Source organism: Streptomyces lomondensis (assembly GCF_014651035.1).
Taxonomy (GTDB): domain Bacteria; phylum Actinomycetota; class Actinomycetes; order Streptomycetales; family Streptomycetaceae; genus Streptomyces; species Streptomyces lomondensis.
Window position 1 is genome coordinate 57,672 of record NZ_BMWC01000015.1, and the last position, 57,069, is coordinate 114,740.

Here is a 57,069-nt window from a genome sequence, read left to right on the forward strand (position 1 = left end):
ACGCCTTCGCCACCCGGCACGACATCGCCGGGCAGATCTCCGGCGCCCTGCTGCTGCGGGCCGGCGCATACGCCATCTCCGGCGACCTGCCGACCGCCGTCACCGAGATCGACGCCCTCCTCGACCGGCTGAACACGCACGGCCCCGCCTGGCACCTGCCCCGTACGCTCGGCCTGCGCGCCCGGCTCCAGCTCGGCCTCCGGGACGCGCAGGCCGCGCACGCGAACCTGACCGAGGCCCTGCGGCTGGCCGCCGACTGGCCGGCCGGCACGGTCGGCACCGCCCGCCTCCACGGCGAACTCGCCGAGGTCTGCATGCACCTGGGCCGCCCCGACGAGGCACTGCGGCACCTGACACGCTCGGCGGAGCTGGACCTTCGCCACGGCAGCCGCACGGACGCGTACTGCGCCTACAGCAACGCGGCCCAGCTCAGCCTCGACCTGGGCCGCGTCGAGGACAGCATCGCCCTGCTCGACTCCCTGCTGGCCGAACCGGACGTCACCGCCGGAGAGCTGGACGACCGGCTCGTCGCCCAGCTGCGCCTGACCCGCGCCCGGGCGCTGCACGCGGGGGAGGACCTCAAGGCCGCCACGGCCGAGTTCGTCGCCCTCGCGGCCGAGTCGGCCGGCTGGGACGACGACCCGGGCAGCCACGCCATGATCGCCGCCGAGACGGCCGTACTCCTCGGCGAGTCCGGCGAGTTCGGCCGCGCCCGCGAGGCCGCGGACCAGGCGCTCGCCGCCCACGCCCGGGAACCGCGCTACGAGCACCTGAGCAACTCCCTGCGGGAACTCGCCCGCCTCCAGGCGCAGCAGCAGGGGCCCGACGGACTGGCCGGCGCCCGCGCCTACCTCGCCGACGCGGCCCGGATCGCGGACGAGGCGCGCGCCGCCGGGTACGAGGCCCGCGGCCGCTCCCTCGACACAGCCCTGGCCTACGAGCACGGGCGGGTCAACGCTTACGCGGGCGCGTACGAGGACGCCCTGGCCGCCCTGGACCAGGCCCTCGCCCTGCTCGGCGAGCCGGGACCGGACCAGGACCATGCCGGGGAGTGGGCCGAGTGCGTCCGCCTCGCGGGTGCCGTGCAGGGCATCTACCTGGAGCGCCCCGACCCCGCCCTCACCCGCCTCGACGCGGCGGTCTCCCGCCTGACCGCCCTGGGCCACACCGAGGAGACCGAGCCGCTGGTCTCCCTGGCGGCCCGGCTGCGCGACGAGGAGTGACACGGCGACCGGCCCCGCGCCGCCGCCCGGAACTGCCGAACGGGGGACGGCGCCGGGGCCGTGTGGCGAGGACGAGGTCGCACGGGAAGGTTCACGGGGCAACCGGACAGGGAGCAGCCGTAACGACAAGGGAGCGTCCGCCATGGGAACCGCCGTCCACGTCCCGCAGACCCGGGACATGATCGGGGACGAGCTCTCCGGAGACGAGGCGTTCACCGCCCTGCGCCACTACGGGGGGCTGCGGCTGCTGGCCGACTCCTTCACCCGGTTCCGTTACGCGGACGGCTTCACCAACGCGCGGGCCCTCGCCTTCCAGGTGGTGGTCGGGCTGGTTCCGTGCACCGTGGCGCTGGTCGGGCTGGCCACGTCGGTGCACACGGAGGGCGTGGGCCGGGTCATCGAGCTGACGCTCGGCCGGATCGTGCCGGGGGCCAGCGCGGAGATCGTCGAGGACGCCTTCGAGGGGACGCGGCGCACCGCCCACGGCGACGTCTGGGGCACGCTCGCCCTGTGGCTGGGCCTGGGCTTCGCGCTGCTGAACCTCGCCTCGGCCATGGGCCAGATCGAGCGCGGCGCCAACCGTATCTACGGCATCGAGCGCGACCGTCCCTTCCCGCGCAAGTACACGCGGGCGATCGTCCTCGCGCTCGCCGCCGGTCTGCCCCTGGTGCTGGGCTTCGTCGTGCTCGTCGCCGGCGAGGCCGTGGGCGACGCGGTGGCGGACACCGCCGGCTGGCGGGGCGGCGCGCAGTGGTGGGGTGCGCTCGACATCCCCGTGGGGCTCGCACTGGCCTGGGTGGCCTCCGCCGTGATCTTCCGCTGGTCGCCCCGTCGCGTGCAGCCCGGCTACACCTGGCTGGCCTTCGGCTCGGCCGTGCACCTGCTGCTGTGGGTTGCGGCCACCTGGCTGCTCGCGCTGTACGTCGAGGAGAGCGGTGCCTTCGGCGCCGTGTACGGGCCGCTCACCGCCTTCATCGCCCTGCTGCTGTGGGCCAACCTCACCGCCGTCGCGCTCTTCCTCGGCATCGCGTTCGCCGCCCAGCTGGAGGCGGCCCGTGCCGGCATCGCATCAGCGGTCCAGCCGGACCCCGGCCCGGGTGCGTGAAAGCGTCCCCGCAGTGTCCCCGGGCCGACCCGGCACGCCGGTACACGGCCGGGCGGATCCGGCTCCGCGACGGGCGGCCCGGGCCCGCCGTCGTGAGTACGCGTACTCAGTCGGGCAGGTGCGCCTACCCATCCGGGCGGCGGGCCGTGATGAGAGGGTCTTCTCATGTCCACCTCAACGTCCGCCCGGCGTGCGCCTCTCGCCGCCGCGGCCCTGGTCCTCGTCGCGGGTCTCACCCTCACCGCCTGCGGTGAGCTGCGCGCCCGGGACGCGACGGCCGGAGCCGCTCCCAGCGCCTCCGGCGCGTCCTCGCCCAGTGCCGCGGGAGCCTCGCCGTACGTGGAGCCCGGGGCCGGAGACGGGGCCCCGCACTACAACGAGAACAACGCCCACCGGCGACCCGGCGAGATGTCCCCCGCCCATGCGGAGGACGCCGAGCGCGAGGCCGACCGCATCAGGCCGGTGCTCAAGCGGCTGTGGGAGCGCCACCAGTGGGACCCCGCGTCGGTGCGGACGGCCCTGCTCCGGCTCGGCTACGAGGAGGAGCGCGTCAGCAAGGACGGCAAGCGGCTCGGCGGGACGCTCACCGTCACGGCGATGGACTCGCGCTACCAGGACGGCGGTTACGTCACGCCGGAGGGGGCGATGGTCGGCTTGCGCGTCCATGACGACGCCTGTGTCATGGCGTTCGTGCAGAAGTCGAACTTCGAGGCGCGGGCCAACGGCCCGTACCTGGAGACCGGCTGCTTCCCACCGCCCTTCGCCCACTGAGCCCCGGGCCACCGGACCTCACCCGTCCGTACGTGCAGTGGACCGCCGCTCACGGCCGGGGGTCGGTGCGGTGCCGGCGCGGGCGGGCATCGGGGCCGCGGCGTCCGGCGACCGAGGCGCAGCGCGGGCACTGGCGGCGCACCCGGTGTCCGGCCCGACCCAGGCGTGCACCTCCCCGGAGGGCAGGCGGCGCCGGCCCTCCTCCTCGTCGGTCCACCGGCCGGACGCCGCGACGGCGTACTGCCTGACGCGTGCCATGCGCGTTCCGCCGCTCAGCCGGCCGCGTGGTCCACGCGCAGCCGCACCTGCTCCTCCAGGCGCCTCAGGCTGGTGTCCAGGGCGTCGCCGACGGCCTGCTCGCCGGGGTCGTGGCTGTCGTCGAAGAACGACAGGTGCACCGTCACCTCACTGGCTCCGCTGCCGACGCCGGCGACCTGGAGCCAGCCTGCGTAGCCGCCCTGGTCGCGGGTGCCCCATTCGAGCCGCATCTGCTCGCGCCGGGCACGCAGCAGAGCGGAGGTGTCCTCGTCGGTGCGGTCCTCGTGCACGGTGACGGCGGGCAGGTCCTCGGCCCGCACGTGCAGGGCGTCCGGCAGCCAGCTGTCCAGCCGGCCGACGTTCGCCGCCTCGTCGAAGACCTGCTCGGGCTGTGCGGGCATCGTCCGTGAACGTTCGTACTCGGTCATCGCGCCACCGGCCTCCCTCGGGGTCGGACAGCGCACCGCGTTCCCGGTCTGACTGACCCTAACCACGGACTTCCGGTCGCGGGGTCAGGCATCGGGAGCCGCGTGGACGCGCCGGCCCTCGACGAAGGTCTGCAGGACCCGGGTGTCGGCGATCTCCCCGGGCGGGCCCGCGAACGGGTCGCGGTCGAGCACGACGAGGTCGGCGGACCTGCCGGCGGTGATGCTGCCGGAGATGTCGTCGAGGTGGTTCACATAGGCGCTGCCCGCCGTGTACGCGGCGATGGCGGTGCCCAGGTCGAGACGCTGCCCGGGCAGGAACGCGGGGGTGCCCTCGGGCGCGCCGGGAGCGATCCGGTGCACGGCGACATGGATGGCCTGGAGCGGGTCGGGGCTGCTGACGGGCCAGTCGCTGCCCGCGGCGAGCGTCGCGCCGGCCCGCAGCAGATCGCCGAAGGGGTACTGCCACGCCCCGCGCTCCGCGCCCAGGAAGGGCAGGGTCAGCTCGTCCATCTGCGGCTCGTGCGCGGCCCACAGCATCTGGAGGTTGGCACTCGCCCCCAGCGCCCGGAAGCGCGGTATGTCGTCGGGGTGGACGACCTGGAGGTGCGCCAGGTGGTGCCGTGTGCCGCGGTGGCCGTTGGCTGCCCGGGCGGCCTCCACGGCGTCGAGCGCCTCACGCACCGCGCGGTCGCCGAGCGCGTGGAAGTGGACCTGGAATCCGCAGGCGTCGAGTTCGGTGACGTACTTCCGCAGCTCTCCCGGCTCGACGAAGCTGAGCCCGCTGTTGTCCGAGGCGCAGCCGCAGCCGGTGAGGTACGGGCCGAGCAGGGCGGCGGTGTGGTTCTCGGTGATGCCGTCCTGCATGATCTTCACCGTCCCGGCGCGGAACCGGTCCCGGCTCAACTCCTCGCCCCGAGCGAGGAGTTCGGGAATCTGCTCGGCGCCGCGCTCCCGGTCCCACCACAGCGCGCCGACCACCCGGGCGGTCAGCAGCCCCCGGTCGAGGGCGGCCTGGTAGGCGGGCGCCGGGTCGGTCATGTCGGCGTACGTCCCGACGATGGCGTCCTGCCAGGCGGTGACGCCGTGGGAGTGCAGCACGGCCTGGGCGCGCAGCAGGGCCGCGAGCTGCTCCTCCGGCGTGGGATCCGGCACCAGCCTGCCCACCAGGTGGACCGCGCCCTCCTGGAGCATCCCGGTCGGGTTGCCCTCGGTGTCCCGCTCGATGCGTCCGTCGGCGGGGTCGGGAGTACGGGCGTCGATGCCGGCGCGTTCCAGGGCCCGGCTGTTGACCCAGGCGCCGTGGTGGTCGCGGTTGGGCAGGAAGACCGGACGGTCCGGGACGATCGCGTCGAGGGCCGCGGCGGTGGGAGAGCCGCCGGGGAACGCCTCCAGGGACCAGCCGCCACCGGTGATCCACTCGACGTCCGGGTGCTCGTCCGCGTACGCCCTGATCCGGCGCAGGTACTCGTCCGGGTCGACCGTGTCACCGAGATGGCACCGGCCGAGCTCCAGGCCCGCGCCCAGCGGATGGACGTGGGCGTCCTGGAGTCCGGGCAGCAGCAGCTTCCCGGCGAGGTCGACGACCTCGGTGCGCGGCCCGATCAGCTCGTGCACCTCGTCGTGGCCGACGGCGGTGATCCGCCCGTCGCGGACGGCCACGGCGGTGGCGCGGCTGCGGGCGGGATCGACGGTGTGCACGGGGCCGCCGGTCAGGACGAGGTCCGCGGTGTGTGACATGGGGAGGGGCTCCAGGGAGGGTCAGACCGCCGTGCGGTCCATCGGCAGGGTCAGGGCTTCGGCGTCGGTGCCGTGCCCGGTCGTGAAGTACGGCGAGCGCCGGACGTACTTGGCGACGGCCGCCATGACGAGGCCGGAGAGCACGATCACGGCGGGCAGCGAGAACATGAACCAGCCGTTGTCCGGACTGAGTTCGAAGTGGTCGCTCATGGTCAGGTAGGAGTATCCGAGATAGCCGCCCAGGCCCAGCAGCACCAGCCCCGACACCGCGGGCACGCCCACGGCGAGCAGCGCCTCGCGCGGCCCCTCGTGACGCGCGGAGCGGAAACGCACGGCGCAGGCGAACGCGGTGAGGCCGTAATACAGGGCGACGATCAGGCCGATGGCGTTGACGGCGGCCAGCAGCATGTCGCTCAGCTTGGGGATCGCGAAGGCGAGCAGGGCGATCACGGCGGCGACGGACATCACGACGACGGTGCCGGCGGCCGGCGTGCCGTACCGGGGGTGGACCCGGGTCCACAGCGGCCCCATGGTGCGGTCGCGGCCCATGGCGAGCAGACCGCGCGCCGTGGGGATCAGGGTCGCCTGCACCGAGGCGACCGCGGAGAACATCAGCGCCACCAGGGGCAGGGTGGCCCAGGGCTCGGCGGCCAGTTTCGCCCCGAGGTACGGGAGGGCCTGGGGGCCGTTCTCGACGAGTTCGGCCAGGCTCATCTCCCGCTGGAAGGCGACCGAGGCGAAGAGGAACAGGCCGAGCATCGCGAAGAGGGCGATGAGACCGCCACGGGCCGCGTCGCCGGGGCTCTTCGTCTCCTCGGTGACGCTGAAGGCCGCGTCCCAGCCCCAGAAGAAGAACACCGCGAGGACCAGGCCCTGGGCGAAGGCCGTGCCGCTGGAGATCTCGAAGGGGTTGAACCAGGACAGCGAGAAGGCGTGGCCGCCGGTGACCAGGGCCCAGCCGCAGAAGCCCAGCAGCACCGCGTACTCGAAGACCAGCAGCGCGAACTGGAACCGGGTGGTGGCCCGCATCCCGGTGACGGCCAGGGCGGTGACGACGAGGAGGATCACCAGCCCGACCGCCGTGCAGACGCCGGTGGACGTCGGATCGAGGGCCACGCCGGCGAGGCTGTGCAGACCGGCCCGGTTGGCGAAGAGCAGGACCACCGAGCCCATGATCGCGCTGGTGTAGGCGCAGAAGACGATCGAGCCGACCAGGGTGACCCAGCCGGTCAGGAAGCCGGGCCAGGGGCCGAGGGACCTGCCGACCCACACATAGCCGTTGCCGCAGTTGGGTTCCGAGCGGTTCAGGCGGGCGTAGGCGGTGGCGATGCCGAGCACCGGCAGGAACGCCAGCAGCAGGAGCGCCGGTGCCTGGAGGCCCACCACGGAGGCGACCGTGCCCATGCCGATGGCGATGCTGGTGGTGGCCGCGGTGCTGGACGCGGCGATGGCGACGCCGTCCACCACGCCGAGGGAACGGCGCAGGGCGGGGCGTGACGGGGGTGGTGCGGACGACATGAAGGGCTCCTCGGGGGACCGGGGTGGGAAGAGCCGCGCGGGACTGTGATGGAACAGCCGGTGTCCACATTGGGTCAACCCTGTTGACGTAAGGCGGCGGGGGCCGTTCACTGCGGGGAGCGGCTCGTGCCCGGCGCGCGAGAAGACGCGCGAGAAGACGTGCGAGGAGAGGAGCCCCGGTCATGTCCACCCGTGTCCCGCAGGAGCGCCGGCGCCGCAGGCCCACTCGTTCGGGGATCCTGCTGTCCGAGGACCTGATCGTGGAGACCGCCCTCCGGCTGATCGGCGAGCACGGCCCCGAGGCGCTGAGCGTGCGCCGGCTCGGCGCGGCCCTCGGCTGCGATCCCACCGCGCTGTACCGCTACTTCCACGGCACCGACGACCTGGTGCTCGCGATCGCCGACCGGATCATCGGGGACGCGATGGCCGGATTCGTCCCCGGCGACGACTGGGTGGCCTCGCTGCGCGAGATGGCCCTCAGGGTCCGCGCGGGATACCTCGCCCACCCCCGGGCGGCCGCCCTGGCCGCGCACCGGGTGACCCGGCGCCGCAACGAGATCCGTGCCGTGGAGACGGGGATCGGCCTGCTGCTGACCGCGGGCTTCGAGCCGGCCGACGCCGCACGGCTCTACCTGGCCTTCATCGACACCGTCCTCAGCCACGCCGCCACGGAGGCGGCGTTCCACGCCCTCCCGCGGCAGCAGCGCGAGGCCGACCACCGCGCCTGGCGGGACGTCTACCAGGACCTGGATCCGGCGACGTACCCGGCCCTCACGGCGGTGCGCCCCGAGCTGGCCGGGATGGCGGACAGCTCCTTCCCGCAGGCGGTGGACCTCCTGCTGGAGGCCCTGGCGGCCCGGGCCCGCGCCCTCACCCGGCGGCCGACAGCGCCCTGATGCCCGCGTCGAAGCTGATCGGCGGCTCGAACCCCAGGTCGCGGCGGGCGGCTTCGACGCTGAACCAGTGCGGGTCCAGCAGCTCGGCGAGGAGGAAGCGGCTGAGGGCGTGGGTGCGGGCGAGGCCGGTCAGCCGCAGGGCGGATTCGCATGCGGTAGCGGCGGCCCGGACCAGGGGCCGCGGCACGGCGCACCAGGTGGCCCGGATCCCGGCCGCGCGCAGGAAGTGGGCGGTGATGTCGCGCAGGGGGCGGGGCTCGTCCTGGGTGATGAAGTAGGCCCGGCCCCCGATGGGCCGGCCTTCCCGGAGCCGGTCCAGGGCGAGCAGGTGGGCGTGGGCGGCGGTGTGCAGATGGGTCGTGTCGACGAGGTTCGTGCCGTCGCCGGGCATCAGCAGCCGGCCCGCGCGCACGGCCCGGGCCAGGGACGGGGCGAAGTGCGGGTCGCCGGGGCCCCAGATGATGTGCGGGCGCAGGGAGACGGTGGCCAGGCCGGGGGAGTCGGCGGCCAGGACGAGGGCTTCCGCGTGGGCCTTGGTCCGCGGATAGGCGGCCAGGTGCCGGTCGGGGTAGGGGCAGCGCTCGTCGGCGTTCTCCAGGCCGCCGGGCCGGAAGACGACGCTCGCGGTCGACGTGTGGACGAGCGTGCCGACCCCGTGGGCGCGGCACTGGTCGATAACGTTGCGGGTGCCGAGGACGTTGGTCCGCCAGTACGGCGCGAGCGGACCGCTGACCCCGGCGAGCGCGGCGTTGTGGAGGACGGCGTCGCAGCCCGCGACCGCCCGGGAGACGGCGGCCGGATCGGCCAGGTCTCCCTGGTGGTGCCGGACGCCGAGGCGCTCCAGGGCAGGGCTCGGGCGGCGGCCGAGGGAGGAGACGGCGGTGCCGCGGGCGACCAGCCGGCGGCAGATCTCCTGCCCCAGGAACCCGCTCCCGCCGGTGACCAGGACCCTCAACGCCGGCCTCCCGCCGCGTACGTGGCGAGCCGGGCACGGTCGATCTTGGAGTTGTGGCGGATGTCGGTCGGGAAGCGCGGGTGGAAGAGCACGGTGGCGATGCGGCGGGCGTCCGGATGGTCGCCGAGGACCGCGCGCAACGCCTCCACCACCGCGTCCCGCCGCGCGCCCGGCTCCGGCTCCACGCAGAGCACCGCCCGCTGCCGCCCGGCGGCTCCGACACCGACCAGGGCGGTGCGCCGGACTCCGGCGGCGGTGTCGGCGGCGGCCTCGATGTCCTCGGTGGTCAGGGCGAAGCCCTCGCCGATGACGAGATGGGCCGAGCGACCGAGGTACCAGAGGCGGCCTTCGCCGTCGAGGCGCCCCAGGTCGCCGGTGCGATGCCACAGGGCGCCGTCTGCGAGGGACTTCGCGGCGCGCGTGGCGTCGGGGCGGGCATGGTAGGCGGGACTGACCATGGGCCCGGCGACGGCGATCTCCCCGAGCCCGGTGCCGTCCGCGTCGAGAATGCGCGCCCTGACGCCGGGCAGGGGGCGGCCCAGACAGGTGCCGACGTGCCCCGCGGGCGGCCGCACGCGCAACTCCTGGGCGTCGATCGCGGCGACGGGCAGGCACTCGGTGGCGCCGTAGACGCTGAGGATCTCCGCCCCGGGCGGCAGGGCCTTCGCCAGCATCTCGGCGAGACGCGGGCGCAGGGGTGCGCCGAAGGAGAGCACACGGCGGACCGAGGGCAGCGTCAGGCCGTGGCGGACGCAGTGGCCGGCGATCAGGCCGAGGACCGCCGGTGAGCCGAGGACGTGGGTCGCCCGGTGGCGCCGGAGGGGCCCGACGAGGGACCCCGGGGGTGTGCGGGCCGGGGCCAGATGGTCGACCTGCGGGGCGACGGTCGTCAGCCCGAGCAGCGGGCCCAGCGCGGCGAACGGCAGGAAGCAGGACAGCAGCACGTCGCCGGGCTCGGCGCGCAGCACGGCGTCCAGGGCGGCGAGCTGTCCGGCCAGGGTGGCGCAGCGGTACTCCACGCCCTTGGGCTGCCCGGTGGATCCGGAGGTGAAGGCGATCATCGCCAGGTCGTCCGGCCGCGGTTCCGGCACCGGCGGCAGCGGGCCGCTGCCGTCCGGCACCGCCAAGGGCAGGCTCCGCCCCAGGAGCCGGCCCGGGAGGCCGCGGCCGGTGACCAGGGCCGTACGGACCTGGCCGCGGCCCCAGCCCAGGGCCCGCCGCGCCACATGGGCCAGGGGCTCCCCGATGAACACGCCGGGGGCGATCTCGTCCAGGCAGCGGCGCACCTCGGCGCGCGGCTCGATCAGCACGGGGACGGCGCCGAGCGAGATCAACGCGTAGACGCACGCCACGAGGTGATAGGCGTCCCGCGTCATCACCACGGCCTTGTCCCCGCGCCGTACCCCGGCCGCGCGGAGGGCGTCGGCGGTGCGGCGGCAGCCGTCCAGCAGCTGGGCCGCCGTCACGTCCTGCCCGGACAGGGCGCCGGCGCAGCGGACGAGGACGGTCGCCCGCGGGTGCTCGGTCAGCCGGGCCAGGCGGGTGAAGACGCTGTCGGGTGCGACGGTCATCGCTGTCCTCGCAGGAAGTCGCGGATGTGGACGCCGAGTTCGTCCCCGGCGTCGTCCATCACCAGGTGGCCGGCACGGGGGTAGCGGTGGACGAGGGCGTGCGGGTGCCGGCGGATCCACTCGGCGAGGACCGGCGGCGTGAAGACCGGATCGCGCATGCCCCAGCCGATGAGCATCGGCAGCCGTCCGAGGCCGTCGGCGCCGTCGGGCGGGGTGAGCAGCCGCCAGGCCGCGTCGGCCGGGCCCCGCGGGATCGCGCGGACGAACTCCGTGATCGCCCGGCGGTTGTCCCGGCGGGCGTGGGGCAGCAGGTAGGCGCGCCGCTCGGCGGGGCTGAGCCGCCGGGTGACGCCGAGCCGGACCGCGGCCCGGGCGAAGGCGTTGGTGGCGTGGACCGCGGCCGCCACCGGCCGATGGTCCCTGATCCAGCGCAGGTAGAACGGCAGCCGGTAGCCGTCGGGCCAGGGGAAGGCGATGGTGTTGAGGACCACCAGGCGCGAGACGACGCCCGGGTTGCGCAGCAGCCAGGCCACACCCAGCGGCCCGCCCCAGTCGTGCACGACGAACGTCCACCCCCGGGGCGGGACGCCCGCGTCGCGGACCAGATGGCCGTACAGGGCGTCCAGGTGGTCCAGTTGGTACCGGTAGGGGTCCGTCGAACCGTACGGCGGTGTCATGTGCTGGGACAGTCCGAGGCCGGGCAGGTCCGGGGCCAGGCACCGGGCGTGCGGGACCAGGGTGGGGAGCAGCTTGCGCCAGGCGTAGCTCCAGGTCGGGTTGCCGTGCAGGAACAGCAGGGGCTCGCCCGTGCCGACGTCGAGATAGTGCTGGCCGGTCGCCGGCACCAGCCGCCAGTGCTCGCGGGCGGGATAGCCGGGCAGCAGCTGCTGGAGGACGGAGGCGCGCGGACCGGCGGCCGGGCGGCGGCTCTCGGCGGTCACCAGCGCACCAGCGCCAGACCGAAGCTCATGCCGCTGGCCAGGCCGATCATCGCCACGGTGTCGCCCGGCTCGATGCGGTCGGTCTCACGCGCCTTGACCAGTTGCAGGGGTAGGGAGGCCGCGGCGCAGTTGCCGTGCTCGGCCACGGCGGGCATGCACCGGTCGGCGGGCAGCGAGAGCGCCTCGACCATCTCCTGGTACTGGGCCATGCCGATCTGGTGGAAGGCGATGAAGGCGCTGGAGCGGATCGCGTCCAACTCCCGCTCCGCCGACTGCCGGAGGAACGGCAGCCCCTCGACGGCGGTCGTGCGCAGCAGATCGCCGTTGAGCCGGATGGTCAGATGCTCGTCGTCGAAGGCCCGAGGATGCATGGTGCCGCCGCCGCTCACGGTGCAGGCGCTCCAGGCGGTGGACTCGGCGGCGAACCGCAGCATGAGCACCCCGGGGTCGTCGTCCCCGGCGGGCCCGGCGGTCAGCAGCAGGGCGGCGCCGGCGTCGGAGACGGTGTAGCCGGGCATGGCCCGCAACAGGGTTTCGTGGTCGGGGACGTGCCAGCGCGTGACCATGGAGCCCACCTCGCCGCAGGCGATGAGCACCGTGCGGTAGCGGCGCGTGGCGATGAACGCGGTCGCCACCTCCATGGCGTTGAGGACGCTGTTGCAGGCGTTCTTCACGTCGAACACCGGGCAGGTGGCGCCGAGTTTGGCGGCCACCAGATGTGAAGTCGACGGTTCCAGCAGGTCATGGCTGGTGGCGGCGAACAGCAGCAGGTCCACCTCGCCGATGGCCGTGCCGGCGTCCGCGAGGGCCTTGCGGGCGGCCGCGACCGCGAGGTCGGAGGCGCACTCGCCCTCCTCGCACGCATGGACGCCACGCACGCCGGTGATGTCCTCGAGCAGGCCGGGCGGCGGTACGTAGGGGCTTCCGGCGGCGGCGATCCCGGCCCGGATCTCCTCCATGGTCCGGTAGCGGGACGGCAGGTGGACGGCGGTTGCTGTCAAGCGGGCACGCGGGGCTTCGAGCACCGCGCCACCGTAACGGCCGGTCACGCACCGTGACGCCGAGTTCACTCGTGTGGTGGACCGCGACCACACCCACGGGTGAACCCCGCCTTGGGTGCCGCGCCACCCGGGCAGTTGTCCTTCCGCTCGTACGGCCAGGCAGAGCAACAGGGGGGCGGGGCATGGGCGTTGGACGGGACGACCGGTCGGTGGCGGTGGTGGGCATCGGCTGCCGGCTGCCGGGCGGCATCACCGGCCTGGACGGGCTGTGGGCAGCGCTGCGGGACGAGCGCGACCTCGTCGGGGAGATGCCGCCGGACCGGTTCCCCAAGGACCGGCTCGTCGATCCCGGCGCGGTGCGACCGGGCCGCAGCTACACCGCCGCCGGGGGCTTCCTCGACGACATCGCGTCCTTCGACGCCGCGTACTTCGGCATCTCGCCCAAGGAGGCGGCCCACGTCGATCCCCAGCAGCGGCTGCTGCTGGAGATGGCCGCCGAAGCCCTGGACGACGCCGCCCTGCCGGCCGAGGCGCTCGCCGGGTCCGACACCTGCGTGTACGTGGGCGTCTCCGACCCGGCCTACGGCACCGTCCTGTCGATGCTGGAGGACCACACCAGCCCGCACACCATGCCCGGCAGCACCCTCTCGATCACGGCGAACCGCCTGTCGTACACCTTCGACCTGCGCGGCCCCAGCATGGCCGTCGACACGGCCTGCTCCTCCTCCCTGGTGGCACTGGACCGCGCCTGCCGCACACTGCGCGAGGGCACCAGCCGCGTGGCCCTGGCCGGCGGCGTCAACGTGCTCCTGAACCCGTTCTCCTACGCCGGGTTCTCCTACGCCGGAATGCTGTCCCGGCGCGGCCGGTGCGCGGCCTTCTCCGCCGAGGCCGACGGGTTCGTACGGGCCGAGGGCGGCGCGGTGCTCGTGCTGAAGCGGCTGGCGGACGCGGTGGCCGACGGCGACCGCATCCACGCCGTCCTCGCCGGCACCGGCAGCAACTGCGACGGCCGTACCACCGGGATGACACTGCCCAGTTGGCAGAGCCAGGAGGCGCTGCTGCGCGCGGTCTGCGAGGAGGCCGGCATCGCACCGGACGACCTGGTCTACTTCGAGGCGCACGGCACCGGCACGCCGGTCGGCGACCCCGCCGAGGCCCGCGCTGTCGGACAGGCCCTCGGCACGCGGCGCGGCAACGGCCCGCTGCCCATCGGGTCGGTGAAGTCCAACCTGGGCCATCTGGAGCCCGCGGCCGGCATGGCCGGTCTGCTCAAGGCGATCCTGGTCCTCCGCCACCGCACCGCACCCGCCTCCCTGCACGCCCTGCCGCTCAACCCGCACATCGACTTCGACGCGCTCGGCCTGGCCCCCACCGTCACGCCCGTGGCACTGCCCCGCTCGGCACGGGCCGCGGTCGGGGTGAACTCCTTCGGCTTCGGCGGCGCCAACGCCCACGCCATCGTCGTACCACCCCCTCCCGTGCCGCCCGGGCCGAAGCGGGCGGACCGGCCGGTGCCGGTGGTGGTCTCCGCGCGGTCGCCCAAGGCGCTGCGTGAGCTGAGCGCGCGGATGGCCGAACGGCTGCGCGGAGCGGCACCGGAGGAGTACTACGACCTCGCCCGCACCAGCACGCTGCGGCGCAGCGCCCACCCGCACCGGGCCGCCGTGCTCGCCGCCGATCCGCGGCAGGCGGCCGGGGAACTGGAGAACCTGTTCACCGACGCGCCGGCCGGCGGGGCCGTCATCCGCAGGGCCGAGCGGGGCGCCGTGGCGTTCGTCTACTCCGGCAACGCCTCCCAGTGGCCCGGGATGGCCGCCGGCCTGATGGCGGGCGAGGCCGTCTTCCGCGCCGCCGTGGAGGAGGCCGACGCCGCGCTGGCCCCGCATCTGGGCTGGTCCGTGGCCAAGGAGCTGGAGCGCCCCACCGCGGCACGCTGGGCGCGCACCGAGATCGCCCAGCCGGTGCTGTTCGCCGTGCAGTGGGGCCTGACCGCGCTGCTGGCCTCCCGGGGCCTGCGCCCGGCCGCGGTCGCCGGGCACAGCGTCGGCGAGGTGGCCGCCGCCTGCGCGGCCGGGGCGCTGACCCTGGAGCAGGCGGCGCTCGTGCTCGCCCAGCGCAGCCGCACCCAGGCCACCACGGCGGGCCGGGGCCGCATGGCCGCCGTCGGGCTGGCCGAGGACGCGGCCCGTGCGGAACTGGCCCGCTTCGGCGGGGCGTTGGAGATCGCCGGGATCAACAGCGACCGCGACGTCACGGTGGCCGGCGACCCCGACGCGCTGGCCGCCCTCGGCGCCGGCCTGACCGCCCGGGACGTCTTCTTCCGCGAACTGGACCTGGACTACGCCTTCCACAGCCGCGCCATGGACCCCATCGAGGAACCGCTGCGCGCCGCCCTCGCCGGCCTGGCCCCCGGCGAGGCACGGGTGCCGTTCGTCTCCACCGTCACGGCCACCGCGCTGGCCGGCCCGGAGCTCGACGCGGCGTACTGGTGGCGCAACGTGCGCGAGCCCGTCCGCTTCGCCGAGGCCATGGGCCGGCTCGCGGACGAGGGCATCGGCATCGTCGTGGAGATCGGGCCGCACCCGGTCCTGCGCCCGTACCTGCGCCGTACGGGCCTGACGTACGTGCCGACGCTGCACCGGGACGGGGACGGGCCGCGCGAGGCCACCGCCGCCGTCGCCGCCCTGCTCGCGGCCGGCGCCGACGTGGACTGGCAGGCGCACTTCCCGCACCCCGGCCGGGTCGCCGACCTGCCCGCCTACCCCTGGCAGCGCGACCGGCACTGGCACGGCACCCCGCACGACCTGATCGTGCACACCAGCGGCACCGGAGCGCTGGACCACCCCCTGCTCGGCGAACGGCTGCCCGCCCCCCACCCCCTGTGGCACGGCGGCGTCGAACCCCAGCTCGTGCCCTGGCTGGGCGACCACCGGATCGGCGGCGGCGTGCTGATGCCCGCCGCCGCGTACGTGGAGATGGCGGTCACGGCCGGGCAGCGGGCGCTGGACCGCCCGGTGGAGGTGCGGCACCTGGAGATCTCCCGGCCGTTCGCGGTTCCGTGGCCGGACCCGGCGGGAGCCGCGCTCCAGACCGCCGTCACCCCCACCGACGGCACCCTGACCATCAGCACCCGGGACACCCGCGGCACCGAGGTCCAGCCGGTCGCCCGGGCCCAGGTCCGCACGCGACTCGGCACCGCCCCCGCCCCGCTGGACATCGCCGCGGTCAAGGCGCGCTGCTCCCGCGCCCTCGCCGGCCCGGACCACTACGAGCACTGCCACCGCGTCGGGCTGGAGCTCGGTCCGGGGTTCCAGCTCCTGCGGAGCCTGGACGTCGGCGACGGCGAACTGCTCGCCCGGTACCGGCTCGACCACCCGGCCGACGGCTACACCGTCCACCCCGTGCTGCTGGACGGCCCCCTCCAGGCCACCGTTGCCCTGGCCGAGCAGCCGACCCGGGAAGCCGCCGGCTACCTGCCCTCGGCCTTCGGAGCGGTCCGGATCTGGCGCACCCCCGCGCAGGAGGGCGTCGTCCACCTGCGGCGCCGCAGCCGCAGCGCCAACGAGATCTGCTGGGACATCACCTACGCGGACCTCGACGGCACCGTCACCGCCGAGATCGACAAGTGCCGCACCCGGCGCGCCCGCCTCTCCGACCACGCCCCGCTGACCGTCCAGCGCACCGTCCTGCGCGCGGCCCCGCACCCCTCGCTGCCCGCCGCGCCGTCCCCGCTGCCCGCTCCGGCCGAACTGGCCGAGGCCGCCCGGGCCCGGATCGCCGCCGCCCGCGCCGCCTTGGAGGACAGCGGCCACGCGGCGTTCACAGCCGCCGCCGAACGGGCCGGCGCGACCTGCTGGGCAGCGGCCCTGCGCGGCCTGGCACCGCACCTGGGCGAGCCGTTCACCATGCCGGATCTGGTCGGCCAGGGCCTGGCACCGCGGCACCGCAGGCTGGTGCGCCTGATGCTGCCCCTGCTGGCCGAGCACCACCTCGCCGAGGCCGACGGGGAGACCTGGCGGCTGACCGACGCCACGGCCTGCCCGGAGGAGTCGCTGCGGAGCCTGGTGGAGGAGCACCCGCGGTTCGGCCCGCTCGCGCTGCTGATCAACAGTCAGCTGCGGGAGCTGCCCGAGGTACTGCGCGGCACCGTCGACCCCCGCGACCTGCTGCCCGTCGGCGACAGCTTCCTCGAACAGTGGCAGGAGACGGCACCCGCCCACCGCTTCACCCACCGCGTGGTGCAGGCGCTGCTCGACCGGATCGTCCGCGCCTGGCCCGCCGACCGCCCCCTGCGCGTCCTGGAAGTGGGCGCGACCACCACGGCCCTGACCGCCGCCGCGCTGCCGCTGCTCCCGCCCGACCGCACCCACTACACCTGCACGGCCCCGTCCAACGCCCCCTTCGCCCGCGCCCGGCACCGCTTCGCCGCCTGCCGCTTCATCGAGTACCGCACCCTCGACCCGGACGCCGACCCGGCCGTCCAGGGCTTCCCGGCGGGCGGCTTCGACCTGGTTCTGGCCGGTGACGCCCTGCACGCCACCGCCGACCTGGCCGCAGCACTGGGACACCTGCGCTCGCTCCTCGCACCGGGCGGCCACCTGCTGGCCACCGAGCGGCACCACGACCGGATCGACGCCCTGCTGCTGGGCGGACTGGAGTCGTGGTGGAAACGCGCTGACCGGGACCTGCGCCCCACCACCCGGCTGCTGCCCCGCGACGCGTGGACGCCCCTGCTGGAGCGGTGCGGCTTCATCGGCCCGTGGCAGACCGGGCCCACGGACCACTCCGTCGTCGCGGCCGTCGCACCCCAGGCTCCGGCGGACCCGTCCGCCCTGCCCGGGCCGCTGCCGGACACGGCCTGGACCGTCGCCACGGAGACCGACGCCGAGCACCCGACCGCGCGGGAACTGGCCGCCCTGCTCGGCCCGGCGACCGTCCTGACCGCCCCCGCCGACGCCGGCGCGTGGACGGCCGCACTGCCCACCGAGGCCGCTCCGCGCATCGTCCTGCTCCTCGCCGAGCCCGACCGGCGGGACGTCGCCGCGCGGACCGCCCACCGCGCGGCTGTCCTGCGCGCTCTGGCCGCCGCCTGCCGGACCCTGCCCGAGGACCGCGCCCCCCAGGTGTGGCTGGTCACGCGCCCCACCGGCCTGTTCCCCGCCCCGGAACGCCCCGCGCACCCCGAGGACGCGGCCGTCTGGGGCGCCGCCCGCACCCTGGCCAACGAGCAGCCCGGCCTGGGACTGCGGCGCGTCTCCCTCGACCGCACGGCCGACCCGGCCGCCGACGCCCGGCGGCTCGCCCTGGAGCTGCTCACCGCGGGCCGCTCCCCGGACGAGCCCGACGGCGCGGCCGAGGACGAGGTCGTCCTCACACCGGCCGGCCGCTTCACCCCCCTGCACATCGAGCACCCGGCCGACGAGCCCCCCGCCGTCCGCACCGGCGTGCCCTTCGTGCTGGACGTCCGCGACCCCGGCCCGGCCCGGCGCCTGGTCTGGCGGGAGACGGCCCTCCCGGAGCCCGGCCCCGGTGAAGTCGCCGTCGAGATGCGCGCGGTCGCGCTGAACTACCGCGACCCCCTGCGCGCCAACGGCCTGCTGCCGCCCGAGGCCGTGGAGGACAGCGGCCTCAGCCGCGGACTGGGCACCGACGGCGCCGGGATCGTCCGCGCGGTCGGACCCGGAGTGACCGGCCTCGCGGTCGGCGACCGGGTCTGCGGTCTCGTGCCCGCCGTCCTCGCCTCCCACGGCGTCACCCACGAGTACTCCCTGCTCAAGATCCCCGACGGCATGAGCTACGCCGAGGCGGCGACCTTCCCCGTCGCCTTCCTGACGGTCCACCACGCCCTGGTGGACCTGGCCCGCCTGGCATCCGGTGAGACGGTGCTCGTGCACGGCGGCGCCGGAGCCGTGGGCCTGGCCGTACTCCAGTGCGCCCGCGCCCGGGGCGCCCGCGTCATCGCCACCGCCGGAACGGAGACCAAGCGGAACCTACTGCGCAGCCTCGGCGCCTGGCACGTGCTGGACTCACGCAGCCTGGACTTCGTGCCGCGCGTCCGCGAACTCACCGAAGGGCGGGGCGTCGACGTCGTCGTCAACTCCCTCAGCGGTGAGGCGATCGCCCAGGGACTGGACCTGCTGCGTCCCAACGGCCGCTTCGTCGAACTGGGGAAGCGGGACATCTACCTCAACCACACGCTGCCGCTGCGGCCCTTCGACCGCAGTCTCACGTTCATCGGCCTCAACCTCGACCATGTGGTGCTGGACCGGGAGCGCGGCCCGCGCCTCGTCGCGGACCTCGTGACCCACATCGACCGCGGCGTGTACCGGCCGCTGCCGCACACGGTCTACCCGGCCGCCCGGGTGGAGGAGGCCTTCCAGGTCCTCCAGCACTCCCGGCACATCGGCAAGGTGGTCGTCTCCTTCGAGCAGGCCCCTTCAGACGAGCAGGCGGCTTCCGTCGACCAGACCGTCTCCGTCGGCCAAGCCGACATGAACCCGCTGGACGAACCCGTCCCCGTCCGGCCCGCACCCCGCGCGCCCGCCCTGGACGCCGACGGCACCTACCTCGTGACCGGCGGGCTGAGCGGCTTCGGCGCCGCCACCGCACGGTGGCTGGCCGACCACGGCGCCCGGCACCTGGCCCTGGTCTCGCGCCGCGGGCAGGCCGCTCCCGAGGCGCCCGCCCTCCTGGCGGACCTGGCCCGGCGCGGCGTCCATGCCACCGCCCACGCCGCCGACGTCACCGACGAGGCGGCACTGCGCGGGGTCGTCGACGCGATCGACGCCACCGGGCACCGGCTGCGCGGTGTCGTCCACGCCGCGATGCACCTCGACGACGCGCCCCTGGCCGACCTCACCGACGACCGCTTCACCGCCGTCCTCGCCCCCAAGGCCGACGGGGCGGCCCATCTGCACCGCCTCACCGCGCACCACGAACTCGACCTGTTCCTCACCTACTCCTCGATCGCCGCCGCCGTCGGCAACGTCGGCCAGGCCCCCTACGCGGCCGGCAACGCCTACCTGGAGGCCCAGGCCCGCGCCCGCCACGCCCAGGGGCACCCCGCCACGGCTCTCGCCTTCGGCCCGATCGGCGAGACCGGATACGTCGCCCGGCACGCCCTCGGCGACGCCATGGCCGAACGGGGTTTCCAGCCTCTCTCCGTCGCCGAGGCCCTCACCACCGCAGGCGGCCTGCTCCGTCCGGACACGGACGTGGCCGGCATCGGCCGCTACCGCTGGAGCCGCGCCCGCCGCCTGCTGCCCGCCCTGGCCACGGCCCGTTTCACCGGCCTCGTGCCGGCCGACGCCGCCCCCGACCCGGAGGGCCGCGCGGACCTGCTGCGGGAACTGGCCGCCATGACCCCCGACGACGCCCGGGCCGCCATCACGCGGACCCTGGCCCGGCTGCTCGCCGCCGTGCTGCACAGCGACCCCGAGGAGCTGGACCCGGCCCGGCCGGTGACCGACTTCGGCCTCGACTCGCTGCTGAGCACCGAGTTCCTGGTGCGGGCCGGCGAGCACTTCGACGTCCGCCTCGCCGCCGCCGAGCTGATGAGCAGCGACCGGACGCTGAACCACTTCGCCCGACTGGTGTACGGCCGACTGGACCTGACGTAGCGCCGGGGGCCGCTCGAAGGCCGTCTCCTCCGGGGCGGGGAGACGGCCTTCGAGCCGGCGCTACAGCACCTCGGCCCGCCCGGCGGTGTCGTCGATGAACCCGCCCGACTGGTGCTGCCACAGCTTCGCGTAGGCGCCGTCGAGCGCGAGCAACTCCTGGTGCGTGCCCTGCTCGACGATCCGCCCGCGGTCGAGGACGACGAGCTGGTCCATGGTCGCGACCGTGCTCAGCCGGTGCGCCACCACCAGCGCCGTCCGCCCCTCCATGAGCCGCCACAGCGCCTCCTGGACGAGCAGCTCGCTCTCGGAGTCCAGGGCGCTGGTCGCCTCGTCGAGCAGCAGGATCGGCGCGTCGCGCAGGATCGCCCGGGCGAGGGCGACACGCTGGCGCTGACCGCCGGACAGCTTGACGCCCCGCTCGCCCACCATGGTGTCGAAGCCGGCCGGCAGCGCGTCGGCGAACTCCGTGACGTGCGCCGCCTCGGCCGCCCGGCGGATCTCGGCGTCGGTGGCGCCGGGCCGGGCGAACGCGATGTTCTCCCGCAGGGTGCGGTGGAACATCGCCGGGTCCTGCGGCACATAGGCGATCTGACTGCGCAGGTCGGCCTGGCGCAGCCGGCTGATGTCCTGACCGCCGATCAGGATGCGGCCGCCGTCGATGTCCGTCATCCGCAGCAGCAGCCGGGTGAGCGTGGTCTTGCCGCCGCCGGACCGGCCGACCAGGCCGAGCTTCGCCCCGCTCGGCACGGCCAGGTCGAGCCCGTCGAACAGCGGCCGGCCGCCCCGGTGCGCGAACGTCACCTTCTCGAAACGGACATCGGCGGACCGGGGCCGCAGCGGCTCCGGTGCCGGCGGGTCGAGCACGGTCGGCGGCGTCAGGAGCAGCTCGGTGAACTGCGCGGCCTCCGTCATCGAGCTCTCCAGCCGGCGGTAGATCTGGTTGAACTCGAACATGATCCGGGTCGCGTTGTTGTAGTAGGCGAAGGCGACCACGATCGCCTCCACGCCGAGCGCGCCACCGCCGAGCATGACCGCGAGCAGCAGGCCCATCGCGTTGGTCAGCACGGACATCGGCGCGACCAGTGTGTCGATGCGCAGGTTGCCGTAGTCCCAGGACCGCACGGTGAGCCGGCGCGACATCGCCACCCGGGAACGGTGCTCGGCGGCCTCGCGCTCCTCCGCGGCGAACGCCCGCACCGTGTCCATGTTCATCAGGCTGTCGGCGACGTGGCCCGACACCCGGGCGATCGCCTCCTCACGCTCGTCGACGAGCCGCTGCCGGCGCCGGATGAGGGGCACGACCAGCACCGCCGTCAGCGTGATCATCACCAGCAGACCGACCACGAGCAGCGGTTCGTAACGCCACAGCACCACCGCGCCGAACACCAGCGGCACGAAGCTGCCCACGATCTGGAAGACCAGGGTGTCCACGAACGGCTCGAACCGGGAGGCGAAGCTGAGGACCCGCTTGGTCAGCGAACCGGCGAAGTTGTCGTGGAAGAACGCGGCGTCCTTGGCGAACAGCTCGTCCATCCCGATCACGTACAGATGCTCGATGCCGAGGGCGTCGAGGCGGTTGAGGCAGTGTATGGCGATGCGCCACAGTGCCTCCGCGAGCAACAGGACACCGGCGAAGCCCAGCACGTACGGCAGTGTCGAGGCGACCGTGACGTCCTTGTCGCCGGCGATGTCGCCGACGAGCTTGGCGACGATGAGCGGCGCGATGTAGTTGATTCCGATGTTGCCCAGCGCCGAGAGCAGCATCGCGGGTGCCGTCAGCCGGCGGAGCCGGGCCAACTCCCGTCCGTAGTACCGAAGTGCGAGAAGTACCGAGCGCTTGCCCGGCTGAACCCTGCGTGTTCCAGGCGTTTCCATCCCACCCCTGTGTCGTCCTGTGGCCGCCCGCCACGCGCTGTGTGCGGGCAGGGGCCATCGCCGCAACGGATGTGTGGATTTCGGCTTGAGTCCGGAAGTGTCCCGCGACGGCGACCGCGGAGTCCAAGTGTTTTCCGGCCGGGCGGGGGTGTGCGGGGAGCGCCAAGGGGCACGGCGGGCGGACTCGGGGGCGGGGTGGTGACGGGCTGGGGCCCGAGGCGTCCGGTCAGCCCAGGTAGAGCGGGAGCTTCGCGGCCAGTTCGCCGAGGTCGGCCCGCTCCGCCTCGGTCGGCGCCCGCCTCCCGGTGCCGACCAGCAGCGCGTCCAGGTCGTGGAACGACGCCGGGAACGCGCTTCCCGCGATCCGCTCCAGCAACTCGCGGGACCGGGCGAGCCCCTCCGCCGGCGGCTGCTCCGGATCCGGGAGGTGCGCGATCAGGTCGAGGTGGTGCAGCGTCCACTCCAGGACGTACACCGAGAGGAAGTCGGCCACCGTGAAGACCTCGTCACGGGTACTGACCCGGGACGCGGGATCGGCGAGCAGGGCGGCGCGGCCGGCGGCGGAGCCGACGTCGTCCAGGTGGAACTTGAGCAGGTGCGGCTCCTCGTACGCCGCCGCCAGCCGGACCGTCAGCGCGTCGAGCGGGTCCTCGCCGGTCGGCGGCGTGTCGGAGACCTCCCAGTAGGTCACCGCGTCACGGGTCGGTTCCCGGCCGGAGGGGGTGGCCAGGGTGATCAGGACGTCCTGGGCGTCGATGACCAGATGGCAGACCAGGTCCCGCACCAGCCAGCCCGTACAGCCGGAGGGCCGCGCGAAGTCCTCGTCGGAGAGGTCGTCAACCGCCGCGCGCAGTGCCGCCCAGGAGCGTGAGAAGAGATCCACCTCGGCAACGTAGTGCGGCGCCGCGAGCGTGGACAAGCGGATTCGGGGCACTTTGCTCGGTACCGTGGGCGTCGCGACCGTTGACGTGGACAGCACCGGCAGGCCACGTTGAGTAACCTGGCAAGTGCGGCGCATCACCAAGCGCGCGATCCCAAGGTGGTGAGCATGACCGTCCTGCGGAACCCCGGAGTACCGACCGAGACCGGCCAGCCGACGGAGCAGCTCCTGTCGCCGGTCAACTCGCACACCGAGTGGGATCCGCTGGAGGAGATCATCGTCGGGCGCCTGGAGGGCGCGACGATCCCCTCCGACCACCCGGTGGTGACCTGCAACGTCCCGCCGTGGGCGGGGCGGCTCCAGGGGCTCGCCGCGGGCCTGCGGTATCCGCGCATGCTCGTCGAGCAGGCGCAGGAGGAGATCGACCGGTTCGTCACCCTGCTGGAGTCCCTCGGCGTCACGGTCAGGCGCCCGGACGCGGTCGACCACCGGCGCCGCTTCGCCACCCCCGACTGGTCCTCGCGCGGCTTCTGCAACACCTGTCCGCGGGACAGCATGCTCGTGATCGGCGACGAGATCATCGAGACCCCGATGGCGTGGCCGTGCCGGTACTTCGAGACGCACTCCTACCGGCCCATCCTCAAGGACTACTTCCGGCGCGGCGCGCGCTGGACGGCGGCACCCAGGCCGCAGCTCACGGACGAGCTGTTCGATCCGGACTTCCGGGTCCCGAAGGACGGCGAGCCCATGCGGTACATCCTCACCGAGTTCGAGCCCGTGTTCGACGCGGCGGATTTCGTCCGGGCGGGACGGGACCTGTTCGTCACGCGTAGCAACGTCACCAACCGGACGGGCATCGAATGGCTGCGCCGCCACCTCGGGACGGAGTACCGCATCCACGAGATCGAGAGCCGCTGCCGCACGCCCATGCACATCGACACGACGTTCGTCCTGCTCGCGCCCGGAAAGGTGCTGATCAACCCCGAGTACATCGACCCCGACCGGCTGCCCGGCATCCTGGACTCCTGGGACGTCCTGGTCGCCCCCGAGCCGGACCCGATCGACGAGCGGCTGCTCAAGGTCACCTCGATGTGCGGCAAGTGGCTCAGCATGAACGTGCTCATGATCGACGAGCGGCGCGTGATCGCCGAGCGGCACCACACCGGCATGCTGCGGGCTCTGGAGAAGTGGGGCTTCGAGCCGATCCCCTGCGACCTGCTGCACTACGCGCCGTTCGGCGGTTCGTTCCACTGCGCGACACTCGACGTCCGGCGTCGCGGCTCGCTCCAGTCGTACTTCGACTGACCCGCCGCCCGGGGGCAGTCCGGCGGGCGGATCTCAGGCGCCGCTGCCGCCCGTCCCCAGCCGCAGTCCCGCCGCGAGGGCGGCGAGGTCGTCCGGCGTCCGCGGGCCGGGCGCCGACTCGGTCAACACGCCCTGGGCGCGGAGCAGTGCCGCGGCCGCGGCGCCCCACGGCAGCCGCAGCCCCGCCTCCCGCAGGAGATCCGTCCGGGCCAGAACCGTGGGCGCGGGCCCGGTGCGGACGCCGGTCGGCGTGAGGAGTGCCGCGTCGTCGGCCCAGCGCAGGGCGAGGTCGACGTCGTGGGTGGCCATCACGACCGTGGTGCCCCGCGCGCGGAGCCCGTCGAGCGTGGTGAGGAGCCGTTCCTGGCCGTCGGGGTCGAGCCCGGCCGTCGGCTCGTCGAGGACGAGGACCCGGGGCCGCATCGCGACCGCCCCCGCGATCGCGGTCCGCTTGCGCTGCCCGTAGGAGAGCAGATGGGTGGGCCGGCCGGCCAGGGCGGCGATGTCCAGGGCGTCGAGCGCCTCCGCCACCCGCGCCCTCACCTCCGCGTCGGGCAGGCCGAGGTTCAGCGGGCCGAACGACACGTCCTGCTCGACGGAGGCAGCGAACAGCTGGTCGTCCGGGTCCTGCACGACCAGCTGGACGGTCGTCCGCAGCCGGGTCAGGCCCGTGCGGTCGTACGACACCGGCCGCCCCTCGACCGTCAGCCGGCCTTCGTGCGGCTTCAGTCCGCCGCTGAGCAGCCGCATCAGGGTGGTCTTGCCGCTGCCGTTGCGGCCGAGCAGCGCGAGCGCGCGCCCCTCGCGGATGTCGAAGTCGAGGCCGCCGATCACGGCCGGGCCGTCCTCGTAGGCGAAGGACGCGCCCCGCAGGGCGACGAGGGCGGGCTCGCTCATGTCAGCGGCCTTTCCAGGACGAGGGTGAGGACGGCCAGCGCCGCGAGGAGCGCGCAACTGGCCGCCGTGAAGCGGACGGAGACCCGGGCCTCGGGCACCAGGACGCGCAGGGTGCCGTCGTAGCCGCGCCCGGCGAGACCGGCCTGGAGGCGGGTCGCCCGGTCGAAGGCCCGCACGAACGCGGTGGCGCCCAGCCCGGCCAGGGAGCGCCACTCCGCGGCCCGGCTGGTGTGCCCGAGCCGGGCGGCCTGGGCGTCCCGGATGCGGCGCACGGAGTCCAGGAGCAGGAAGCTCATCCGGTACGTCACCAGGGCGACGTCGACGACCGGCGCGGGCACTCCGGCCTTCACCAGCCGCGGCAGCAGGTCGGACATCGGCGTGGTGAAGGCGAACAGCAGCACGCCCAGGGAGGCCGCCGAGGTGCGCAGCAGCAACTCCCCGGCCCGCACCGGCCCGTCACCGGCGAGGGAGACCAAGCCCCCCGGCCCGCCGACCTGGACGAGCAGGGTGACCGCGCCGGTCACGCAGAAGCCGAGCGGCACCCGGTAGGCCCGCCACAGCCGCCGGCCGGGCACGCCGGCCGGACCCAGCAGCAGGGAAAGGGCCGTCACGAGCACCAGGGCCGCGCCCGGCCAGGGCGGCAGCGAGATGGCCAGCACGGTGAGGCCGAGTCCGAGCACGGCCTTGTCCACGGGATGGCGGCGGCGCCAGCGACTGCTGTGCGCCGCCGCGTCGATCGGCAGCACGCGGCTCAGGCCCCTTCGGCCCCGGACGCCCCCGCGGCGCTCACGGCACCCGCGTCATCGGCCTCCTGACGGGCCATCGCCCGTTCCTCGCCCTGGCGCCGGCCGCGCCGCAGGCCGAAGTAGTAGGCGAGAACGCCCGCGCCGATCGCCGCCTGGAGGGCGAACAGCGCCGACTCGATCTCCCCGGACGGCGGCTCGTACAGCGGTGAGAACCAGGGCTCGTAGTCCGGGTCCAGCTCGGTGATGGCCGTCTCCGCCTGGGCGTCGGCGCCCGCGAACGGCTCCTCCTTGTGGTCGCCGAGGCCCAGCGCGAGCGGCAGCACGGCGAGCGCGGCCACGACGAGCAGCAGCACCAGGTTGATCTTCGTGTTCCGGCTCATCGGGCCACCGCCTCGGTCTCGGTCCGCGCCTGCTTCCCGGCCAGGAGCACGCCCAGCCGGGTCAGTTCGCCCTTGCTGGACTGCACCAGCAGCCGCATCACGAGCACGGTCAGCAGGCCCTCGCTCACCGCGAGCGGGATCTGCGTGACGGCGAAGATGGCGCCGAACTTGCCGAGCGCGCCGAGGAATCCGCTGCCCGGGTCGGGGAAGGCCAGCGCCAGCTGCACGCTGGTGACGCAGTAGGTGGACAGGTCGGCGACGAACGCCCCGGAGAACACCGCCACCATCAGCGGCACGTCGTACCGCCGCAGCAGCTTGTAGACCGCGTATCCGGCCCAGGGCCCGGCGATCGCCATGGAGAAGACGTTGGCGCCGAGGGTGGTGAGGCCGCCGTGCGCGAGCAGCAGGGCCTGGAAGAGCAGGGTGATGGTGCCCAGCACCGCCATGATGGGCGGCCGGAACAGGATGGCCCCCAGTCCGGTGCCGGTGGGGTGGGAGCAACTGCCGGTGACGGACGGCAGTTTCAGGGCGGACAGGACGAACGTGAAGGCGCCGGAGGCACCGAGGAGCAGGGTGCTCTCGGGGTGCTCGCGCACTTCACGGGTGAGCGACCGGACTCCGTGGACGACGAACGGCGCCGACGCGGCGCCCCAGGCGACCGCGTGCGCCGGAGGCAGGAAACCCTCGGCTATGTGCATGGCTCAGCAGACCCTCTCCAGCACCTCGTGGATGGTTGACGCGCCTTGGCCGGTCTCCTGGCTGACGGGTACCACCGCCCGTGCTCCGCCTTCCCGGGTCCTTGAGGACCCAGTGGCTGCCCGTGAGGGCCGGAGCCGGACTTCCCGATTCACAGTGGCGAGGGCCGCACCGGCATCACACCGGATTTCCCGTTCACCAAGGCGTGGTGACAATAAGGCCGGGATAAGGGCGATGACAAGCCACGCAGGGGGCGCGCGAGGGGGCGCCCGCTCGCACACCGGCGCAATCCTCCCGCGGATCCGCGCGAGACGGGCGGCGCCCCGGCCCCACGACCACCGGCCGCGTCAGTCGTCGTCGCCGTCGTCTCCGTCGTCGCCCTCCTGGATCTTGTGCGGCTTCTCCTGCTTGGGCTTCTCCGCCTGCTCCGGCCCGCTGGTCGCCTCCTCCGTGGGGGCCGTGGCGCTGGGGGTCGGCGAGGGAGGGGCCGGGGAGACGGACGGAGTCGTGGACGGGGTGACATCGGCCACTGTGCCCGCGCCGGGAGCGGTGGCCGGTTCCGGGTCGGAGGAGAGGGGCGAGGCGGAGTCGCCGGACGCCGGGGCGGCCGGGCTGCTCGCGGACGGTGAGGCGTCCGGATCCGTGCCCTCCGTCGCGGTGTTGTCCGGGGAGAACCACAGCATGCCGGCGAGCATCGCCGCGACGAAGAGCGCCGCCGCGGCGATCGTCGCGGCGGTTCTCGAGCTGCTGCCGAGGCCGCCGCGCGGTGCGGAGCGGCGTGCACGCCCGGCCTGGTGTGTGCGGGTGGTGTGCAGCGCGGGGGCGCCGGGCAGCGCGTACGTGGACACGCTGCCGGTCTCGGGCGGCGGGTACGTTCCCGGTCCGGAGGGCGGCACCGGGGACGCGGCCTCCGGCAGCGGCTCGGGCAGCCCCCGCCAGGCGCCGCCGGCGAACCACTCGGCGGCCTGCTGGGCCGAGGGCCGGTCCTCGGGCTGCTTGGCGAGCAGCCCGAGGAGGTAGCTCTCGAAGGCCGGTGGCAGACCGGCGACACCCAGCTCGCGGGGCGGCACGGGGGCGGTGTCGAGGTGCTGGTGGAGGAGGGCCACGGCGGTGTCGGCCTGGAACGGCGGGCGGCCGCTGAGGAGCTGGTAGAGCACGCACCCCAGGGAGTACATGTCGGAGGCGGGCCCCGCGGGCTGCCCCAGGGCGCGTTCGGGCGCGAGGTACAGGCCGGTGCCGACGATCTGGCCGGTGGCGGTGAGCGCGGCACCGGGGTCGTCGAGGAACCGCGCGATGCCGAAGTCGCCGATCTTCAGGGTGCCGCCCGCGTCCAGCAGCAGGTTGGCGGGCTTGACGTCGCGGTGGACGATGCCCTGCGCGTGTGCGGCGGCGAGCCCGGCGGCGGCCTGCGCGGCGAGGGAGGCCACCCGCTCGGCGGGGAGCGCGCCGGACACGGCGAGCACCCGGGCGAGGCTGTCGCCCTCGACCAGCTCCATCACCAGGTACAGCCGGTTGTCGTACTCGCCGAAGTCCAGTACACCGACCACGTTCGGGTGGTTGAGACGCCCGGCGGTCTGGGCCTCCAGGCGGAACCGGGAGGCCGCCGTGGCGTCGGTGTCCTGGGGCAGCAGCAGCTTCACGGCCACCGCTCTGGCGAGCGTCTCGTCGTACGCCCGCCAGACCTCTCCCATTCCACCGCGCCCGATCTCAACATCCAGCCGGTAGCGGCCCGCTAGCAGCACTCGTCCTCGTCTCATGCGTGTGGGAAGGTCATCGCCGCAGGCCGAACTCCCCGTGGTCGCACGGGGCTTGGTGGGGGGTGCCGCAGCCGACCCAGGATACTGGCGTCGCGTGACCGCCGTTCTCCGGAGCGGTGTCCGCGGGCGGTACGGTCCCGAAAATCCCGGAAGGGGGGTGTCGCCCGCCGGAGTGACGCTCCCGCGCGGGTGGTTGCCGCACGGTGGGTCAGGACGCCGCCGCGGCCCCCTCCTCCCGGCGCGGCAGCAGCGCCACCGCCAGGGCCGGTACGGCCGCGAGGACCAGCCACGGCACCGCGGCCGGGAGTCCCAGGTCGAGCAGGGAGCCGGTGGCCGCGCTGCCGACGAGCACGATCAGGCCGGATACGGAGGACAGCGCACCCATGTACAGGCCGAGCCGGCCCTCCTCGGCGAGGTCGGGCACCCAGGCGCGGGCGGCGGGCACGACCAGCATCTGCCCCACGGTGAGCAGCACGACGAAACCGGCGGCCGGCAGCAGCCCGGCGGCGCCCGTCCAGCCGGCGGGGCGCGCGGCGGCCACCACCGCGAAGCCGGACGCGATCAGCAGCAGCCCGGCGGTCATGGAGCGGCGCAGGCCGAGCCGGTCGCCCGCCCAGCGGGTCACCGGCAGCTGAGCGAACACCACCAGCACCGAGGACAGGGCGAACAGCCAGGACAGCGGCGCCTGGGAGCCCGCCGCGCGCTGCACCTCGTCCGGCAGGGCCAGATACAGCTGGTTGTAGGCGAGCAGGTACGTGCCGTACGCGCAGCACAGGGCCAGGAAGCGGCGATTGCGCAGCAGCACGCGCGCCCCGCCCCGCTCCCGGACGCGGACCCGGCCGGGGATGTGCTGCGGCATCAGCCACAGGTGCCCGGCGAGGACGAGCACGAAGACCGCGGCACCGGCGAGGCACGCGGTGCGGAAGTCGACGGCGAGCAGCAGCGCGCCCAGCAGCGGTCCGACGAAGGCCCCGGCCTGGCCCGCCACGCTGAACAGCGCCAGCACCCGGGTGCGCGGGCCGTGCCGCTCCTCCTCCCAGACCACCGCCTGGCGGGCCACCTCGGACTCCACGGCGGGGGAGAACAGCGCGGCGGCGAAACCGATCACCAGCACCGCCCCGATCACGGCCCCGCTCGCCTCGGCGTACCCGAGCCAGGCGAACCCGGCGATGCGCAGCACGCAGCCGGCCAGCACGACCGGGCGCACTCCCCACCGGTCGACGAGCCAGCCGCCGACCACGAACAGCCCCTGCTGGCTGAAGGTGCGCAGCCCGAGCACGAAGCCGACCAGCCAGCCCGCCATGCCGATCGCGGTGCCCAGGTGCTCGGCGAGGAACGGCAGGACGGCGTAGAAGCCGATGTTGAAGGCGAGTTGGGTGAGGATCAGCAGCCGCAGCAGCGGGGACAGGTCCTTCCAGAGCCGCCAGGTGCTCTCGCGCGGAGCGCGCGGGGCCTTGGACGTACGGGCGGTTCGGCGGGGCAGTACGCGGGAGATACGGTCGGTCATCGTTCTTCTGTCGGTGAGGTGGACACGGGGACCAGGAGGGCGTCGGGGCGGCTCTGCCGCCGTTCCGGGGCGGGCTCGGCCCGCTTCCCGGGCGGTCCGGCCGGGCGGCCGGGGCGCGTTCGCCGGGGCAGTCGTACGCCGCCCGCGGCTGTCACCGCGAGCGCCCCGAGCAGGGCGAGCACTGCGGCGGGGAAGAGGACGGCCCACGGGGCACGCTCGGCGTAGGGCTGGTTCTCGGCGAGCAGCAGGCCCCACTCGGGCGACGGCGGCTGGGCGCCCAGGCCGAGGAACCCGAGCGCGGCGAGGCTCAGCGCGACGCCGGGCAGCCGCAGCAGGGCGTGCCGGGTGACCGGCGGCAGCACGGCGGGCAGCAGTTCGTGCCGCAGCAGGTACCAGCGGCCGGCGCCCAGGGCACGCGTGGCGGCCAGATGTGTGGTCGCGCGCTCCTGACGCAGCAGGGAGGAGGTGTGCGCGGCCAGCGGGGCCCAGGCCACGACACCCACGGCGAACGCCGGTGTCCAGGGGCCGCTGCCCGCGATGCCGGCGACGAGCAGACCGGCCAGGACGGGCGGTACGGCGCTGACGGTGTCGACCAGCGGCCCGGACAGCCTCGGCAGCAGCCCGAGCAGCAGACCCGCGACCAGGGCGGCGGCGCTCACCGCGAGGGCGATGCCGAGGGTGGTCAGGGCGCCGTGGGAGACCCGGGCGAGGACGTCCCGGCCGAGCGCGTCCGTGCCGAACGGGTGCGCCAGGGATGGGGCTTGCAGCCGGGCGAGGGTGTCCAGGGCGAGCGCGTCACGGGGCAGGCCGAAGCCGATGACGGCGGCGAGCAGGGCCCCGTACAGCAGGGGCAGCGTGCGCGGCGCGGGCGGGCCGGGCCGGTGCGGGGAGTGCAGCGCGCCGTCGCGCAGCGCGGGCCCGACCAGCAGCCGGACCGCGAGCCGGGCGAGGAACCCGGCGGCGGCCGCGAGCAGGACCAGGGCGAGGGTGCCGGTCTGGAGGACGGGCAGGTCCTGGGCCAGGGCGGCCTGAAGGGTGAGCCGGCCGAGGCCCGGGATGTCGAAGATCTGCTCGACGGCGACCGACCCGCCGGTCAGGCCGACGACGAACAGGCCCAGGTTCGGCAGCAGTCCGGGCACACAGCGCCGCACGGCCTGCCGTGCCACGGAGTTGGGCGGCACGCCGCGTGCCGCCGCGGCCACCGCCCACGGTTCGGCGAACGCGCCGGGCAGCAGGTCGTCCAGCAGCCGCCCGAGCACCGCCCCGGCGGGCAGGCCGAGGGCCAGCGAGGGCAGCACCATCCACTGCGGCCCGTACCAGCCCAGGGCGGGCAGCCAGCCCAGCTGCACGCCGATCACCGAGGCCAGCACCGAGGCGACGAGGAACTCGGGCAGGGCCGCCAGCACGGCGGTCGCCGTGCCGCCGGGACCGCGCGCACCGAGCCGTCCCCGCGCACCGAGCCGGAGCGTGCGGGCGCACACCGCCGCCGCGGTGCCCGCCGCGACCACGAGGGCCCCGGCCATCAGCAGCAGCGACGCGCCGAGCGAGTGCACGACGTCGGGCAGCACCTGCGTGCCGGACACCCACGAGGTGCCCGCGTCTCCGCGCGGCAGCCCGCCCAGCCAGCGGCCGAGCAGCGCCCACGGGCCGTCGTCGAGGCCGAGTTGGTCACGGATGGCGCGCAGCGTCCCGGGTGCCGGGTCGCGGTCGGCCGAGCGGGCCTTGAGCACGGTGAGCGCCGGGTCGGTGCGCGACAGCCACGGCAGCAGGCCGATCGCGGCCACCAGGGCGGCCGTGAGCACGGCCCGCCACAGCAGCGTCGGGCCGCCGCCCCGCGCGAGGACGCGCAGGGCGGCGAGGCCTCTGGTCACGGGGGAGATCCTGAGCACCGCCTTGCTCAGGAGAAGGGGATCTCGAAGTGCACGACCCCGCTGCCGCCGCCGGGCACTTCCTCCCGCTCGTCGCAGAGCACCTTGCCGAGCGTCCGCCACAGGCCCATCGCCCCGGGCGAGTGCGGGTACGTGTGCAGGTACACGGACCGGTAACCGCCGTCGGCCCGCGCGAACTCCAGGAGGCCCTCGACCAGTTGCCGGGCCAGTCCGCGCCGCCGGTGCTCGGGGCGCACGTACACCCGCCGCAGCTGCGCGGTCTCGCCCGAGGGGAACCGCTCGGCCAGCCAGCGCGGGTTCGGCGGATGTGCCGGCCCGCGCGCGTCCAGCGCCGCCGTGGCCGCCACCGTGCCGTCCCGCCGGTCCACGGCCACGAGGAGCGTGTGCCGCGGCGGGGCGATGTAGAACGACACCGGATCGATGATGTCGGCGTGCCACCGCGGCACATAACCCGTGTCGAAGTCGCGGTACACCGTGTCGAGCATCACCACCCGGGCCCCGTCGACGTCGGCTGTCGTGGCTTCCCTGATGATGTAGTCGCGCATTTGCGCATCATATGCAAATAGCTTGGGCGCTCAGTCGGGGGCCGCCGAAGTGATGTGGCTCAGCACGCACAGCCAGCGTCCCTGCCGCTTCACGTACACGTCGGTCGTCCACTCGTCGGCGTCGTGGCGCTCGCCCTGGAAGTGGGCCGTGTTCGTGACCCGCCCGGTGACCAGGGCCGTGTCGCCGTAGACCCGGACCCTGGGGCGCGTCCTGAGGTCCATCGCCGAGTGGGTGAGCGCTCCGGACTCGACGAGGGTGAGGAACTTCTCCTTCGGGTCGATCCCCGACTCGGAGACGATCACCCACTCCTCCGCCATGAAGCTCGCGATGCGCGCGGGGTCGTTGGAGACGATCGCTGCGGCCCAGTCCTCGGCCAGGTCGACGAGCTGACGGGCCTCGACTGATTCGGGTATTTCGCTCATAGGACGACCGTAACGGGGGAGCCCTCGGCGTGTCTCCCGACTCACAGGCACGGGCCCTGGCCCGTTCAGCTCTGGGACGGGGTGAGTACCACGAAGTCCGCGTTCGCCGGGTCGAGGCAGACGGCCAGCCGGCCGACGCCCTCCATGTCCTCGGGGCCCATCTGCACGGTGCCGCCGTTCTCCCTGACCGCGGCCACCGCGGTGTCGCAGTCGGCGACGGCGAAGACCGGGTGCCAGTACGGCTGCCCGTTCGTCAGCGAGAGGTTCTCCTTGCCCATCTCCATGAGGCCGCCGTGCATGCGCTCCTCGGGCAGCCCGGCGGGGGTGATGAGGGTGTACGTGCCCGCGCCGCCCGGCAGCGGCATGTCGCTGAACTGCCAGCCGAACAGGCCGCCGTAGAACTCCTTCGCCGCCGCGGCGTCGCTCGTGTACAGCTCGACCCACGACAGCGAGCCCGGCTGGTCCACCAGCTCCATGCCCGGGTTCGTCCCCGGCTGCCAGACGGCGAACTGGCCGCCCAGTGGGTCGCTGTACTGCGCCATCCGGCCCCACTCGTCGAGGTCCATCGGCGCCACCCGCACGGTGCCGCCCGTCTGCTGCACGGCCTGGGTCGTGGCGTCCGCGTCGGTGACGCAGTAGTACAGCATCCAGGCCGAGCGGGCTCCCTCCTCGGTGAGCTTGCCGAGCCCGGCGACGGTCTTGCCGTCCTTCTTGAACGTCCCGCCTTCGAAGTCCTCGCTCTCGCCCATGGGCTCGTACTCCCACCCGAGCACCGCGCCGTAGAAGGCCGCGGCGGCCCGGACGTCCGGGGCGCCGAGGTCGAGCCAGCAGGGGGAACCGGGGGCGTACTCGGTGGTGATCATGGCGATGCATCCCTTTCGCAGATCCTGTCTGCCCAGCGTGGCACCGGGCACTGACACTCGCCCGTCGGCCGCTCCCCGGTCGGGTGAGCGCCGGCCCGGGGAAAACCGGGATCATGGCCCGGTCGGGTGGTCGCGGAACTCTGTGCGGTGAGGGCGGTGGGCGGGCGTGGTGGCCGGCTGGGAGTGGGACGACACGTTGTTCGCGGGGACCGCCGCCTACTACGAACGGGGGCGGCTGCCGTACGCCCCCGGCCTGGCGGACGCGCTCGCCGGGGCGTTGCGGCTGGACGGGCGGGGCCGCCTCATCGACGTGGGCTGCGGACCCGGGACCATCGCGCTGAGCCTCGCGCATCTGTTCGGCGAGATCGTCGGGGTGGACCCCGACAGCGGCATGATCGCCGAGGCGGCGCGCGCAGCCGCCGGCCGCGGAGTGGGCGACAGGTCCCGGTGGGTGCAGGCCCGCGCCGAGGCCCTGCCCGCGGGGCTCGGCACGTTCTCCGTCGCCGTCTTCGGCCAGTCCTTCCACTGGATGGACCGCGACCTGGTGGCGGCGACCGTCCGGGACATGCTCCGGCCCGGCGGGGCCCTGGTGCACATCTCCGACCTGAAGACGGAGACCCGGACCGTCGACGGCCTGCCGCACCCGGCGGTCCCCTACGCGGCGGTGGACGAGCTGGTCAAGCGGTACCTGGGCCCCGTGCGGCGAGCGGGCCGCGGGCTGCTTCCGCAGGGGACGCCGGGCGGCGAGGCCGAGGTGTTCGCGCGGGCCGGATTCTCCGGCCCCTGGCGGCTCGTCGTGCCCGGCGGGCAGGCGCTGGAGCGGAGCGTCGAGGATGTCGTCGCCTGGGTGTTCTCGATGTCGTTCTCGGCTCCGCACCTGTTCGGAGAGGGCCGAGGCGACTTCGAGGCGGACCTGCGCCGGCTGCTGCGGGAGGCCTCCGCGTCGGGCCGGTTCTCCGAACGGGCGCCGAGCACGGAGGTCTTCGTGTGGGGGAGGGACTCGTCCGGGTGATGACCGAGCGGCGGCCGGGCGGCGTCAGTGGACTGACAGCCCGCCGTCGACGAAGACCGACTGCCCGGTGATGTAGGACGACGCCGGGCTCGCCAGGAAGACGGCCGCGCCCGCGAAGTCGTCGGCCAGGCCGTTCCGCCCGATCATCGTGCGGGCGGCGAGGGCGGCCACCTTCTCCGGATCCGACGACAGGCGCGCATTGAGCGGGGTCATGACGAAGCCCGGCACCAGGACGTTGCAGGTGACACCGCGCGGCGACCACGCCTCGGCCTGGGATCGCGCCAGCGCCTCCAGCCCGCCCTTGGAGGCGCCGTAGGCACCGCTCTGGACGAACGCCCGGTGCGCCTGCTGCGAGCTGATGTGCAGGATCCGCCCGTACCCGCGCTCCGCCATGCCGGGCCCGAAGCGCTGCCCCAGCAGGAAGGGCGCCTCCAGGTTGACGGCCATCGTGGCGTCCCACACGTCCTCGGTGAGCTCGTCCATCGGCGGACGCAGGTTGATGCCGGCGCTGTTGACGAGGATGTCGGGCTCCCCGAACGCCTCGACCGCGCGCTCGGCCGCCGTCCGCACCCCCTCACGCGTGCTCAGGTCCGCGCTGACCCACGCGGCGCGGCAGCCCTGAGCCGTCAGTTCCTCGACCGTCGCGGTCAGCCCGGCCTCCGTGCGGGCCACGACCACCACGCTCGCCCCGGCCCGCGCGAGGGCTCGGGTGATGGCGCGGCCGATGCCGGAACTGCCGCCCGTGACCACCGCGACCCGGCCCTCCAGGGAGAACAACTCGGAGAGATAGCCCTGCGTTCGCGGGGCCGTCTGGGGCTGGTGCGGCGGCTGTGTCGTCATGGCGTGCACTCTAGATCGACCGGCCGGCGGCACGACTCTCCCGGTACCCGATATCTGGCGCGAATACCCCCGGGGGGTATATATTCAAGGTCATGGACCACACCACTCATGAACCTGCGAAGCACCCGCACGGGGCGGCGGCCTCCTGGGGGACCGCCGTGAAGGCGACGCTGCACTGTCTGACCGGGTGTGCGATCGGCGAGATCCTCGGCATGGTGATCGGCACCGCGCTGGAGTGGGGCAATGTGCCCACCATGGCGCTGGCGATCGGGCTCGCGTTCCTCTTCGGCTACTCGTTCACCCTGTTCGCGGTCCTGCGGGCCGGCCTCGGCCTCCGGGCCGCGATCAAGGTCGCGCTGGCCGCGGACACGGTCTCGATCGCGGTGATGGAGTTCGTGGACAACGCGATCATCGCCCTGACCCCGGGCGCGATGGACGCCCACCTGACGGACACGCTGTTCTGGTCCGCGCTGCTCGGCGGTTTCGCCGTCGCCTTCCTGATCACGACCCCGATCAACAAGTGGATGATCGGCCGGGGCAAGGGCCATGCCGTCGTCCACGCCCACCACTGACGCGCCGGAGTCCGGCACTCAGCCCGTGAGCAGTCGTACCTGTCCCTCGGGCAGTTTCGCCCACCAGTGGTGGTAGCGGCGGTAGACCTCGGTGTCGCGGTCGGCCAGCAGTCGCGTCAACGACGCGGCCTCCGCGGCGAGCCCGTCCCACGCGGCGGGCGGCAGGGCGTGGAACGCCGTCGCCTCGATGCCGCCGTCGACCGCGCGCCACACGCCGGCGACCCGGCCGTCGACCAGCAGCGTGGGCAGCACGTCACCGTTCACGCGGATCACCAGACGGCGATAGGCCGGGGGAATCACGCGGCTGCGGTCGGCGTGGGCCAGCAGGACGCTGTCCCACATGGCCATGAGCCGGGGAGGGGCCGGAGTGTCCGCCGGTGGCCGCGGGGCGCCCGGTACGTCGTACAGGACGGTCCCGTCCGGCCCTCTCAGCTGCTCCACCGTGTCGGCCAGCGCGAGCAGCGCCTGCCGCACGGGCTGCCGCGGCACCATGGCGAACTGCGCCACGTCCGCCACCGACGCCGGGCCGAAGCCCCGCAGATGACGCAGGACCAGCTGCGCGAGCGACTCCATCACCGTCTCCCGCCCCTTGGACACGGGGCCGGTCCGCGCCGCGGTGAACAACGCCCGGGGGCCGAACGACCACGGCCCGCCGGTCGGGACATGGAGCAGCGGCGCGTACGCCTTGAGCCCCCACCACGCGCCGGCCTTCTTCTCGCTCCCGACCCGCTCCGCCAGCCACGCCTGCAGCTCGGCGGCCGTCCGCGGCCGGTCGGCGAAGTCCAGCAGCTCCGGGACGAGCGCCTCGCCGTCGGCCGGCGTGAGCCCCGCCGCGGCGAAGCGGAATCCGAGGCGCGAGGCGTACAGCGTCTGCTGCATCGCCTCGCGGAGCACCTGGTGGTCGTCCGCGTGGACCGCGTGCAGCGTGATCCGCATCAGGGTCGCCTTGACCACCGTCCGGCGCGCGAAGGCGGCGTCCAGCTCGGCCGGATCGAAGCCGGCCAGCCTGTTCCACAACGCCAGGTACGGCGAAGCGGCGTGCTGCGCCTGGAGTGCCACCACGCGCCGCACGGCCTCCCCGGCCTCCATCGCCTCCCGGCCCAGCAGCAACTGGCGTCCGAGGGTGGCCCGGTTGAGTTCCTGCGCGGTGATCTCCACGCGGGGATTCTGCCGTGGCCCGCCCGGAGTCACAGGTTCCCGAGCAGTGTCCTGGATCACATCTCGTGGATTGAGTGTCCGGCCCGGGTGATGCCCGTACCCATGGGTGACGGGGCGGGGCCGGATGCGAGGATGAGGCGCCATGACAGCTGGGTGGTGTGCTCGCGCGATACGGGCCGCGGTGTTCGCGGCCGTCTGTGTCGTGCTCGCCGCCCTGGGGCACGTCATGATGTCCGGCGACCACGTGCCCCCCTCGACGCTGGTGGCCGGCTGGGCCGTGACGGGTGTGGCGGGCTGGTGCCTGGCGGGCCGGGAGCGCGGGCTCCGGCTCGTCGTCGCCGTCGCCGTGGCCGTCCAGACGGCCCTGCACTCGGCGTTCTCCCTCGCGCCGCAGGCGCCGGACGCCGGGGCGGCGGGAGACGCCCACTCCCTGAGCGCCCACTCCATGGACATGGGATCCATGGGGCACGGCATGGGCTCCATGGACTCCATGTCCCAGCACATGGGGCACATGGGACATGCCCCGGGTGGTGACTCGTCCCTCGGCATGCTCGCCGCCCACCTGCTGGCCGCCCTGCTGTGCGGACTGTGGCTGGGCCACGGAGAACGGGCCGCCTTCCGTCTGCTGCGCGCCGTGGGCGGGTGGCTGGCCGCGCCCCTGCGGCTGCTGATCGCGCTGCCGGCGCCGCCACCCCCGCCCGTACGCGTACGCCGGCCTTCTTCGGACCGGGCGCCACGCCTCCTCCTTCTCGTCCACGCGATCACCTCCCGAGGACCGCCCGCGGGGGCCGCTGCCGCCTGACGGCAGCCGGTCATCCCGGGGCAGCCCGTGTGCGCCCCGGTCTCGGTCGTACCTCCGCAGGTCGGTGCGCCGCGCTGCCCGCGGGCAGCCCCGCCTGCCCGCCTCACGCGCGCCCGACGGGTACGGCCGCACCCCGCTCACCGGACCGCGCGGCCACGCGCGCACGCCGGACACCCGAGTGTCCCCGTGCCCGCCCGTGCGCCCGTGGTCCCGGAAACCCGAGAAGGACATCAGGTGATCACTCCTGCCCTGCCCCTCGCCCACGCGAGACCGGCCTCCTCCGACGAGTCGGCGACCGCCTGGGCGCTGGCCGCCCGGGGCGGCGACGCCGCGGCCGTCGACCGGTTCGTGCGCGCCCTGCACCGTGACGTCATCCGGTACGTCGCCCATCTGTGCGCCGATCCGCAGGCCGTGGACGATCTGGCGCAGGACACGTTCCTGCGGGCGCTCGGCAGCCTCCACCGGTTCGAGGGCCGCTCCTCGGCCCGCGCCTGGCTGCTCGCCATCGCCCGGCGCGCGGTGGCCGACAGCATCCGGCACACCGCCGTACGGCCCCGCCCGGCCGACCTGCCGGACTGGGAGCTGGCGGTCGAGCGCGCCCAGCCGTGCGGCCTGCCCGGCTTCGACGACGGCGTGGCCCTGCTGGAGCTGCTGGCCGGACTGCCGGACGAGCGGCGCGAGGCGTTCGTCCTGACCCAGCTGCTCGGACTGCCGTACGCGGAGGCCGCCGAGCTGAGCGACTGCCCGGTCGGCACGGTCCGCTCCCGCGTGAACCGCGCCCGGGCGACGCTCATGGCCCTGCTCGCCGAGGCGGAGGCGGAGGCCCGGCCACCGGTGGCACCCGCGGCGGCCGCGGCCTGACCCGGTGCGGCGCGAGCGGCCAGCCGGCTCAGGCCGTTCGCGTCACCCCCACCGGGTTCCTCGTGGCCGGAGCCGCCTCCTGGGTCTCGCGGTTTAGGAAGTGGAACCCGGGCCGGGGATGCATCAGGAAGTCGTGATGCGAGATGTTCCACGCGTAGGCACCCGCCAGGGAGAACACCACCCGGTCCCCGGCCCGGAGCTCCGGCAGGGGCACGCGGCGGGCCAGCACGTCCTTCGGCGTGCACAGCTGCCCTACGAGGGTGACCCGGCCGCCCCCTGCCGCCGGCCGCGGCCAGGGGTGCGGCCAGCCCTCCACCGGCAGGACGGAGCAGGGCTGGTCGTGTCCCTTCGTCGCCGGGGTGCGCAGGTGGTGGGTGCCGCCCCGCAGGACGGCGAACTCCTCCCCGTGGCTGCGCTTCACGTCCAGCACCTCCGTGGCGTACCAGCCGCAGTACGCGGTGAGCGCCCGGCCGGGCTCGATCCGCAGCGTCAGCCCCGGATGCTCCCCGGCGATCCGGGCCAGGCCCTCGCCGTACGCGGCCCAGTCGAAGCGGCGCTGCGGGGCGGCGTAGTCGACGCCCATGCCGCCGCCGACGTTCACCTCCGTGATCGGCACACCGAGCCCGGTGGCCCAGCCGACCACGCTCCGGGCGACCGCCAGCAGGCCGGCCGCGTCGAGTCCGCTCGCCAGGTGGGCGTGCACGCCCCGCGGTTCGAGCTGCGGATACGTCCCGTCGGCGAGGGCCCGGAGCATGGGCTCGGCCCGGGCCGGGTCCATGCCGAACGGTGCCGGCCGCCCGCCCATCGCCAGTGCGCTGCCGGCCAGTGAGCCGTCGGGCACCGGCAGGTTGACGCGCGGCAGCACGGCGACCCGCCGCCGGGGCGCGACGCGGCGGGCCAGCTCGGCCAGCACGCGCAGCTCGTGCTCGCTCTCGACGTGGAAGCGCTCGACGCCCAGCTCCAGCGCGGCCGTCACCTCGTCCGGCGTCTTGCCCGGCCCGCCGAAGGCCAGCGGCCGGCCCGGCACCGCCGCGGCGACATGGGCGAGTTCACCACCCGACGCGACCTCGTATCCGTCGACGCGGGGTTCCAGCGCGGCCAGGATCTCCGGCTCCGGGTTGGCCTTCGCCGCGTAGTACAGCTCGACCTGCTCGGGCAGCGCGGCCCGGACCCGGGCGGCGTGCGCGCGCAGGGCACCCAGGTCGTAGAGGTAGGCCGGTAGTTCGGGGGACGCGAGGGCCAGGGCCTGGTCGCGCACCGCGGGTGTGGGGAGGGTCATCGGGCGCTCCTCTCCATGACGTCCCCGCCCCGCAGCACATCCTCGGCCAGCGGCGACGGCAGCCGTACGTACCCCGCCGCCCGGTCGGGCCTGCGTTCCCAGCGCGTCAGCAGGTTGGCCTTGGCGGGCAGCGGCACGCCGGCGAGCAGGGCGGCCAGGCGGGGCGGGCAGCCGTGGCGGCCGGCGTAGGCCCGCAGCGTGTCGCGCACCCGCGCCCACAGCGCCGCCTCCGCCTCCGGATGCAGGTCGGCGAGGGCCGCGAGCAGCTCGGCCACGTGGTTGACCAGCAGGCAGTACACGACCCGGTCCCAGCCGCGCCGCGCGTCGTACGTCATCGGCCCGGCCACCTCGGGCGGCAGCGCGGCGAGCGCGTCCGCGTGCCGCTCGGGCAGCAGTTTCGTGCCCTCCAGGTCCCGGAAGAGGACCTGGGCGGGCCGGCCGCCGCCGTCGACGCACAGCAGCACGTTCTGCAGATGCGGCTCCAGGACCAGCCCGTGGTCGAAGTAGGCGGCGAGGACGGGCGGCAGGAGGAGCTCCAGGTACGCCGACCACCAGTCGAGCGCCGTGGCCGCGTCCGCCCCGGCCAGGAGGCGGGAGACGTGCGCGGCACCCGTCGGGTACTCGTCGGCGACGGCGGCCGCCAGGAGGGGAGTGGTGCCCGGCGCGAGCCGCCGCGGCAGGCCCTCGCGGACGATGACGCCGAAGCCCTCCAGCAGATCGCGGTCGGGTGCGCCGCCGGGGCCGGGCAGGGCGAGCGTGCGGTAGGCGGGTTCGCGGAGCACCGCACTGCCGGGGAAGCGCCGGGCGAGGTCGGAGAGTGCCGGGGCCAGCGCCCGGGTGAGGGCGACCGCCCCGGACAGCTCGTAACTGCTGTTCTTGCGCAGGCAGTTGGTGATCCGCACGTTCAGGCTGAACTTCAGGAACGTCTCTCCGTCGTACAGCGTGCGTACGGACGCGGTGGCCGCGAAGGGCCGCCCGCCGGGGCCCAGGTCGAGCACGTCACCGCGGTCGAGCGCCGCGCGCAGCAGCGGATGCCGGCGCAGCGTCTCGTACTGCCAGGGGTGGGCGGGCAGGAGCAGGTAGCCGTCCGGGAGGCCGGCGCGCTGCCGGTCGAGGGCGGCGGTGGCCCACGGCTCGGCGCTCTCCTGCGCGATCAGGTGCTCCCGCACGGCGAGGTGCCGCAGCGGGAAGGAGGCGCCCGTCTCGGGTGCGTAGGCGGCCCAGGAACGCGGGTCGCCGGTGCGGGCCTTGGGCGTGGGATGGAAGCGGTGCCCGAAGAGCAGGGACTGCTCGGAGGCGAGATAGGCGGACAGCGGATCGCCCGGCAGACCGGGGGCGGGCCTGAGGGCGGGCCCGGCGGCGAGCGCGGCGGCGACGGCCGCGTGACTGGACGCGACCTGCTCCAGGAACTCCTCGTTGCGCACCCCGGTGCGCAGGGACAGCTCGTCGCGGGTGTGAGCGGCCAGCCGTCGCCAGTCCACGTCCGCCCAGCCGCCGTCCCGCTCCTCGCGCACCGGACCGGTGAACCGGTGGGCGCCGAGCAGGGAGGTGCGGCGCAGCGCGACCCGCAGCAGCACCCCGCGGCGGGGCAGCCGCAGCAGCAGATGGCCGTCGGCGACGACGGTCTGGCGCTCGGGCCCGGACACCTCGCGCAGCAGGCAGTTCAGCAGGGTGTGGGCCACCACGTCGTCGGCGGTGGGCAGGTCGGCCGGTGCGGCGGTGCTCCGGCCGGTCGAGTCGGTCAGCGAGGCCATGCGGGGCTCCAGCGGGTACGCGGGTCGAGCGGGGCGACGGGGTGGATGCGGGGGAGGGGCGGCGACGGATCCGCCGGTCCGGCCGCTTGCGGGGATCATGGGGAACCCCCGGAAGGCAGCAGGTAGTTGGGCCCGGTGGTGTAGTGCTTGTTGATGTCGGCGGCGCCCGAGCGCTCCTTGGTGAGCAGCGTCCCGGCCGTGACCATCGCCTTCACCGGCAGCTCCGGGGCGTCCAGGACCCGGGCGCGCAGGACGTCCCCGGCGTCACCGCCCAGCCGGTCCACGGCCTCGGACAGCCGCCGGCGCACCAGCCGGAGCAGCACGGGCAGCGGGGCGCGGCCGTGCCGGGCGAGTCCGAACGCGTAGGCGCCCGCGCACAGATGGACGGTGACGGTGGCGAACAGGTCGGCCACCGGGCCGTCGTCCGTGCCGAGGATCCGCGCGTCGTCGAAGTCCCACGGGCCGGGGAGCCGGGCGTGCAGCCGCCGCGTGTTGATCCGCGGCCCGTCGTTGTCCTTGAACAGCAGCCGGAGACTGCCCGGCCGCAGCACCAGCGAGATGTTCTGCTGGTGCGACTCCAGCGCGACGCCGTACCCGAAGAGCGTGGCCTGCCAGTCGAACAGCAGCGTCAGGCAGGCGTCGAGCAGGGCGAGCGGGTCGCCGTCGTGGAAGCGGTCGGCGAGATGGTCGAGGACCAGCCGCCCGTCCGGCGCCTCGGCGAGGAGCGCCGCCATCGGTACGACGACCGCGTCCCGGACATCGGCCGGGAGGCGGCGGCACAGCACGGCCAGCAGCTCGTGTCCCGCGTGGGCGTACGTGGTCTCGTCGGCGTGCAGGATCGTGTCCCGGAAGCGGGGCTCGTGTGCGGCGACCTGCTCGACCAGCCGCTGTCCGACGGCCCCGTCGACGAGCGTGCCGGGCTTGATCGACCGCTTGTTGCGGAGCCCCAGCGAGGAGGTGTCCAGGGGCAGTTTGAGGTGCAGTGCCGGATCCGCCGCGGTGGCGACCGTCCGCATGGACAGGGTCGGTACGACGTCGAGGCCGGCGCGTTCCGCCAGGATCGCCCGTCCGTGCAGGCCGGTGGCGCGTAAGGCCTGGTCGAGCGGCGGGCCGACGGTCAGCGGGTGTACCGGCAGGGCGAGGTGCGTGTGCTCCAGCCCGGCCAGACCGAGCCGCGCGGGCGTGGGCCACGGCTCCGGGAGCGTGCCGACCAGAGCGACCGCTTCCCGGGGTACGGCGAGCCAGCGCAGCGGGAACCGCGGCTGGAACTCGGGCGCGTACGACCGCAGTTGCTCCTCGTCCAGCCCCGCCCGGCCGCGCGCGGTGGGGTAGACCGGATGGTCCGCACGGGCGGCGAGCGTGTCGAACGCCAGGCCGCTGGCGAGGCCGGTCCAGCGCGCCGGGTCGGGGCCGTGGCGGGCGGTCAGCCGCCCGGCGACGGTGTCGCGGGTGTCCGCGTGCAGCCGTACCGTGGCCAGCGTCTGCCGGCACTCCTCCGCGAAGGCGTCGAACCCGCCCCGGTCCGCGGGCTCGGCGAGCGCGCGGAGCGCGTCCAGCACGTCCTCGTACGACGTCAGCTCGGTGCCGTCCGACGCCCGCACCAGGAGCGGCAGCCGGGCGGCGTACGCGCACTGGAAGCCGTCCTCGGCGACCGGCAGCAGCAGCGCGTCACGCCCGGCGGTGCGCCGCAGCCAGGGCCCGTCCGGGCGGTGGACGAGGGTGCTCCGGGTGCGCAGCCCGACGACGTCCTCGCGCAGCAGCGCGCTCAGCACACGGGTCAGCAGCTCGGCCGCGCAGGTGTCCGGCGGGGTCGGCAGTACGGTCACGCCGCGATCTCCCAGCGGAGGGTGGCCAGGAAGCCGGCCGCCACGCGGTCCACGGTCTCCTGGTCGGTGCCGGTGGCCCGCAGGACGCCGAGGTAGTCGCGGTTGGTGCGGTACAGCTCGTGCCGCTCGCCCACCGCCCGCAGCGGACGGTACGTCAGACGCACGCCGTCCACGGTGAGTTCGCTCGCGGCCGGGGCCTCGGTCAGGGTCCCGGCCCGGTCGGCGCACGGGTACTCCAGCAGGGCGGCCCCGTCGCGCCGGGCGCCCAGTTCGGCCGGGAGCGGTTCGCCCAGGTGGGTGCGGAGGATGTGCTCGAACAGCGGGATGCCCAGGAGCTGCCCGAGCAGCAGGTCGCACTGGTCGCCGATGGCCCGGTAGTTGACCTCGATGATCCGCGCACGCCCCTCGTGCACCACGAACTCGGTGTGGCAGGCGCCGAATCCGACCCCCAGCGCGTCCAGTTGGGCGAGGACCTGTGTGACGACCGGCTCGGGGTGGGCCGGGACAAAGGTGAGGCGCTCCTCGACGAAGTACGGCGGCGGCGACACCTCGGTGCGGAAACCGCCCAGGACGTGCCGGACCCGGCCGTCGCCCAGGGTCTCCAGCGTGTGCAGCTCGCCGGGGAGGTACTCCTCGACGACGAGGGCGGTGCCGGGCCGCCGTTCCAGGATCTCCCCGGCCCGGACGACCAGGTCGTCGGGGCCCTCGACGAGGACGACGTCCTCGCTGGCGACGCCCTCGCGGGGCTTCACGACACAGGGGTAGGGCGCATCCAGCGGGGCCGGTTCGGTGAGTTCGGCCAACCACACGGTGTCCGCTCCGGCGGCGGCCAGCCGACGGCGCGTCTCCGCCTTGTCCTTGCAGCGCAGGGTGGCCCGCCAGTCCTTGCCCGGCAGGCCGAAGTAGCCGGCGGCCAGGGCGGCCTGGGTCTGGAGGTGGTCGCTGTTGGTGAAGACGGCAGCGGGAGGGCGGTGGGCCGAGCGGGCCGAGATCCGTGACACCACGGCCCGGAAGTCCCGCACGTCGCACTCCAGGACCTCGACGTCCGGGTGGGTGCCGCGGTGGGCGTCGGGCTGGTCGGTGAGAACGGTGACGTCCAGGCCCAGCCGGGCGGCGGCGGGCAGGAATCCCTCGGTGACGGAGTCGGTCGGGTTGAGGGCGAGCAGGTACAGGCGCATGACGGTCTTCCCTTGGTGGGTTGGGGTGGCGGCGGGCAGCCCAACCGCGCGACCCCCGTGACGTGGACGGCCCTTGATCGACGGGCGTTCACGAGCAGGTCCGACGATCTTGTACCTTAGGTTAGCCTTGCCTATCCAATCGCGGGTTGCAACTGCCCGTAGGAGTGATCGATGCGCACTGCCCAGGAGTCACCGCCGACCCTCGCCACCGTCCTCGGCGCCGCCTACCGGCGGCTGACCGGCATCTGCGAGGCGCTGACCGTCGAGGTCGCGGACCCCTGGACGGCCGCCGGGCAAGGGGCCATCCGCGCGAGCGAACTGACGTCGGATCAGGGCACGCTCGACGCCTTCCTGGACGCGGAGGCGACCCGCGTCCGCACCCGCCACGGCCTCACCCCGCGCCCCCACGTCACCGCCTCGCGCGCCCTGCACGGCTACGCCTGGTCGATCGCCCTCCTGATGAGCGGCGTGTGGTACCTGGAGCGCCGCGTGCCGCGCATCCGGCCCCGGTCGGTGTGCCTGGACCTCGCCTCCGACACGTACACGATCACCCCCGAGGCCCGGGTCGCCTGTTTGCCCGGCGACCCCGTCGGCGCACTGCCCGGAGCGGTGACCGTCGCCGGCGAGGAGGCCCTGCGGGCCGAGCTGCGCGCCGCGGTCGCCGACCACATGCGCCCGCTGCTCACCGCCCTCGGCCCGGCCGTACGCCGCGGCCCGCGCGCCCTGTGGGGCATGGTCGGCGACGACCTCGTCTCCGGCATCTGGTACCTGGGCCGCACCCTCGGTCGCGAGGACGACGCCGTACGCGCCGCGACCGCCCTGCTCCCCGAACCCGTCGGCCCGTACCCCGCCGGAGCGGACTTCCGCCTCCTGACCGGCGCCGACGGCCGGCGGCACCGGACCCGCACCCGCGCGGGCTGCTGCCTCTACTACGCCATCCGGCCCGACGAGGCCTGCGCCACCTGCCCCCGCACCGACGACGCGGAACGCCTGCGCCGTCTGGAGTCCTGACACACTGTCAAGATCGCCGCGGCCGACCACCGGCCCTCGCAGCGTGGTCCGCATCTCTTCCAGGGCGGCCCTGGCTCTGACGTTCTCCTCGGGACGCGTGACCGTGCTGACCTCCCCAGCGTCCCGCCGACCGCGGAGCGATGCATGCCGGCGGGAGGACGTGAGGCCCGGTCAGGCCGTGCGCACGGCCGTGCGCCTCGCCCCCCACCGCCGGCTCCGGTACCGGCCGGCCACCCGGCACACCGCGTAGATCGTGAACGAAATCGTCGTGACGTAGGGGCTGATGGGGATGCTGCTGCCCAGCGCGAGCAGGATGCCGCCCTCGATCGAGGCCACGGCGAACAGCACGCTCAGCACGGGCAGCAGCACCGGGGAGGCGGTGACGCGGGCGGCGGCAGCGGCCGGGGTCACCACCAGGGTGAGCACCAGCAACGCGCCGACGACCTGCACTGACAGGGCGACCGCGAGCCCGAGCACCAGCATGAACGCGAAGGACAGCGCACGCACCGGCACCCCGCGCGCCGCCGCCACGTCCGGGTCGGTGCTGGCGAAGGCGAGGGGCCGCCACATGACCGCCAGCGCGGCCAGCACCAGGACGGAGGTGCCGAGCAGCCACGACATCTGCGGGGTGTCGACGGCGACGATCTGCCCGGTGAGCAGCCCGAACTTGTTCGCCGCCCGGCCCTTGTAGAGGGCGAGGAAGAGCACGCCGAGCCCCAGCCCGAACGGCATGATGATGCCGATCACCGAGTTGCGGTCCCGGGCCCGCGTCCCCAGTACGCCGATGGCGCCGGCCGCGAGGAGCGAACCGGCGATCGAGCCCGCCACGATGTTCGCTCCGAGCAGCAGCGCCGCCGACGCGCCCGCGAAGGACAGCTCGCTGATGCCGTGCACCGCGAACGGCAGGTCCCGCATCAGGACGAACACCCCGGCCAGCCCGCCCACGAGGCCGAGCGCGACTCCGGCGATGAGGGAGTTGCGGACCAGGGCGAGCAGTTCGCCGTAGTCGGTGAAGTCGAAGATCTGGTGCCAGATCCCGTCGGCGAGTGTCATGCGCGCACTCCGTCCGTCTCGTCGGCCCGCTCGGGGTGGTGCGGTGGCGAGGCCGGTTCGTCGGGCGCCCCGGCGACGACGACCCGGCCCCGGACGCGCACGACGTCGACCTGCGTGCCGTAGAGCCGGGTCAGCGACTCGGAGGTCAGCACCTCGTCCGGGGTGCCGACCCGGTGACCGCCCCGGGCCAGGTACAGCACCCGGTCGACCAGCCCCAGCACCGGGTTGATCTCGTGCGTCACGAACACCACCGCCGTGCCGTGGGAGCGGCGCCGGGCGTCGATCAGCTCGGTGACGGCCCGCTGGTGGTTCAGGTCGAGCGACAGCAGCGGCTCGTCGCACAGCAGGATCCGCGGGTCGGTCGCCAGGGCCTGCCCGATGCGCACGCGCTGGCGTTCGCCGCCGGACAGCATCCCGAGCGGGGCGTCCGCGTACGCCGCGGCCCCGACCGACTCGAGGATCTCGTCCACCCGGCGACGGATCCCGCCGCCGCGCAGCCGTGGCCCGAAGCGGTGCCCGTCGATGCCGAACCGCACGAGGTCCCGGGCGCGCAGCAGGGCCTGCGCGGACAGCGCCGCCTGCTGCGGGACGTAGCCGATGTGCCGGGCGGCCTCGCGCGCCGGCCCGCCGAGGACCGTCAGCGTCCCGGCGGACAGCGGCTGACGGCCCAGCAGCGCCCGGACGAAACTGGTCTTGCCCGCGCCGTTCGGACCGAGCACGGCCAGGAACTCCCCGGGCCGCACGTCCAGGTCGAGGCCGCTCCACACCTCGCGGTCGCCGTAGGACAGGGCCGCGGCGCGCAGGCTGACGACGGGCGCGCGGTCCTGGCGGGGGAGCGCGCTCACTTGGCCAGCGCGCTCGCGAGCGCGTCGACGTTGCCGGTCATCCAGCCGAGGTAGTCCTTGCCCTTCGGCAGGGTCTCGGTCACGGGCACGACGGGGACGTCGGCCGCCTTGGCCGCCGACTCGGCCTTCTCGGTCTGCGGGCCGGAGGTCTGCTCGTTGTAGACGAGCGCCTTCACCTTCCTGCCGCTGAACAGGGCGAGACTCTCCTGGAGGACCCGCGGGGATACGTCGTCGCCCTCCTCGACGGCCTCGCTGAACGCCGGGGGCGTCTTGTCGACCAGACCGCTCGCCTCGGTCATGTACAGCGGCACGGGCTCGGTGATCGCCACCCCCTCGCCGCCGTGCTCCTTCTTGATCTGCGCCTCCTTCGCCTCCAGCGGCGCGAGCTTCGCCTTGAAGGCGGCGGCGTTCTTGGTGAAGGCGGCGGCGCCGTCCGGGTCGGCCTTGGCGAGAGCCGCGGCTATGCGGTCGGCGACCTCGGCGACGGTGGGGAAGTCGTACCAGACGTGCTCGTTGAGCTCGCCGCCCTTGGGGGCGGTCCTGCCGGACACCTTCACCGCGTTGATCACCGCGGCGGAGTCGTTGTGGCCGCTCTTCAGCATGCGGTCGACGAAGTCGTCGTAGCCGCCGCCGTTCTCGACGACGACCTTCGCCTTGGACAGGGCCAGCTGGTTCTGGGTGTCGGCCTCGTAGGAGTGCGGGTCCTGGTCGGGGTCGCTGATGATCGAGGTGACGTCGACCCTGTCGCCGCCGATGTGCCGCACGATGTCGCCGTAGACGTTCGTGGAGGCGACCACCGCCACACGGGCCGGCGTGCTGGTGCCGCCGGCGGAGTCCGACGAGCTGCCGCAGCCCGCGAGGAGGGCCAGGGACGCGCTGGTCAGCAGCGCCAGGCGGCGGGACGTGGACAGGGGCATGGCTCCTCCAGGACGGATGGGCAGAGGGGTTCGGGGCAGGCAGGCGCCACGCTAGATGGCAATGAATGTCAAGAGCGGGTTCCGGCCGAAGTCATGTGAAAACCATTGCCAACTGTTGGTAATTTCTGGACTGACTATCCAGCTGCTGGACGTGTCGTCTAGATTGGGGGCACCTGAGGGGAGACGTCATGGCCACCGAACAAGCCCGGGACGCCGAGCGGGACGCGATCCTCGCCGCGCTCACGCCGGTCGTCGACGGGATCGCCGCGACCTTCGGTCCGCTCTGCGACGTCGTGCTGCACGACTACCGGAACCCGGAGAAGTCGGTGGTCGCCGTCGCCGGATCGATCACCGGACGGACGGTGGGCGGCGCGATGAGCGAGATCGGCATGCGCGTCCTCGCCCGCGGCGACGAGGCGGCCGACGAACTGAACTACGTCACCCGCACCCGGAACGGCACCCTGCTGAAGTCCTCCACGATGGTGCTGCGGGACTCCGCGGGAGCGGTGTTCGGCGCGCTCTGCGTCAACGTGGACATCAGCGCCGTCAGCCAGGCCCACAGCCTGCTCGGGGCGCTCGCCGGAGCCGGTGCCGCCCCGGCGGAACCGCCGACCACCACCTTCGGCAACGACATCGACTCCGTGGTCGACGCCCTCGTCGACGCCCACCGGTCGAAACAGCGGGGCAGCTGGGCGGAGCTGGACCGGGCGGAACGCCTGGAGCTGTTCGGCGGACTGGACGCACGCGGTGTCTTCGCCGTGCGCGGCGCGGTCGAGCAGGTTGCCGCCCGGCTCGGCATCTCCCGCGCCTCCGCCTACCACTACCTCGCCCAGGCCCGGGCCGCCCACGACACATCCACCGGAGGAACCGCGTGACGACCACCACCCCACCCGTCACCCTCGACGACGTCCGCGACGCCGCCGCCCGGCTCAAGGGCGTCGCCCACCGCACCCCGGTCCTGCGCTCCCGCACCCTGGACGCGCTCGCCGGCGCCGAGATCCACCTCAAGTGCGAGAACTTCCAGCGCGTGGGCGCCTTCAAGTTCCGCGGCGCCTACAACGCCGCCTCCCGCCTCACCCCCGAGCAGCTGTCCCGGGGCATCGCCGCCTACTCCTCCGGCAACCACGCCCAGGCCGTCGCCCTGGCCGCCCGCGAGCTCGGCACCACCGCCGTGATCGTCATGCCGGAGGACGCCCCGCCGTCGAAACGGGCGGCCACCGCCGGCTACGGCGCCGAGATCGTCACGTACGACCGCTACACCGGCGACCGCGTCGCCCTCGCCGAGGCCCTGGCCGCCGAGCGGGGCCTGACGGTCATCCCGCCCTACGAGCATCCGCACGTCATCGCCGGGCAGGGCACCGCCGCACTCGAACTCGTCGAAGAAGCAGGGGAGTTGGACGCGCTGATCGCGCCCGTCGGCGGCGGGGGACTGATCGCCGGCAGCGGTACGGCCGTCAAGGGCCTGCACCCCGCAACCCGCGTGATCGGCGTCGAACCAGAGGCCGGGGACGACACCAGACGGTCCCTGGAGGCCGGCCGGCGCGTCAGCATCCCGGTCCCGCACACCATCGCCGACGGCCAGGCCCTGCACACCCCCGGAGAGCTGACCTTCTCCCTGAACCGGCGCCTCCTCGACGACGTCGTCCTGGTCAGCGACGACGAGATCCGGGACGCGATGCGGTTCGCCTTCGAGCGGCTGAAGATCGTCGTCGAACCGAGCGGCGCCACCCCGCTGGCCGCCCTGCTCACCGGCCGCGCGGGCCGCCTCCCGGGCCGCGTCGGCGTCATCCTCTCCGGCGGCAACATCGACGCCGGGCGCTTCGCCGAGCTCTGCGGGAGCGGCGCCCCCGGAATGGCGCCGCCCGCTTGACGGACGGACGATGGAAGCACATCCCTCACCGAGGAGGAGCGTCATGCTTGAGGTGAAGACGCTCGACAAGCCGGACGAGCGGCGCGACTACCCCCGAGGCCACCTGGAAGCCGTCCACATGACGGGACTGGACTTCGCCGTGGCCACGTTCGAACCGGGCTGGCGCTGGTCCGAGTCCGTGGCTCCCATCGCCGGGACCGACAGCTGCCAGATCCACCACAACGGCTACGTCGTCTCGGGCCGTCTGCACATCCGTATGAACGACGGCGGGGAAGGCGAGGTCGGCCCCGGCGACGTGTTCGTCTGCCCGCCCGGGCACGATGCCTGGGTCGTCGGCGACGAGCAGTGCGTGGTGTACGACTTCGCGGGCAGCATGGCCAAGGAGTACGCCAAGAAGGACTAGACCGTTCACCCATGAGGCCGGCGGGCTTCGGGCTCCTCTCGCCCCCCGCCCGCACGCGGCCCCTTGCCTGTGGAAACCGATCGGTTTGCGCTTCCCGCCATGGGGAACCGATCGGTTTCCCTTCTTCAGACCGGCAGCAGCCGTGCCACCAGCGCGCTCAACTGCCGGGCGGTGCGGCACTCGTGCATCTCGACCAGCTCGGCGTACGCGGGCGCGGCGGAGTCGCCCGTGCCCCAGCGGGAGCGCTGCTCGGGGTTCAACCAGTGCACCCGACGCGCCCGTTCGGCGATCCGCCGTACGGCCGGCAGGTTCGGGTCGCTCCGGTTCGTCCGGGCGTCACCGAGGACCAACACGGTCGTGCGCGGACCGACCGCGTCCCCGTACCGCTCCGCGAACTCGCCCAGGGCCATGCCGTAGTCGCTGCTGCCGTGCCAGCCCGTGACCGCCGCCTCCGCCTGGATGCGGGCGCCCAGCCCCTCCGGGTCGGCGGTGCCGTGCTCCAGCAGCCCGGTCACCTCGTCGATCCGGTTGACGAAGGCGAACACGCGCACCTTGCCGAACTGGTCGTGCAGCGCCTGCACCAGCAGCATCGTGAAGTCCGAGAAGCCGGAGACCGACCCCGACACATCGCACAGCAGCACCAGTTCGGGGCGGGCCGGACGCCGCCGGCGCAGCACCGGCTTCATCGGCACGCCGCCCGTCGACAGCGAACCGCGCAGGGTCCGCCGCAGATCGATCGTGCCCCGGGAGGCGCGACGGCGCCGGGCCGCGAGCCGGGTCGCGAGCTTGCGGGCGAGCGGCTGAACCGTTCTGCGCAGTTCGGCGAGCCGGTCCTTCCCGGCGAACAGGAAGTCGACCCGGTCGGCGGTCGGGGCCACCGCCCGCCGGGCGATCTCGTCCCGGCCGCGCCGCTCGGCGACCCGGCGCCGCGCCTCCGCGGCCACCAGCGCGCGGAAGGCCTCGATCCGCCGCCGGATCTCGTCCTCCAGCAGCCGGTCCGCGAAGCCGGAACTCCCGACCCGCGCGCGCACCTCGTCCCGGACCCGGGCCATCAGGGTCTGCGGGCGCAGCCGCTCCAGCGTCTGGTACGACGACCAGCCGTCCGACTCCGGCGACGAACCGTAGCCGCCGAACCCGTCGACCGCCTCGATCGCCAGCCGGCCCAGCAGCGCCCGGTCGTCGGCGGCCAGGGCGGCCGCCAGCCGGTCGCGCAGATCGTCCCGCTCCGCCGCCTGCCGCTCCGGGCCGCCGACGCCGCGCGGGAAGTAGAGGTCGAAGACCGGGTCGAACACCTGCCGTTGCCCGGGCCCGTGCAGCAGCGTCGCCGCCAGCCCCTCGCGGAGCAACTCCCGGTCGGCGAGGCCCAGTTCCCCGATCGCCCGGGCCGCGTCGACGGTCTCGCCGGTGCCGATCCGGACGCCGTGTGCGCGGAGCGCCCCGACGAGGGACGTCAGCCGCTCGGCGACGCCTTCCCGCGTGGTCACAGGGCGTCCAGGTCGAGCTTGGCGGACGCCTTGAGAAGGTCGTCCTGGTGCTTGAGGAGGACACCGAGGGTGGCCTGTACGACCGTCTCGTCCAAGGTGCCGGCGCCGAGCGCGAGCAGGGTGCGCGCCCAGTCGACGGTCTCGGCGACCGACGGCACCTTGCGCAGGTCCATCGCCCGCAGCGCGCCCACGACCCGGACGACCGAACGGGCCAGCGCCTCGTCCAGCTCCGGCACCTTCAGCCGTACGATCCGGCGCTCCAGCTCCTCGTCCGGGAAGCCGATGTGGAGGAAGAGGCAGCGGCGGCGCAGCGCCTCGGACAGCTCCCGGCTCGCGTTGGAGGTGAGGACGACGAAGGGGCGGCGTGTCGCGGTGATGGTGCCCAGCTCCGGGACGGTCACCTGGAAGTCGCTGAGCACCTCCAGCAGCAGCCCCTCCACCTCGACGTCCGCCTTGTCGGTCTCGTCGATCAGCAGCACCTTGGCGTCGTCGCCCCGGATGGCGGTCAGCAGCGGCCGCGTGAGCAGGAACTCCTCGCTGAAGATGTCCGTGCGGGTCTCGTCCCACGTCTCCTCGCGGCCCGCGCTGATGCGCAGGAGCTGCTTGGCGTGGTTCCACTCGTACAGGGCCCGGGCCTCGTCGACCCCCTCGTAGCACTGGAGGCGGACGAGCCGCGCCCCGACGACCTCGGCGACCGCCTTGGCGAGTTCCGTCTTGCCGACGCCGGCCGGGCCCTCGACGAGGAGCGGCTTGCCGAGACGGTCGGCGAGGAAGACGGTCGTGGCGACGGCGGGCGAGGCGAGATAGCCGGTCTCGGCCAGACGTGCGGAGACGTCGTCGACGGATGTGAACAACGGGGGCCTCCCAGGTCGGCGGCGACGGCGGCGGTCTGCAGCACCTATCTAAGCGCTTGTTCAGCGATGCTGTCACTGTTCCTGATCGGGCACCTGGTATACCGGTCGGTTTCCCCTCTCGCAGGTTGTACTGCTGGAACACGAACCCGATCCGGCCGCGCCGGAACCGCGGCCCCATCACCGCCGTGAACGTGCCTCGCCCCAGACCGAGCGACACTCCGTCCAGGGCGGTCACGGCGCTGTCGGCGCTCTCGTACGTCTTAGGTGACCTTGACCAGCCGCAGCGCCTCGGCGGCGGGTCCCGGCGTCGGGCCCGGCCCGGGCGGGCGCCCGGGTGGGTGTCAACGGCCGCTCGCCCGGGCGGGTGGAGGAGGCCGTGGAGCGCATGCGGGGCGAGGACCCGACGCCGATCTGGCGCCCTGCGCGTCGACGGCGGCTACGTCGACTCGATCCTGCCCTGAGCCCGGCTCAGTCCTCGCTCACCAGGATCACCTCCAGCGTGCGCGGACCGTGCACCCCCTCGACCCGGTCCAGCTCGATGTCGCTGGTCGCCGACGGCCCGGAGATCCAGGTCAACGGGCGCGCCGGGTCGAGGCGTTCGAGGCCCTGCGGCACGGAGGAGACCACCTGGCCGGCGACGCGCACGACGCAGACGTGGTGGTCGGGGACGAGGGTGATCCGGCGCCGCCCCTGGTCGGGCGAGCCGTCCAGCACGATCGTGCCGGTCTCGGCGATCGCGACCGCACAGGCCGTCACGACACTGTCCACCCGGTCGAGTTCGTGCGGGGTGCTCTCGCCCCGGTCCGCCACCCGCGTCACCCCGGTTGCCGCCAGCCACCCCTCGTCCAGCCCGGGCGGCACCAGCACCGAGGCCGAACCGCGCTTCTCCAGCAGCCCCGCGATCAGCCCGGCGAGCCCGGCGCTGTCGGTGCGGTGCACGATGGCCCGGTAGTCCGCCAGGTTCTCGGCGAGCAGCTCCACCGTCTCCGCGACCGTCCGGTGCCCGTGCTCGCGCAGATAGTCCCGGGCGATCGGCGTCTCGCCGGCCGGCACGTCCGCCAGCGCGCGCCGCACCCGCGCCAGGATCCGCTCCCTGCTGTTCACTCGGCCCCGTCCTTTCCACCGCGCGTGCGCTGCCACCAGTCCCGGAACGGCTCGGCGGGCACCGGCGGCAGCTCCCGGGTCCCGCTCCATGCCCGGCCCGGGCCCGGCAGCGTACGCGGATGGAAGCGCCGGGTCCGGGAGGCGGCCCGCTGGCCGGTGCGCAGCGCGCCCGGGTGTGTGAACGCCCAGCGGGCCGCGCGCATCGCCGCCCGCTCGGCGGCATGCCCCTTCGCGGGCCGCAGCACCACCTTGTTGCCCTCCCGGGTGACCTCGCCGCCCTGCACCACCCGCTCCCGCAGGTGCACCAGCACCTCGGGGATGTCGATGGCGACCGGGCACACCTCGTAGCACGCCCCGCACAGCGAGGAGGCGTACGGCAGCGAGGCGTCGATCTCGCTGCCGGTGCCCCGCAGTTGGGGGCTGAGGATCGCGCCGATCGGGCCCGGGTACACCGAGCCGTAGGCGTGGCCGCCGGCCCGCTCGTACACCGGGCACACGTTGAGACACGCCGAGCAGCGGATGCAGCGCAGCGCCTGCCGGCCTACGTCGTCGGCGAGGGTGTCGGTGCGGCCGTTGTCCAGCAGCACCAGATGGAAGGTGCTCGGCCCGTCCTCGTCCGTCGTGCCGGTCCACGTCGACGTGTACGGGTTCATGCGCTCGGCCGTGGAGGACCGGGGGAGGGTCTGGAGGAACACCTCCAGGTCCCGCCAGGTGGGCACGATCTTCTCGATGCCGACGACCGAGATCAGCGTCTCGGGCAGGGTCAGGCACATCCGGCCGTTGCCCTCGGACTCCACGACCACCAGCGTGCCCGTCTCGGCGACCATGAAGTTGGCCCCCGAGATGCCGACCTTGGCGCGCAGGAACTTCTCCCGCAGGTGCAGCCGGGCCGCCTCGGCGAGTTCGGCGGGCGTGTCGGTGAGGCCCTCGGGGGCGGGGCGGCCCCACTCGCTCATCTCGGAGCGGAAGATGTCGCGGATCTCGCCCCGGTTGCGGTGGATGGCCGGGACGAGGATGTGCGAGGGCCGGTCCTTGCCCAACTGCACGATCAGCTCGGCGAGATCGGTCTCGTAGGCGTGGATGCCCGCGGCCTCCAGCGCCTCGTTCAGCCCGATCTCCTGCGTGGCCATCGACTTGACCTTGACGACCTCCGACTCGCCGGTCATCTTCACCAACTGGGTGACGATCTCGTTGGCCTCGGCCGCGTCTGCGGCCCAGTGCACGATGCCGCCCGCGGCCGTGACCGACTCCTCCAACTGCTCCAGATAGCGGTCGAGATGGCGCAGCGTGTGGTCCTTGATCCGCTTGCCCGCCTCGCGCAGCTCGGCCCAGTCGGACACCTCCGACACCGCCTTCGCCCGCTTGGCGCGGATGGTGTGCGTGGCGTGCCGCAGATTGCCGCGCAGGGTCTCGTTCCCGACGGCCTCCCGCGCGGCTTCCGGAAACGCCGGCATGCCGACGAACGTCCCGCTCATACGGCCGGTTCCTCCTCCGTGCTCGCCAGGATCTCCGCGATGTGCACCGGCCGCATGCCGGTCCGCAGCCGGGCCATCGTCCCGCCGATGTGCATCAGGCAGGAGTTGTCGGCCGCGCACAGCACCTCGGCGCCCGTCGACTCGGCGTTGCGCACCTTGTCGGCGCCCATCGCCGCCGAGACGTCGGAGTTCTTCAGCGCGAAGGTGCCGCCGAACCCGCAGCACTCGTCGGCCCCCGGCAGCTCGACCAGCTCCAGCCCCTTCACGGCCTGGAGCAGCCGCCGCGGCCGCTCGCCGAGCCCGAGCCCGCGCAGCCCGTGACAGGTCGGATGGTAGGTCACCTTGTGCGGGTAGTACGCCCCGACGTCCGTCACGCCCAGCACGTCCACCAGGAACTCCGTGAGCTCGTACGTCTTCGGCACCACCGGCGCCAGCGTGGCCGCGAGGGTGTCCCCCCGCCCCTCGGCCCGGGCCCGCTCACCCATCCGCGGATACAGCTCCCGCACCATCGCCCCGCACGACCCGGACGGCGTCACGATCGCCTCGTACCCGCCGAAGACATCGGAGAAATGCCGGGCGAGCGGCTCGGCCTCATGGCGGTATCCGGTGTTGTAGTGCGCCTGTCCGCAGCAGGACTGCGCCATCGGGAAGTCGACGTCGACGCCCAGCCTGGTCAGCAGTTTCACCACGGCGCGCCCGGTGTCCGGATACAGCGTGTCGTTGACGCAGGTCAGGAACAGGGCGACACGCATCGCGGCTCCTTGTGGTCGATCATCGGATGAGTGCAGCGTAGTCCGGGCACCAGGCCTGGGGGAGACCCCGTCAGTCCCCGGCGAGCCGCGCCTGCGCGGCGCGCCACCGCTCGGTCCCGCCGCGCGGCTCGTACCGCGTCAGCGGCTGGGTCCGGACGAGCAGCCCCCGCATCCCCGCGAGGTCACCGGCCAGCCCGTGCGCCCGCGCCTGCACGAGCACGTTCCCCAGG

General features: G+C 74.2%; 48 protein-coding genes, 2 pseudogenes and 1 riboswitch (2 of these 51 running past the window's edge). Of the genes and pseudogenes, 14 read left to right on the top strand and 36 right to left on the bottom strand.

The features are described 5' to 3' along the window. The 3 genes from IE255_RS34450 to IE255_RS34460 form a co-directional block, all read left to right on the top strand. Positions 1 to 1,223, top strand: the 3' portion of a protein-coding gene (locus tag IE255_RS34450) for a hypothetical protein (RefSeq protein WP_190054345.1). Its footprint begins 1,726 nt before the window's first position; only the last 1,223 of its 2,949 coding nucleotides appear in the window; the start codon falls outside the window, past its left edge; the stop codon is at positions 1,221 to 1,223. 142 nt (positions 1,224 to 1,365) lie between these two features. Further along, positions 1,366 to 2,328: a YihY/virulence factor BrkB family protein gene (locus IE255_RS34455; RefSeq protein WP_190054346.1), complete on the top strand. Its 963-nt coding sequence runs from the start codon at positions 1,366 to 1,368 to the stop codon at positions 2,326 to 2,328. Positions 2,329 to 2,493: 165 nt separating this feature from the next. Next, on the top strand, positions 2,494 to 3,099 hold the full coding sequence (locus tag IE255_RS34460; RefSeq protein ID WP_190054347.1) for a hypothetical protein: 606 nt from the start codon (positions 2,494 to 2,496) through the stop codon (positions 3,097 to 3,099). A 49-nt stretch (positions 3,100 to 3,148) separates the two neighbouring features. Here the strand turns inward: IE255_RS34460 and IE255_RS34465 are convergent. From IE255_RS34465 to IE255_RS34480, 4 genes and pseudogenes are all read right to left on the bottom strand, one after another. Then, positions 3,149 to 3,357: pseudogene (locus IE255_RS34465) on the bottom strand (hypothetical protein). 14 nt (positions 3,358 to 3,371) lie between these two features. Further along, on the bottom strand, positions 3,372 to 3,785 hold the full coding sequence (locus IE255_RS34470; RefSeq protein WP_190054348.1) for an SRPBCC family protein: 414 nt from the start codon (positions 3,783 to 3,785) through the stop codon (positions 3,372 to 3,374). A gap of 84 nt (positions 3,786 to 3,869) precedes the next feature. After that, the gene (locus tag IE255_RS34475; protein ID WP_190054349.1) at positions 3,870 to 5,522 is read right to left on the bottom strand and encodes an amidohydrolase; all 1,653 of its coding nucleotides are present in this window, start codon (positions 5,520 to 5,522) and stop codon (positions 3,870 to 3,872) included. Positions 5,523 to 5,543: 21 nt separating this feature from the next. Further along, on the bottom strand, positions 5,544 to 7,040 hold the full coding sequence (locus IE255_RS34480) for an APC family permease (protein ID WP_190054350.1): 1,497 nt from the start codon (positions 7,038 to 7,040) through the stop codon (positions 5,544 to 5,546). A gap of 182 nt (positions 7,041 to 7,222) precedes the next feature. Here IE255_RS34480 and IE255_RS34485 point away from each other — a divergent pair, with 182 nt between their 5' ends. Beyond that, a complete protein-coding gene (locus IE255_RS34485) occupies positions 7,223 to 7,936 on the top strand; it encodes a TetR/AcrR family transcriptional regulator (protein WP_190054351.1) in 714 nt (237 codons plus the stop codon). On the opposite strand, the gene IE255_RS34490 is transcribed toward IE255_RS34485, so the two are convergent. From IE255_RS34490 to IE255_RS34505, 4 genes are read right to left on the bottom strand one after another with little or no spacing between them, the layout of a single operon-like run. Further along, a complete protein-coding gene (locus IE255_RS34490; RefSeq protein WP_190054352.1) occupies positions 7,911 to 8,891 on the bottom strand; it encodes an NAD-dependent epimerase/dehydratase family protein in 981 nt (326 codons plus the stop codon). The genes IE255_RS34485 and IE255_RS34490 overlap by 26 nt on opposite strands. Beyond that, positions 8,888 to 10,462, bottom strand: coding sequence for an AMP-binding protein (locus IE255_RS34495; RefSeq protein WP_190054353.1), 1,575 nt, complete (start codon positions 10,460 to 10,462; stop codon positions 8,888 to 8,890). The genes IE255_RS34490 and IE255_RS34495 overlap by 4 nt, the downstream gene beginning before the upstream one ends. Then, positions 10,459 to 11,403, bottom strand: coding sequence for an alpha/beta fold hydrolase (locus tag IE255_RS34500; protein WP_190054354.1), 945 nt, complete (start codon positions 11,401 to 11,403; stop codon positions 10,459 to 10,461). The genes IE255_RS34495 and IE255_RS34500 overlap by 4 nt, the downstream gene beginning before the upstream one ends. Continuing rightward, the gene (locus tag IE255_RS34505; RefSeq protein ID WP_190054355.1) at positions 11,400 to 12,428 is read right to left on the bottom strand and encodes a 3-oxoacyl-ACP synthase III family protein; all 1,029 of its coding nucleotides are present in this window, start codon (positions 12,426 to 12,428) and stop codon (positions 11,400 to 11,402) included. The genes IE255_RS34500 and IE255_RS34505 overlap by 4 nt, the downstream gene beginning before the upstream one ends. 158 nt (positions 12,429 to 12,586) lie before the next feature. On the opposite strand from IE255_RS34505, the gene IE255_RS34510 reads away from it, so the two are divergent. Beyond that, a complete protein-coding gene (locus tag IE255_RS34510; protein ID WP_190054356.1) occupies positions 12,587 to 20,026 on the top strand; it encodes a type I polyketide synthase in 7,440 nt (2,479 codons plus the stop codon). Positions 20,027 to 20,086: 60 nt separating this feature from the next. On the opposite strand, the gene IE255_RS34515 is transcribed toward IE255_RS34510, so the two are convergent. Continuing rightward, positions 20,087 to 21,901: an ABC transporter ATP-binding protein gene (locus IE255_RS34515; RefSeq protein ID WP_190054357.1), complete on the bottom strand. Its 1,815-nt coding sequence runs from the start codon at positions 21,899 to 21,901 to the stop codon at positions 20,087 to 20,089. Positions 21,902 to 22,127: 226 nt separating this feature from the next. Next, positions 22,128 to 22,784 (bottom strand): maleylpyruvate isomerase N-terminal domain-containing protein, encoded by a 657-nt coding sequence (locus IE255_RS34520; RefSeq protein ID WP_190054358.1) that lies wholly within the window; start codon positions 22,782 to 22,784, stop codon positions 22,128 to 22,130. Positions 22,785 to 22,949: 165 nt separating this feature from the next. Here IE255_RS34520 and IE255_RS34525 point away from each other — a divergent pair, with 165 nt between their 5' ends. Further along, positions 22,950 to 24,086, top strand: a complete 1,137-nt coding sequence (locus tag IE255_RS34525; protein WP_190054359.1) for an amidinotransferase — start codon at positions 22,950 to 22,952, stop codon at positions 24,084 to 24,086. A gap of 33 nt (positions 24,087 to 24,119) precedes the next feature. Here the strand turns inward: IE255_RS34525 and IE255_RS34530 are convergent, their stop codons facing one another. The 10 genes from IE255_RS34530 to IE255_RS34575 all read right to left on the bottom strand — a co-directional run bounded on the left by IE255_RS34530 (position 24,120) and on the right by IE255_RS34575 (position 33,789). Beyond that, entirely contained in the window at positions 24,120 to 24,983 is an 864-nt protein-coding gene (locus IE255_RS34530) for an energy-coupling factor ABC transporter ATP-binding protein (protein WP_190054360.1), read from the bottom strand. Further along, the gene (cbiQ, locus tag IE255_RS34535) at positions 24,980 to 25,729 is read right to left on the bottom strand and encodes a cobalt ECF transporter T component CbiQ (protein WP_190054361.1); all 750 of its coding nucleotides are present in this window, start codon (positions 25,727 to 25,729) and stop codon (positions 24,980 to 24,982) included. Before cbiQ ends, IE255_RS34530 begins: the two co-directional genes overlap by 4 nt. A gap of 5 nt (positions 25,730 to 25,734) precedes the next feature. Then, positions 25,735 to 26,109: an energy-coupling factor ABC transporter substrate-binding protein gene (locus IE255_RS34540; RefSeq protein WP_190054362.1), complete on the bottom strand. Its 375-nt coding sequence runs from the start codon at positions 26,107 to 26,109 to the stop codon at positions 25,735 to 25,737. Then, a complete protein-coding gene (locus IE255_RS34545) occupies positions 26,106 to 26,807 on the bottom strand; it encodes an energy-coupling factor ABC transporter permease (protein WP_190054363.1) in 702 nt (233 codons plus the stop codon). The genes IE255_RS34540 and IE255_RS34545 overlap by 4 nt, the downstream gene beginning before the upstream one ends. Before the next feature lie 30 nt (positions 26,808 to 26,837). After that, positions 26,838 to 27,023, bottom strand: a riboswitch (cobalamin riboswitch). A gap of 129 nt (positions 27,024 to 27,152) precedes the next feature. Next, positions 27,153 to 28,562, bottom strand: a complete 1,410-nt coding sequence (locus IE255_RS34550; protein WP_229906722.1) for a serine/threonine-protein kinase — start codon at positions 28,560 to 28,562, stop codon at positions 27,153 to 27,155. A 208-nt stretch (positions 28,563 to 28,770) separates the two neighbouring features. Further along, a complete protein-coding gene (locus IE255_RS34555; protein WP_190054364.1) occupies positions 28,771 to 30,069 on the bottom strand; it encodes an MDR family MFS transporter in 1,299 nt (432 codons plus the stop codon). Beyond that, entirely contained in the window at positions 30,066 to 31,871 is a 1,806-nt protein-coding gene (locus tag IE255_RS34560; protein WP_190054424.1) for an ABC transporter permease subunit, read from the bottom strand. The genes IE255_RS34555 and IE255_RS34560 overlap by 4 nt, the downstream gene beginning before the upstream one ends. 95 nt (positions 31,872 to 31,966) lie before the next feature. Beyond that, a complete protein-coding gene (locus tag IE255_RS34565; protein ID WP_190054365.1) occupies positions 31,967 to 32,503 on the bottom strand; it encodes a GNAT family N-acetyltransferase in 537 nt (178 codons plus the stop codon). 30 nt (positions 32,504 to 32,533) lie between these two features. Next, positions 32,534 to 32,926, bottom strand: a complete 393-nt coding sequence (locus IE255_RS34570) for a nuclear transport factor 2 family protein (RefSeq protein WP_190054366.1) — start codon at positions 32,924 to 32,926, stop codon at positions 32,534 to 32,536. Between the two features lie 65 nt (positions 32,927 to 32,991). Beyond that, positions 32,992 to 33,789 carry a VOC family protein gene (locus IE255_RS34575; RefSeq protein WP_190054367.1) on the bottom strand — a complete coding sequence of 266 codons (798 nt, stop codon included), beginning with the start codon at positions 33,787 to 33,789 and terminating at the stop codon, positions 32,992 to 32,994. Between the two features lie 166 nt (positions 33,790 to 33,955). On the opposite strand from IE255_RS34575, the gene IE255_RS34580 reads away from it, so the two are divergent. After that, positions 33,956 to 34,801, top strand: coding sequence for a class I SAM-dependent methyltransferase (locus IE255_RS34580; RefSeq protein WP_190054368.1), 846 nt, complete (start codon positions 33,956 to 33,958; stop codon positions 34,799 to 34,801). Positions 34,802 to 34,825: 24 nt separating this feature from the next. Here IE255_RS34580 and IE255_RS34585 read toward each other — a convergent pair whose 3' ends face one another. After that, a complete protein-coding gene (locus IE255_RS34585; protein WP_190054369.1) occupies positions 34,826 to 35,641 on the bottom strand; it encodes an SDR family NAD(P)-dependent oxidoreductase in 816 nt (271 codons plus the stop codon). A gap of 92 nt (positions 35,642 to 35,733) precedes the next feature. Here IE255_RS34585 and IE255_RS34590 point away from each other — a divergent pair, with 92 nt between their 5' ends. Then, the gene (locus IE255_RS34590) at positions 35,734 to 36,213 is read left to right on the top strand and encodes a DUF4396 domain-containing protein (protein ID WP_190054370.1); all 480 of its coding nucleotides are present in this window, start codon (positions 35,734 to 35,736) and stop codon (positions 36,211 to 36,213) included. An 18-nt stretch (positions 36,214 to 36,231) separates the two neighbouring features. Here IE255_RS34590 and IE255_RS34595 read toward each other — a convergent pair whose 3' ends face one another. Then, a complete protein-coding gene (locus IE255_RS34595; protein ID WP_190054371.1) occupies positions 36,232 to 37,371 on the bottom strand; it encodes a winged helix DNA-binding domain-containing protein in 1,140 nt (379 codons plus the stop codon). A gap of 142 nt (positions 37,372 to 37,513) precedes the next feature. Here IE255_RS34595 and IE255_RS34600 point away from each other — a divergent pair, with 142 nt between their 5' ends. Both IE255_RS34600 and IE255_RS34605 read left to right on the top strand, forming a co-directional pair. Beyond that, positions 37,514 to 38,173, top strand: a complete 660-nt coding sequence (locus IE255_RS34600; protein ID WP_190054372.1) for a hypothetical protein — start codon at positions 37,514 to 37,516, stop codon at positions 38,171 to 38,173. 234 nt (positions 38,174 to 38,407) lie between these two features. Continuing rightward, complete coding sequence (locus IE255_RS34605) at positions 38,408 to 39,034, top strand: sigma-70 family RNA polymerase sigma factor (RefSeq protein ID WP_190054373.1); 627 nt, start codon at positions 38,408 to 38,410, stop codon at positions 39,032 to 39,034. A 28-nt stretch (positions 39,035 to 39,062) separates the two neighbouring features. Here the strand turns inward: IE255_RS34605 and IE255_RS34610 are convergent, their stop codons facing one another. The 4 genes from IE255_RS34610 to IE255_RS34625 all read right to left on the bottom strand — a co-directional run bounded on the left by IE255_RS34610 (position 39,063) and on the right by IE255_RS34625 (position 45,071). Next, positions 39,063 to 40,313, bottom strand: a complete 1,251-nt coding sequence (locus tag IE255_RS34610) for a type III PLP-dependent enzyme (RefSeq protein ID WP_190054374.1) — start codon at positions 40,311 to 40,313, stop codon at positions 39,063 to 39,065. Then, entirely contained in the window at positions 40,310 to 42,067 is a 1,758-nt protein-coding gene (locus tag IE255_RS34615) for an IucA/IucC family protein (RefSeq protein WP_190054375.1), read from the bottom strand. Before IE255_RS34615 ends, IE255_RS34610 begins: the two co-directional genes overlap by 4 nt. Positions 42,068 to 42,162: 95 nt before the next feature. Next, positions 42,163 to 43,893, bottom strand: coding sequence for an IucA/IucC family protein (locus tag IE255_RS34620; protein WP_190054376.1), 1,731 nt, complete (start codon positions 43,891 to 43,893; stop codon positions 42,163 to 42,165). Further along, positions 43,890 to 45,071: an ATP-grasp domain-containing protein gene (locus IE255_RS34625; RefSeq protein ID WP_190054377.1), complete on the bottom strand. Its 1,182-nt coding sequence runs from the start codon at positions 45,069 to 45,071 to the stop codon at positions 43,890 to 43,892. The genes IE255_RS34620 and IE255_RS34625 overlap by 4 nt, the downstream gene beginning before the upstream one ends. A 171-nt stretch (positions 45,072 to 45,242) precedes the next feature. Between IE255_RS34625 and IE255_RS34630 the strand changes: the two genes are divergently transcribed. After that, on the top strand, positions 45,243 to 46,082 hold the full coding sequence (locus IE255_RS34630) for a (2Fe-2S)-binding protein (RefSeq protein ID WP_190054378.1): 840 nt from the start codon (positions 45,243 to 45,245) through the stop codon (positions 46,080 to 46,082). A 171-nt stretch (positions 46,083 to 46,253) separates the two neighbouring features. Here the strand turns inward: IE255_RS34630 and IE255_RS34635 are convergent, their stop codons facing one another. From IE255_RS34635 to IE255_RS34645, 3 genes are read right to left on the bottom strand one after another with little or no spacing between them, the layout of a single operon-like run. Next, positions 46,254 to 47,135, bottom strand: a complete 882-nt coding sequence (locus tag IE255_RS34635) for a metal ABC transporter permease (RefSeq protein WP_190054379.1) — start codon at positions 47,133 to 47,135, stop codon at positions 46,254 to 46,256. Continuing rightward, positions 47,132 to 47,980: a metal ABC transporter ATP-binding protein gene (locus tag IE255_RS34640; RefSeq protein WP_190054380.1), complete on the bottom strand. Its 849-nt coding sequence runs from the start codon at positions 47,978 to 47,980 to the stop codon at positions 47,132 to 47,134. Before IE255_RS34640 ends, IE255_RS34635 begins: the two co-directional genes overlap by 4 nt. Continuing rightward, entirely contained in the window at positions 47,977 to 48,897 is a 921-nt protein-coding gene (locus tag IE255_RS34645; protein ID WP_190054381.1) for a metal ABC transporter solute-binding protein, Zn/Mn family, read from the bottom strand. The genes IE255_RS34640 and IE255_RS34645 overlap by 4 nt, the downstream gene beginning before the upstream one ends. 188 nt (positions 48,898 to 49,085) lie before the next feature. Between IE255_RS34645 and IE255_RS34650 the strand changes: the two genes are divergently transcribed. From IE255_RS34650 to IE255_RS34660, 3 genes are read left to right on the top strand one after another with little or no spacing between them, the layout of a single operon-like run. Further along, a complete protein-coding gene (locus IE255_RS34650) occupies positions 49,086 to 49,772 on the top strand; it encodes a helix-turn-helix transcriptional regulator (protein WP_190054382.1) in 687 nt (228 codons plus the stop codon). Then, positions 49,769 to 50,767 (top strand): pyridoxal-phosphate dependent enzyme, encoded by a 999-nt coding sequence (locus tag IE255_RS34655; protein ID WP_190054383.1) that lies wholly within the window; start codon positions 49,769 to 49,771, stop codon positions 50,765 to 50,767. Before IE255_RS34650 ends, IE255_RS34655 begins: the two co-directional genes overlap by 4 nt. Positions 50,768 to 50,810: 43 nt before the next feature. Then, on the top strand, positions 50,811 to 51,170 hold the full coding sequence (locus tag IE255_RS34660; protein WP_190054384.1) for a cupin domain-containing protein: 360 nt from the start codon (positions 50,811 to 50,813) through the stop codon (positions 51,168 to 51,170). Between the two features lie 125 nt (positions 51,171 to 51,295). Here IE255_RS34660 and IE255_RS34665 read toward each other — a convergent pair whose 3' ends face one another. From IE255_RS34665 to IE255_RS34690, 7 genes and pseudogenes are all read right to left on the bottom strand, one after another. Next, positions 51,296 to 52,654, bottom strand: a complete 1,359-nt coding sequence (locus IE255_RS34665) for a vWA domain-containing protein (protein ID WP_190054385.1) — start codon at positions 52,652 to 52,654, stop codon at positions 51,296 to 51,298. Beyond that, positions 52,651 to 53,508: an AAA family ATPase gene (locus IE255_RS34670; RefSeq protein ID WP_190054386.1), complete on the bottom strand. Its 858-nt coding sequence runs from the start codon at positions 53,506 to 53,508 to the stop codon at positions 52,651 to 52,653. Before IE255_RS34670 ends, IE255_RS34665 begins: the two co-directional genes overlap by 4 nt. A 115-nt stretch (positions 53,509 to 53,623) precedes the next feature. Continuing rightward, positions 53,624 to 53,853: pseudogene (locus IE255_RS39610) on the bottom strand (ABC transporter ATP-binding protein); the annotation flags it as partial. Between the two features lie 123 nt (positions 53,854 to 53,976). After that, on the bottom strand, positions 53,977 to 54,612 hold the full coding sequence (locus IE255_RS34675; RefSeq protein WP_190054387.1) for a LutC/YkgG family protein: 636 nt from the start codon (positions 54,610 to 54,612) through the stop codon (positions 53,977 to 53,979). Then, entirely contained in the window at positions 54,609 to 56,087 is a 1,479-nt protein-coding gene (locus IE255_RS34680) for a LutB/LldF family L-lactate oxidation iron-sulfur protein (RefSeq protein WP_190054388.1), read from the bottom strand. The genes IE255_RS34675 and IE255_RS34680 overlap by 4 nt, the downstream gene beginning before the upstream one ends. Beyond that, entirely contained in the window at positions 56,084 to 56,839 is a 756-nt protein-coding gene (locus IE255_RS34685; RefSeq protein WP_190054389.1) for a (Fe-S)-binding protein, read from the bottom strand. The genes IE255_RS34680 and IE255_RS34685 overlap by 4 nt, the downstream gene beginning before the upstream one ends. Positions 56,840 to 56,909: 70 nt before the next feature. Continuing rightward, positions 56,910 to 57,069, bottom strand: the 3' portion of a protein-coding gene (locus IE255_RS34690; RefSeq protein ID WP_190054390.1) for a rhamnulokinase. It continues 1,289 nt past the right edge of the window; 160 of the gene's 1,449 nt are visible here — the last part of the coding sequence; its start codon lies off the right edge, out of view; it ends in the stop codon at positions 56,910 to 56,912.

Bases quoted from the DNA above. Each gene is read 5' to 3' on its own strand.
- IE255_RS34555 (WP_190054364.1), bottom strand. From the start codon at position 30,069: ATGACCGACCGTATCTCCCGCGTACTGCCCCGCCGAACCGCCCGTACG.
- IE255_RS34645 (WP_190054381.1), bottom strand. From the start codon at position 48,897: ATGCCCCTGTCCACGTCCCGCCGCCTGGCGCTGCTGACCAGCGCGTCC.
- IE255_RS34630 (WP_190054378.1), top strand. From the start codon at position 45,243: ATGCGCACTGCCCAGGAGTCACCGCCGACCCTCGCCACCGTCCTCGGC.
- IE255_RS34625 (WP_190054377.1), bottom strand. From the start codon at position 45,071: ATGCGCCTGTACCTGCTCGCCCTCAACCCGACCGACTCCGTCACCGAG.
- IE255_RS34460 (WP_190054347.1), top strand. From the start codon at position 2,494: ATGTCCACCTCAACGTCCGCCCGGCGTGCGCCTCTCGCCGCCGCGGCC.
- IE255_RS34590 (WP_190054370.1), top strand. From the start codon at position 35,734: ATGGACCACACCACTCATGAACCTGCGAAGCACCCGCACGGGGCGGCG.
- IE255_RS34510 (WP_190054356.1), top strand. From the start codon at position 12,587: ATGGGCGTTGGACGGGACGACCGGTCGGTGGCGGTGGTGGGCATCGGC.
- IE255_RS34635 (WP_190054379.1), bottom strand. From the start codon at position 47,135: ATGACACTCGCCGACGGGATCTGGCACCAGATCTTCGACTTCACCGAC.
- IE255_RS34480 (WP_190054350.1), bottom strand. From the start codon at position 7,040: ATGTCGTCCGCACCACCCCCGTCACGCCCCGCCCTGCGCCGTTCCCTC.
- IE255_RS34515 (WP_190054357.1), bottom strand. From the start codon at position 21,901: ATGGAAACGCCTGGAACACGCAGGGTTCAGCCGGGCAAGCGCTCGGTA.
- IE255_RS34495 (WP_190054353.1), bottom strand. From the start codon at position 10,462: ATGACCGTCGCACCCGACAGCGTCTTCACCCGCCTGGCCCGGCTGACC.
- IE255_RS34610 (WP_190054374.1), bottom strand. From the start codon at position 40,313: ATGACCCTCCCCACACCCGCGGTGCGCGACCAGGCCCTGGCCCTCGCG.
- IE255_RS34685 (WP_190054389.1), bottom strand. From the start codon at position 56,839: ATGCGTGTCGCCCTGTTCCTGACCTGCGTCAACGACACGCTGTATCCG.
- IE255_RS34485 (WP_190054351.1), top strand. From the start codon at position 7,223: ATGTCCACCCGTGTCCCGCAGGAGCGCCGGCGCCGCAGGCCCACTCGT.
- IE255_RS34575 (WP_190054367.1), bottom strand. From the start codon at position 33,789: ATGATCACCACCGAGTACGCCCCCGGTTCCCCCTGCTGGCTCGACCTC.
- IE255_RS34585 (WP_190054369.1), bottom strand. From the start codon at position 35,641: ATGACGACACAGCCGCCGCACCAGCCCCAGACGGCCCCGCGAACGCAG.
- IE255_RS34680 (WP_190054388.1), bottom strand. From the start codon at position 56,087: ATGAGCGGGACGTTCGTCGGCATGCCGGCGTTTCCGGAAGCCGCGCGG.
- IE255_RS34540 (WP_190054362.1), bottom strand. From the start codon at position 26,109: ATGAGCCGGAACACGAAGATCAACCTGGTGCTGCTGCTCGTCGTGGCC.
- IE255_RS34455 (WP_190054346.1), top strand. From the start codon at position 1,366: ATGGGAACCGCCGTCCACGTCCCGCAGACCCGGGACATGATCGGGGAC.
- IE255_RS34475 (WP_190054349.1), bottom strand. From the start codon at position 5,522: ATGTCACACACCGCGGACCTCGTCCTGACCGGCGGCCCCGTGCACACC.
- IE255_RS34565 (WP_190054365.1), bottom strand. From the start codon at position 32,503: ATGCGCGACTACATCATCAGGGAAGCCACGACAGCCGACGTCGACGGG.
- IE255_RS34525 (WP_190054359.1), top strand. From the start codon at position 22,950: ATGACCGTCCTGCGGAACCCCGGAGTACCGACCGAGACCGGCCAGCCG.
- IE255_RS34470 (WP_190054348.1), bottom strand. From the start codon at position 3,785: ATGACCGAGTACGAACGTTCACGGACGATGCCCGCACAGCCCGAGCAG.
- IE255_RS34545 (WP_190054363.1), bottom strand. From the start codon at position 26,807: ATGCACATAGCCGAGGGTTTCCTGCCTCCGGCGCACGCGGTCGCCTGG.
- IE255_RS34570 (WP_190054366.1), bottom strand. From the start codon at position 32,926: ATGAGCGAAATACCCGAATCAGTCGAGGCCCGTCAGCTCGTCGACCTG.
- IE255_RS34615 (WP_190054375.1), bottom strand. From the start codon at position 42,067: ATGGCCTCGCTGACCGACTCGACCGGCCGGAGCACCGCCGCACCGGCC.
- IE255_RS34660 (WP_190054384.1), top strand. From the start codon at position 50,811: ATGCTTGAGGTGAAGACGCTCGACAAGCCGGACGAGCGGCGCGACTAC.
- IE255_RS34600 (WP_190054372.1), top strand. From the start codon at position 37,514: ATGACAGCTGGGTGGTGTGCTCGCGCGATACGGGCCGCGGTGTTCGCG.
- IE255_RS34550 (WP_229906722.1), bottom strand. From the start codon at position 28,562: ATGAGACGAGGACGAGTGCTGCTAGCGGGCCGCTACCGGCTGGATGTT.
- IE255_RS34530 (WP_190054360.1), bottom strand. From the start codon at position 24,983: ATGAGCGAGCCCGCCCTCGTCGCCCTGCGGGGCGCGTCCTTCGCCTAC.
- IE255_RS34650 (WP_190054382.1), top strand. From the start codon at position 49,086: ATGGCCACCGAACAAGCCCGGGACGCCGAGCGGGACGCGATCCTCGCC.